The sequence below is a fragment of the Nocardia takedensis NBRC 100417 genome, from assembly GCF_000308695.1.
GTDB lineage: Bacteria > Actinomycetota > Actinomycetes > Mycobacteriales > Mycobacteriaceae > Nocardia > Nocardia takedensis.
This window is the reverse complement of the sequence record NZ_BAGG01000023.1, coordinates 1-51,457: the sequence shown is the minus strand read 5'-3', so window position 1 is coordinate 51,457 and position 51,457 is coordinate 1. Positions and strand designations below refer to the sequence as shown.

Genomic DNA, 51,457 nt, shown 5'->3' with positions numbered 1-51,457 from the left:
CCATCAGAACCAGTCATCCAACCGGCCATTCAGTGAGGCAACTTTTCCAGCTTAGCCCAGCCAACCACCCGAAACCAAATCCGAGTATCAACCGAACCAGTGTGATCGCCAGGCGCTCCCCGTACAACCTCGTTGGCCCCTATCCGATGTTACCATCGAACCCTCTCAGCGTGACCGCTGAGGCCGGGGTTGGTGTCCGTGTCGCTCTGACTCGAATAAAGTTACGTGGTGCCGTGCACGATGTCAAATCCCCTGGTCAGAAAGGGTTTTCATCGACGTCGCCGCGACGTCACCTTCCGGCAAGCTCATTCCGGCGCGCCGACACGCTCGACCTGACCGCCCAGGGATTGCAACTGCTCCACGAAATTCGGGTAGCCCCGGTCGATGTGGAAGACGTCGTGCACTTCGGTCATCCCGTCGGCGACCAGTCCGGCCAGCACCAGACCCGCACCCGCCCGGATGTCGGAGGACCAGACCGGCGCGCTGGACAACCGCGGGATCCCGCGCACCACCGCGTGGTGACCGTCGGTCCTGGCGTCGGCGCCGAGGCGGATCATCTCCTCCACGAACCGGAACCGCGCCTCGAAGATGTTCTCGGTGATCATCGAGGTGCCGTCGGCGATGGCGGCCAGGCCGATGGCCATCGGCTGCAGGTCGGTCGGGAAGCCGGGGAACGGCAGGGTCGAGAAGTTGACCGCGCGCGGCCGGTCGGGTTGGACGACGCGGAATCCGTCCACGTCGAAGGAGATCCGCGCGCCCGCGGACCGCAGTTTGTCCAGGACCAGCGACAGGTGCTTCGGGTTGACCCCGGTCACCTTCACATCGCCCATCGTCATCGACGCGGCGATACCCCACGTGGCGGCGACGATGCGGTCGCCGATGACCCGATGGTCGGTCGGCGACAGGCGTTCGACGCCTTGGATGGTCAGCACCGAGGTGCCCGCACCGCTGACCCGCGCCCCCATCTGGACCAGCATGTTGCACAGGTCGACGATGTCGGGTTCGCGCGCGGCGTTGTCGATGACCGTCTCGCCCTCGGCCAGGACCGCGGCCATCAGGATGTTCTCGGTGGCGCCGACGGACGGGAAGTCCAGGCGGATCCGCGCGCCCTGGAGTTCGTCGGCGCGGGCGACGACGCAGCCGTGCTCGATCTCGCTGGTCGCGCCGAGCAGGCGCAGACCGGCCTGGTGCATGTCCAGCGGACGTGAGCCGATCGCGTCACCGCCGGGCAGCGCCACCACGGCGCGCTTGCACCGCGCCATGAGCGGACCCAGGACGCACACTGACGCGCGGAACTGGGTGACCGCCGGGAAATCGGCGTGATACTTCGGTTCGGCGGGGGTGTTGATGGTCACCACCGACCGGTCGCCGGGGGCGTCGTCGGTGATCGTCACCTCGCAGCCGAGGCCCCGCAGGACCTCGGCCATCAACGGGACGTCGAGGATGTCGGGGCAGTTGGTGATCCTCGACGTGCCCTCGGCCAGCAGGGCGGCGGCCATCAGCTTGAGGACGCTGTTCTTCGCCCCTCCCACCGCGACCTCGCCGACGAGCCTGTTGCCCCCGGTGACCAGAAACCGTTCGCTCACACGGGTCAGCTTATCCATCGTCGTCGGCCGGTACCCGCGTGTACGCGATCTCGATATCGGACCGAACGGTCTATCGCGTGATTCGCTTCGAGATCCACGCTCTGCGAGCAAGCGGAACTTGATCTAGGCTACCGGCCAGTCAGGAGGCTCGTGCCCGAGCGACGGGGGTCATGACGGCGTTGTCGTGCTCCCGGTGCCGAGTCCCGAACGCTCACCGACACCGCAGGATTGGGGACGTTTTTGTCGAGTACCCGTGATCCGCGCCCGGCGATCCGACCCGGCGCACGCCGAGTGGACCGCTGATCGGCGATGGATATACCGGCACTTCAAGCTAGTTGGCGCGACGTCGAGAAAGTCGGCGACGAAGCGGTTCTCTACTTCTATTCGCATCTGTTCATGGCCCACCCCGAGGTGCGCGCCATGTTCCCGGTCTCGATGGCCGCCCAGCGGAGTCGGTTCTTCGCCGCGCTGGGACGCATCGTCAGCAGTGTCGACCGCATCGGCGGCGATCCGAGCTTCGTGCGGCAACTGGGGCGCGACCACCGCAAATTCGACGTCGTCGCCGATCACTATCCGGCGGCGGGCGCCTCGCTGCTGGCGACCTTGCAGTACTTCCTGGGCGCGGCGTGGACCGACCGACTGGCCGCGGACTGGGCCGAGGCCTACGGCGTGGTCGCCAAGATCATGGTGCTGGCCGCCGAGGAGAGCGAGCAGACCTCGCCCGCATGGTGGGAGGCCGAGGTCCTGGGCGCCGATCGGCGCAGCATCGACGTCGCGGTCCTGCGGATACGACCGACCCAGCCCTACGCCTACAGTCCCGGACAGTCCTTCGCCCTGGAGATCGCGCAGCGACCGAAGCTGTGGCGCTACTACAGTCCGGCGAACGCGCCGCGAGCCGACGGCACCATCGATCTGCACGTGCAGATCGTCGCGGGCGGACAGGTCAGCGCGCCGCTGGCCCGACAGGTCGCCGCGGGCGACACCGTGCGAATCGGCGCGCCGGTCGGCACGGCGCTGACGGTCGCCGAGCAATTCCGCGGCGACCTGCTCATGGTCGCGGGCGGCACCGGACTCGCGCCGATGACGGCGGTCGTCGAACAACTCGACGCCGAGTGGCGCGCGGGTGGGAACAGCGCGAATGTGCATCTGTTCCACGGGGTTCGAACCCAGTGGAACCTCTACGAGGACGCCTTCCTCACCGAGATGGCGAACACCAGGCCCTGGTTCCACTACACCCCGGTGGTGTCGGAGGACCCGGCCTTCCGCGGCGCCAAAGGGGCGGTGGGCGCCGTCGCGGCGCGGACCGCGGACTGGCAGGGATACACCGCCCTGGTCTGCGGTTCGGTCGCGATGGTCGAACACACCAGGGACGAACTGACCGGCGCGGGTCTGGCGCGCACGGCCATCCGATTCGAGAACTTCGACCCGGCGGGCGGCACCGAGGAGGTCCCCGCGGCGAGCGGACACGAGGTACCCACATGGCGCTGAAACCACGCGATATCGAGAAAGTCCAGTTCAAGAGATCGGCGCTGGGACGGCGCGGCTACGACGAGGGGCAGGTCGACGAATTCCTCGAGCGGATCGCCCGCGAGGTGACCCGCCTGGACACCACCAACAAGCGGCTGACCCAACAGGTCGAATACGGCGGGGAGAAATCGCTGCTGGCCGACAACGACTACCTGGCGACGCGGGTCGCCGATCTGGAACGTCAGCTCGCGCTGCACAAGGCCGCGCCGGTGAGCACCGTGACGGTGGACACCCTGCGCGGCGAGTTGGCGGCGCTGCGCCGGGAGAACACCCAGTTGCGCGAGGAGACCCAGCACGACCTGCTGGGCGTGAGCATTCGCGCGGTGAACATGTTGAGTCAGGCGCAGATCTCGGCGGAGACCACGGTGGCCGAGGCCGAGCACTACGCGCGCGAACTGGTGACGGCGGCGCGCGAGCAGTACGCCGACATCCTGCGTCAGGCCCAGGAGTCGGCCGCGCAGGCCGCCGACGGTATCGCCGCGCTGACCGACACCCCCGCCGACGCCCCCGATCCGGTGCCCGCCGAGATCGAGTACATCCGCACCTACGCCCAGATCGCGCAGAAGCAGATGCACACGATCGTGGAGGCGTTGTTCACCGAGATCGACAAGCTGGGTCAGGCGCAGGAGCAGTCGACGCGACCCGATCCGGATCGCGCGGCCGTGCCCGACTCGCCGCGCTCGGCGATATCGCACGGGCCGCGGTCGGCCGTGTCCGAGTCGTCGCGTTCGTCGGCCGCCGAACTGCCGCGTTCGACGGTGCCCGATTCGCCGCGTTCGACTCTCTCCGAGACGCCTCGGTCGGCGGTGTCCATGTGGACTCCGCCACAGATCGGACCGGCGGATCGTTGATCAGGGCGGACACCGTTCGGCGCGGACTTCCTCGGCCTGCGAAGCCAAAAGGGTTGCACTACAGTTGTTTTCGATCCGCAGCCCGTTCGGATCGGAAAACATACCGACAAGTCGCCATGTACGTGGCGACAGACGGAGGACCCTTTCCATGTCGAATTCCCTCTACGAACAGATCGGCGGAGCCGAAGCCGTCGCCACCGTGGTCGACGACTTCTACGTCCGCGTCCTGGCCGACCCGGAACTGGCAGGCTTCTTCACCGGCGTGAACATGTCGCGCCTCAAGGGCAAGCAGGCCGAATTCTTCAACGCGGCTCTGGGCGGACCGGAGCCCTACACCGGCGCGCCGATGCGGGATGTCCACCAGGGTCGCGGCATCGCCCAGCAGCACTTCGACCTCGTCGCGGGCCACCTCGGCGCGGCGCTCAGCGCGGCGGGCGTGCCCAGGGAACTCGTCGATCAGATCATCGGCACGGTCGCGCCGCTGTCCGAGGACATCGTGAGTCTGCGCGTCGGCTAGTCCGCGCGCTTCGCGCCGCCGCCCGGCTGCCACAGCACGTCACCCTCGGGGTTGGTGAAACGGCTCAGGATGAACAGCAGATCCGACAGGCGGTTCAGATATTTCGCGGGCAGGGCGCTGGTGTCGTCGGGGTAGGCCGACACCGCCGCCCACGCCGAGCGCTCGGCGCGCCGGGCGACCGTCCGCGCGGTGTGCAGCAACGCCGCCAACGGCGTGCCGCCGGGCAGGATGAACGAATTCAGCGGCGCCAGTTCGGCATTGAACTCGTCACACCACTTCTCCAGCCGGTCGACGTAGTCCTGGGCGATGCGCAGCGGCGGGTACTTCGGCTCGGCCACCACCGGCGTGGACAGATCGGCGCCCGCGTCGAACAGATCGTTCTGGACCTGGCGCAGCACCGCCAGCAGTTCCGGCTCCGGCGCGCCCAGCGCGATCGCCACCCCGATCGCGGCATTGGTCTCATCGCAGTCGGCGTAGGCCACCAAGCGCGGATCGGTCTTGTCCACCCGGGAGAAATCGCTCAGACCGGTCGTCCCGTCGTCCCCGGTCCTGGTGTAGATCCGAGTCAGGTGCACACTCATCCGGGATACCCGCCCTTCCGCGACAGTCGTTCGACGTCATCGAGGGTAGCCCGAGCGGGCCCGCTACAGGCCGGGCAGCCTGCGCGTGCGATCCGACGGACGCGACTCCACCCAGGACAGGAAGGCCGCACGGGCGCCGCGGTCGAGCGCGAGTTCGTAATCCCCGCCGTGATCGGCCACGGCGGTCACGATGATCTCGTCGGTCATGATGTCGTACTCGTCGCCCACCGGGCCGCGCCGGTCACCGATTTCGATGCCGCGCCGCCGGATCGTGGAATCCGGGCCCAGTCGCAGACTCGTGAGCTTGTAGAAGACGAGCCTGTCCTCGTCGTAGCGGATCAGGCCGTGCCGCCACCCCTGGCCGCCCTGGGCGGGCAACACCCGCAGGATCGCGGCGGTGCCGCCGCGGCGCAGCATGACGAGCCGGTAGATCGATATCAGGGCGAGTCCGACCAGCACCGACACCAGAATGATCAGAACAACCATCCCGGTCTGCAATGCTGTTCTTCCTTCCACTCGGCGACGGTACGAGAATCCTGCCGGATACCCCTCCGTTGCGACATTCAAACACGAGGCCGCGAACGGCCCATCAGGCGGGCCGGAAAACCATCGGGCCTACCGGAATACCGGGGCCCGAAACCATTGTCGGCGGCGAAGTCCCCTTCGCCGCCGACAATGGCATTGTTCACAACAGAACTGGCCTCAGAGCTGTGCGGCCTGCTCGAACGCGCGCACCTGGGCCTGCGCGACCTTCTGCTCCTCCTCCGAGGCCGCCGCGTCGGCGAGCACCCGGCGGGCCGACTCGACGTCGACCTCGCCCGCGAACTCCGCGGACTCGGCCAGCACCCGGACGCTGTCGGCGGTCACCGAGAAGAAGCCACCGTGCACGGCCGCGACGATGCGCTCACCCTCGACCGGGACGATGTTCACGATGCCGCCCTCGACCAACTGGCCGAGCAGCGGCTCGTGACCGGCCATGATGCCGATCTGTCCCTCGGTGGTCTGCGCGCTGACGAAACTCGCCCGCCCCGACCAGAGCCGCCGTTCCACGGCGACCAGATCCACTGACATCTCAGCCATCGGTGACTACTTTCCGGCGATCTTCTTCGCGGCCGCCTCGACGTCGTCGAGACCACCGCAGGAGTTGAACGCCTGCTCCGGGAAGTGGTCGAACTCGCCCTTGCAGACCCGGTCGAAATCGTCGATGGTCTGCTCGAGCGGCACGACCGAACCCACCTGGCCGGTGAACTTCTCGGCCACGATGAAGTTCTGGCCGAGGAACTTCTCCAGACGACGGGCGCGACCGACGAGGACCTTGTCCTCCTCGGAGAGCTCGTCCATGCCGAGGATGGCGATGATGTCCTGGAGTTCCTTGTACTTCTGCAGGATCCGCTTGACCTCGTTGGCCACCGCGAAGTGCCGATCGCCGACGATCGAGGCCTCGAGGATGCGCGAGGTCGAGGTCAGCGGGTCGACGGCCGGGTAGATGCCCTTCTGCGAGATCGGGCGGGAGAGCTCGGTCGTCGCGTCCAGGTGGGCGAAGGTGGTCGCCGGGGCCGGGTCGGTGTAGTCGTCGGCGGGCACGTAGATGGCCTGCAGCGAGGTGATCGAGCGACCGCGGGTCGAGGTGATGCGCTCCTGGAGCTCACCCATCTCGTCGGCAAGGGTCGGCTGGTAACCGACGGCGGAGGGCATACGACCCAGCAGGGTCGAGACCTCGGAACCGGCCTGGGTGAAGCGGAAGATGTTGTCGATGAACAGCAGCACGTCCTGGTGCTGCACGTCACGGAAGTACTCCGCCATGGTCAGCGCCGACAGCGCGACCCGCATACGGGTGCCCGGCGGCTCGTCCATCTGGCCGAAGACGAGGGCGGTGTCCTGCAGGACGCCCATCTCCTCCATCTCCAGGTGCAGGTCGGTGCCCTCACGGGTGCGCTCACCGACGCCCGCGAACACCGAGGTGCCGGAGAACTCCCGCGCGATACGGGTGATCATCTCCTGGATCAGCACGGTCTTGCCGACACCGGCGCCACCGAACAGGCCGATCTTGCCGCCCTTCACGTAGGGGGTCAGCAGGTCGATGACCTTGATGCCGGTCTCGAGCAGCTCGGTCTTGCCTTCGAGCTGGTCGAAGCTCGGGGGCTTGCGGTGGATGCCCCACTGCTCGCCGTCGCGGCCCAGGCCGGGGGTGTCCAGGCAGTCGCCGAGGGCGTTGAACACGTGCCCCTTGACGACGTCGCCGACGGGCACCGAGATCGGCTTGCCCGAGTCGGTGACGGTCGCGCCGCGGACCAGGCCGTCGGTCGGCTGCATCGAGATGGTGCGCACGATGTTGTCGCCGAGGTGCTGGGCGACCTCGAGGGTCAGGGTCTTGGCCACCGAGGTCAGGGTGATCTCGGCGTGCAGAGCGTTGAACAGCTCGGGGATGGCTCCGCGCGGGAACTCGACGTCCACGACGGGGCCGATGACGCGGACGACGCGACCTGCGGCCTCGCCGGTCCGGCTCGTGTTGTCCTGTGTGACAGCTGCGGTCATTGGTGTTGGTTCTCTCCGTGTCTTGTTGCGGCCTGGCGGGCCGGGTAGGTACGGCCCTGGCTCAGGCCGCCGCGCTTCAGTCGCGGTCCGAGCTCGACGCCAGCGCGTTCACGCCGCCGACGATTTCGCTGATTTCCTGCGTGATCTGGGCCTGACGGACCGAGTTCGCCTCGCGCTGGAGCACGCTCGCGAGTTCGTTGGCGTTGTCGGTGGCCGCCTTCATTGCGGTGCGCCGAGCCGCCGACTCGGATGCCGCTGCCTCGAGCAACGACGCGTAGATACGCGTGTTGACGTACTTGGGCAGCAGGGCCGCCAGCAGCACGTCGGCGTCGGGCTCGAATTCGTACTGTGCCGTGACCTTCGCCGTCGGCGAGTCGGACACGAAATCCTCACCGATGTCGAAGTTCTCGTCGACGTAGCTCACCTGGATCGGCGCGAGCCGCCTGACCTCGGGGGTCTGGGTCAGCATCGAGACGAACCGGGTGTAGACGATGTGCAGTTCGTCCACACCGGCCACGGTGCCGCCGTCGGGCGTCGGCACCTCGCCGTCCGCTCCGGCCATGAAGCTGTCCACCAGGTGACGGCAGGCCTCGGAGGCGTCGGAGTACTTCGGCTGCTGGGAGAACCCCGTCCACGAGCCGACCAGTTGCCGGTTGCGGAAGGTGTAGTACGTCAGGCCCTTCTTGCCCATGACGTAGAGCACCGGTTCCTTGCCCTCGCCGCGCAGGGTGGTCATCAATTCCTCGGCGCGCTTGAGCACGTTGGAGTTGTAGCCACCGGCCATGCCGCTGTCACTGGTGATGACCAGGACGGCGGCGCGGCGCGGGTTCGGACGTTCGGTGAGCAGCGGGTGCGCCAGGTTCTGCGACGCACTGGCCAGTTCGCCGAGGACTTTGGTGATCTCCTCCGCGTACGGCTTGGCGGCCGCGACCCTGGCCTGCGCCTTGGAGATGCGCGAGGTCGCGATCAGCTCCTGCGCCTTGGTGATCTTCTTGATCGAATTCACACCGCGAATGCGGGAGCGCAATTCACGCAAGCTGGCCACGGTTCAACCTCCCTGCTTCGCCGCGTATCGAATGACGCATCACGGGCCGCCGACCTACTTCTCGACGTGCTTGCGGGTGACCGACAGCGATTCGACCTCTTCGTGGTCGAGTTCGCCGGCGTCGGCCTCGTTCACCACGCGGCTGCCGTCGGAGGCGAGGAAGCCCTGCTTGAACTTGTCGGTCGCGGCCTTGATCGCGTCCGCCGCGTCACCGGTGAGGACCTTGCCGCCCTCGATGGAGGCGAAGGCGTCGGGGGCCTCGCGGTGCAGGTCCTCGAGCAGTTCGCCGTTGAAGCGACGGATGTCGCCGACGGGGACCGAGTCGTAGTAACCGGCGTCGACCAGGTAGATCGAGACGATCTGATCCTCGACGGCGACCGGGGAGTACTGGTCCTGCTTGAGCAGTTCGACCCAGCGCGCGCCGCGCTCGAGCTGCGCCAGCGAGGCGGCGTCGAGGTCGGAGGCGAAGGCGGAGAACGCCTCGAGCTCACGGAACTGCGCCATTTCCAGACGCAGCGAACCGGCGACCTTCTTCATGCCCTTGGTCTGGGCGGCGCCACCGACGCGGGAGACCGAGGTGCCGACGTTGATCGCCGGGCGGACGCCCTTGTTGAACAGGTCGGACTCGAGGAAGACCTGGCCGTCGGTGATGGAGATCACGTTGGTCGGAATGAAGGCCGAGATGTCGTTGGCCTTGGTCTCGATGATCGGCAGACCGGTCATCGACCCCGCGCCCATCGCGTCGGAGAGCTTCGCGCAACGCTCCAGCAGGCGCGAGTGCAGGTAGAAGACGTCACCCGGGTACGCCTCGCGGCCCGGCGGGCGACGCAGCAGCAGCGAGATGGCGCGGTACGCCTCGGCCTGCTTGGTCAGGTCGTCGAACACGATCAGGACGTGCTTGCCCTGGTACATCCAGTGCTGACCGAGGGCCGAACCGGTGTAGGGGGCCAGCCACTTGAAGCCGGCGGAGTCGGAGGCCGGGGCCGCGACGATGGTGGTGTACTCCATCGCGCCGTGCGCCTCGAGGGCCGACTTCACGCCCGCGATGGTCGAGCCCTTCTGGCCGATCGCGACGTAGATGCAGCGCACCTGCTTGGTCGGATCGCCGGACTCCCAGTTCGCCTTCTGCGCCAGGATCGCGTCGATGGTGACCGCGGTCTTGCCGGTCTTGCGGTCGCCGATGATCAGCTGACGCTGGCCGCGGCCGATGGCGGTCAGGGCGTCGATGGCGGTGATGCCGGTGGCCAGCGGCTCCTCGACCGGCTGACGCTCCAGCACGGTCGCGGCCTGCAGCTCGAGCACGCGCTGCTCGTCGGCCTCGATCTCGCCCAGGCCGTCGATCGGCTGGCCGAGCGGGTTGACCACGCGACCGAGGAACTTGTCACCGACCGGAACCGAGAGCACGTCGCCGGTGCGGCGGACCTGCTGGCCCTCCTCGATCTCGGCGTACTCGCCGAGGATGACCGCACCGATCTCGCGATCCTCGAGGTTCAGCGCCACGCCGAGCACACCGCCCGGGAATTCGAGCAGCTCGTTGGCCATCGCCGAGGGCAGACCGGAGACGTGCGCGATGCCGTCGCTGGTGTCGGTGACCACACCGACTTCTTCGATGGAGGTCTCGGGTTTGTAGCTCTGGGTGTAGCTCTCGATCGCGCTACGGATCTCGTCGGAGGAGATCGTCAGCTCCGCCATGTTCTTCCTGCTCTCGCTGTGTCGTTCTCGAATGTCGGGGGGTGGTGCGGTGCGCGGCGGCGCAGGCTCAGGCCAGCTCGCGTCGCAACCGCTCCAGTCGGCCGATGGCGCTGCCGTCGATCACGTCGTCGCCGACGCGCACGACCAGGCCGCTCAGCAGACTCGGGTCGACCTGCACGTGCACCGTGACCGGCTTGCCGTAGATGCGCCCGAGGGAGGCCGCGAGGCGATCGCGCTGCTGTTCGGACAGGGTGATCGCGGCCTGCACGTGCGCCACGATCTGATCGCGCCGGTTGGCGGCCAGATCGGACAGCTCGTCGAAGGCCGCGCCGATCCCGGCGCTGTGCCTGGTCACCACCTGCTCGGCCAGGGTCAGCGTGATGGGTTCGACCTTGCCGGTCAGCAGCCGCGCCACCAGGTCGCGCTTGGCCGAGGCGGGCTTCGCGCGATCCGAGAGCGCCTGCTCCAGATCGGGGTTGTCGGCGACGATCCGGCCCAGCCGGAACAGCTCGTCCTCGACCGCGTCGGCCCGGCCGCTGTCGCCCGCGGACTCCAGCAGCGCTTCCTGACCGAGCAACACCAAGGTGTCGACGAGGTCGGCGGTGCGGGACCAGTCCTGGGCGACGGCGGTGGTCAGCACCGCCTGCGTCGCGGCGCTGACCTTGCTTCCGAAGACCCGCTCACTCAGTTCGGCGCGCACCGAACCCGGCACCGACACGTCCGCGAGCGCAACACGCAGCGAACGCTGGTCGTCCAGCACCCCGACGACGGCGAACAGTTCCGAGCCCGTCGTCGCGGCAACACTGTCGCTTCCGGTCAGGGCGGCGCGCAACGCCTCCCTGGACCGGGCGCTCGCCTCGCGGCTCGCTGCGTACATGCTTCTCACTTTCGCGTCGTTACCTTCCGACCCCGATGCCCGCATCGGTGTCGTCGAGTTCGGCGAGGAACCGCTCGATCGACGCCGCCTGCTTGGCGTCGTCCGAAACCGACTGCCCGATGATCTTCTCGGCCAGGTCGACGGCGGTGCGGCCGACCTCGGAACGCAGTTCGGTCAGGATCTGCTGGCGCTGGGCTTCCAGCTGGCTGTGACCGGCGGCCACGATGCGGTCGCTCTCGGCCTGGGCCTCCGAACGCATCTGCGCCAGGATCTGCTGGCCCTGGGTACGCGCGTCCTCACGGATGCGCGCGGCCTCGAGCCTGGCGTCGGCCAACTGCTGCTGGTACTGCTGCAGCGTCGCCTTGGCCTCTTCCTGGGCGGACTCCGCGCGAGCGATGCCGCCTTCGATCTTGTCGGTACGCTCGTCCAACGTCTTCAGCAGACGCGGGACGACGTACTTGTAGAACAGCACCGCGATGATCGCGACGCAGACCACGGACCAGACGATGTCGTACGTCTCGGGGATGAGGGGATTCACATCCTCTCCCTCGGACGCCGCGAGCACTGTGATCTCGTACATCGGAATCAGAAAATGAAGCCGGCGACGAGACCGATCAGCGCCAGCGCCTCGGTGAACGCGATACCGAGGAACATGTTGGTGCGGATCGTGCCCTGGAGCTCGGGCTGACGGGCGATACCCTCGATGGCCTTGCCGACCACGATGCCGACGCCGATGCCGGGGCCGATGGCGGCCAGACCGTAGCCGATGGCGCCGAAGCCCTTGAACGTCGATTCGGAGGTGGCGGCTTCCTGGGCCAGGTACGCGAGGCTCATTAGTCTTCCATTCCCTTTCTGTTGCTCACCTGCCGGTCGGCACGGTGTAGCAGGTTGTGGCGTTTGGTCGTGCGAGTCGGGTCAGTGGTCGTCGGCGTGCTGCGCCAGGCTGATGTACACCGCGGTCAGCAGCGCGAACACGTAGGCCTGCAGGAAGATGACCAGCATCTCGAACAGCGTGAAGCCGAGACCGGCGAGCAGCGAGAACGGCGAGAACACCTTCATCCAGGCGGCGGCGTCGAACAAGAAGAACCAGGTGGCGCTGAAGAACAGCACCAGCATGATGTGGCCCGCCAGCATGTTGGCCATGAGTCGGACGGTCAGCGTGAACGGGCGCAGGATGAAGGTCGAGACGAACTCGATGGGGATCAGCAGCACGTGCAGCGCGGGCGGCACGTTCGGCACCACGATGCTGCTGCGCACGTACTTGAAGAAGCCGTACTTCTTGATACCCACGTAGTTGAACACCACGTACACGACCGCGGCCAACACCAGCGGCATACCGATTCGGGCGTTCGAGGAGATGTTCAAGCCCGGAACGATGCCGGAGAAGTTCAGAAAGAGAACCGTGAAGAAGATCGTCGCGATCAGCGGGAAGAACTTGCGTCCGCTTTCCTTACCGAGGACCTCGTCGCAAATCTGCTCCTTCACGAAGACCAGACCCGTCTCGGCGACATTCTGAAGTCCGCGCGGGATGATCTTCGGCGAGCGGAAAGCCAGGAGCATGACACCCACCAGCACCGCGGTCATCAGCAGCCGAACCAGCATCAATCGATCGAGTTCGAACGGCGTTCCCTCGAACAGCACAGCTGGAGGGAAGAAGTCGGTAAGCGACGGCGCGTGGAACTCGGCCGCCAAAGTGGTGACGCTCAGCGTTCTCTCCCGTGTTCGGGCCGCGGGTACGTTCATTTCCGCGGTTCGATCGGACATTGACGATCAATTGGGTCGACTCAGGTCGGCTCGAAATTCGTCAGCAGCTGCGCGGCAAAACCCGCCCGGGGCGTCTGTACGGGTGTCGGCGACATTCGTCGACATGCAGAACCGGAACCTCGGGGCCCGGCACGGCAGTAAGCATAGCGGCACGGCGAGGGATCCGGTGATCCCCCCTACCTTGGTCGCTTGCTTACCAACACTTTACCAAGCTATCTACGACGCTGTGTAGGGGGGTGAAGCTATTCGCCGCTCGGCTCGGGGTCGGGATCGCCCGCGGTGGTGGTCACGTACGGAACCTTCTGGCGCAGAACACCGTAGGTCTCGGCTCCGAGGACGATCAGCAGCGCGCCGATCACGGTCAGGAACAGCACGGTGCGGTCGTAGAAGGCGAAGTTGTTGAGCACACCCACCACGATCAGCACGACCAGCACCTTGCCGACCCAGCTGACCAGCATGACCAGGCCCGCGGTGCTGGGCGGGAGCTTCGCGCCGAACAGGATGACCGCCGCGGTGGTGAGGATGAAGCCGCCGCCGATGGCCGCGCCGATCAGCGCGCCCCACAGGCCGGGCGTCCCCGCGAGCGCCGTGCCCAGCGCCACCGACAGCACGACCAAGACGGCGAGACCGATCAGCCCGTATCGCAGGGCCGCGCGCAACGGGGCGTCGGGGCCGGGGACCGGTTTCGGAGTCGAGCTCACGACCGCCCCTCGCGCTCGCCCGGCACGCCTTTACCCGGCGTCGTCTTCTCGATCCACTCGCTCACGACGACCGACTTTACCCGGGGGCCTGACGGTCGTCGGCGGGCTCCCCGCCGCGCAGACCCGGAATAGCGGTCACCACCAGCGCGAAAACCAAGCCGCCCGCCACCAGCAGGACCACCAGTCGCACATCCATCAGCGAGGTGCCGACCGCGCCGAATGCGAGCACGCCGACCCACAAATAGATCAGCAGCACGACGCGTCGATGGGAATGTCCGATCTGGAGCAATCGGTGGTGCAGATGCATTTTGTCCGGAGTGGAGAAACTCACGCCCGCGCGCACGCGCCGGATGATCGCCAGCACCAGATCCAGCACCGGAATGAACATGACCGCGCCGACCAACAGCAGCGGCGAGAGCAGACCCACGATGTCGCGCGGGCCGAAACCCTGCAACGGAATGCGGCCCGAAGCGCTGGTCGAGACCGCGGCCAACACCAGGCCGATCAGCATGGAACCGGAATCGCCCATGAAAATCCGGGCGGGCTGGAAATTGTGCGGCAGGAATCCGAGGCAGGCTCCCGCCATCGCGGCGGCCAACAATGCGGGCGGATAGGTGTCGACCGACCCACCCTGTTCGGTCATCAATCCGACGGCGAAGACGAATATCGCCGCCGCGCAGATCAACCCGAGTCCGGCGGCCAACCCGTCCAAGCCGTCGACGAAGTTCATCGCGTTCACCAACGTCACGGTGACCGCGACGGTGACCAGACCGCCCTGCAACGCGTCCAGGAACACGGTGGTGTTGCTGAAGGGGTTGTAGATGCTGTACCAGCTCAGCCCCATCGCGGCCATCACACCCGCCGCGGTGACCTGACCGGCGAATTTGGTGAGGGCGTCCAGGCCCCAGCGGTCGTCGACGATGCCGACGAGCACGATCAGGGTGGCCGCGACCAGCACGGTGATCGGGATGTTGGGGGGTCCGTAGTCGAACCCGCGACGCAGCGCGGGCAGTTGGTGGGCGAACAGCACCGCGGCGGCGAAGCCGAGGTAGATGCCGACGCCACCCATCCGCGGGATCGGTTTGACGTGCACGTCGCGTTCCCGGGGCACGGCCACCGCGCCGAAACCGATCGCGAGCACCCGGATGCCGCCGGTGGCCAAGAACGTGACCACCGCGGAGACGAACAGCACCAGCAGGAGTTCCCGGAGCGGGACGACCGCCCCCGACGAGACCATCAACGCAGCGGCTCGATCACTCGCCGCACCGCCGCGCGCCGTCGAGGACGGGGCCGGTCGGAAGATCCGGGGCGAGGCCGCGCACGCGATCGCCGGACGCGACCACGGTGACGACTCCGGCCCGGGACACCCCGAAGGGGCGGGGACGGCGAACGTTGCGGAACATGCCGCCCATCTTCGCACTGCCCCGGCGGCACGGCCGAACCCGGTCCGCGGCGGTGGATCGCCCGGTCGCGGCCGGGCGGATCACCCCTGCTGCGGAGCGGTGTCGAGGAGTTTGGCGGGCGAGGTGCCCAGTACTTCGGCGATCTCGCGCACCGAGACCGCGCCCTCGCGCAGGATCCGGGGCTGATCGGCGGTCAGGTCGACGATGGTCGAGGCGACGGCGTGATCGGCGGGACCGCCGTCGAGGTAGACCCCGACCAGGTCGCCGAGCTGATCGCGGGCCTGGTCGGCCGTCGTGGCGGGCGGCTGACCGGAGACGTTGGCGCTGGACACCGCCAGCGGACCGACCTCGGCGAGCAGTTCCAGCGCGACCGGGTGCAGCGGCATGCGCAGCATCACCGTGCCGCGGGTGTCGCCGAGATCCCAGGCCAGCGACGGCGCCTGCTGCACGACCAGGCTCAACCCGCCCGGCCAGAACGCCCGGATCAGTTCGCGGGCTTGCGGTCGCACCGAGAAGACCAGGCCGTCGATGGTGTTCCAGGAACCGACCAGCACCGGGACCGGCATGTCGCGACCGCGGCGCTTGGCCGCCAGCAGCGCGTTGACCGCACTGGAGTCGAAGGCATCGGCCGCCAAGCCGTAGAGGGTGTCGGTCGGCATCACGACCAGCCGCCCGGACTTGAGGGCGCTGGTGGCCGCGGACAGTCCGGCGGCGCGCGAACCGGGATCGCCGCAGTCGTAGACGGTGCTCACGGGCTCCATCCTGTCACGGCGTCGGTTCACCGGCGCTATCGCGTCCACCGGCCTCGACGTCGGTGACGGGCTCAGGGTGTGTCGGTACGGCGCGCGGTGACGAAACGGGGCTTGCCGGCGAAGTCGGGGTGTTCGACGATCTCGGTGAAAGCGAGGTCCGCGCCGAGCAGCGCGGCCAATTCGGTCCCGTTGGCGTCGTCGTGTTCGATCGCCAGGCCGGCACCGGGGCGCGCGAGCCTGGTCAGTACGGGGAGCATCCCGCGGACGACGTCGAGTCCGTCGGGGCCGCCGAACAGCGCGCGGTGCGGGTCGTGCTCGGTGACCTCGGGGTCGAGGACCGCGCCGTCGGGGATGTAGGGCGGGTTGGAGACGATCAGGTCCACCCGGCGGTCGAGGTCGGTGAGCAGGGAGGGGTCGGTCGCGTCGGCGGCGTGCAGCGCGATCGCGGTGTCACCCGCGGCGCTGCGGGCTTCGGCGTTGCGGCGGGCCCAGATCAAGGCGTCGGGATCGAGTTCGACGGCGTGCACCCGCGCGTCCGGCCTGGCGTGCGCGACGGCCAGCGCGAGTGCGCCCGAACCGGTGCACAGGTCGACCACGATCGGCGCGGGGTCGCGAGGGACGCCGGACAGGAAGCGCAGCGCCCAGTCGAGGAGCAGTTCGGTCTCCGGACGCGGGATGAACACGCCGGGGCCGACCGCGAGGTCGAGCGCGCCCATCACGGCCAGTCCGGTGAGGTGTTGCAGCGGGACGCGCTCGGCCCGGCGAGCCACCAATTCGCGGTAACGCGTGAGGAATTCCGCGTCGACCGGCGGCGCCAGCAGCAACCGGGTGCGCGACACGCCGAGCAGGTGCGCGGCCAGTTCCTCGGCGTCGACGCGCGGGCTGGGCACCCCGGCCGCGCGCAGCGTCTCCGTCGCGGCCGAGATGGCCGGACGTAGCGCGGTCGTCGTCGTCGGCCCGTCCGGTACCGCGTCCCGGCCGCGCCGGAGGGTGCTCATTCGGCCGACATGCGCGCTTCGCGGTCGGCCTTGGCCAGCGCGTCCAGCAGCGCGTCCAACTCGCCTTGCAGCACGGTGTCGAGGTTGTGCGCCTTGAAGCCGATGCGGTGGTCGGCGATGCGGTTCTCCGGGAAGTTGTAGGTGCGGATGCGTTCGGAGCGATCGACGGTGCGGATCTGACTGGCCCGGCCGGCGGCGGCCTCCTGATCGGCCTGTTCCTCGGCCAGCGCCTGCAACCGCGCCGCCAACACCTGCATCGCGCGGGCCTTGTTCTGGAGTTGGGAGCGCTCGTTCTGGCAGGTCACCACGATGCCGGAGGGCAGATGGGTGAGGCGGACCGCGGAGTCGGTGGTGTTGACGCCCTGACCGCCCTTGCCCGAGGACCGGTAGACGTCGACGCGCAGATCGGATTCGTCGATCTGCACCTGCTCGACCTCGTCGGGTTCGGGATAGATGAGCACGCCCGCGGCCGAGGTGTGGATGCGGCCCTGCGATTCGGTCACCGGCACCCGCTGCACCCGGTGCACGCCGCCCTCCCACTTCAGGCGCGACCAGACGCCGTCGCGGGCGGCGTCACGGCTCTTGATCGACAGCGTCGCGTCCTTGTAGCCGCCCAGATCGGATTCGGTGACGCCGAGGATCTCGACCTTCCACCCGTGCCGTTCGGCGTAGCGGGTGTACATGCGCGCCAGTTCGGCGGCGAACAGCGCCGATTCCTCGCCGCCCTCACCGGATTTCACCTCGAGCACCACGTCGTCGCCGTCGTGCGGGTCGCGCGGGGCCAGCAGATCGGCCAGCGACTGCTCGAGTTCGGTGATGCGGGTGCGCAGGTCGGGGATCTCCGCGGCGAACGCGGCGTCGTCGGCCGCCAACTCCTCGGCGGCCTCGAGGTCGTCGCGCGCGGCGGTCAGCTTGGTGTAGGTGGACATGATCGGGGCCAGTTCGGCGAACCGCTTGCCCACCCGTCGGGCCGCGCCGGGATCGTTGTGCAGCGCCGGATCGGCCAACTGCGTCTCCAGACCCGCGTGCTCGGCCAGAATGTCGTCGATCGCGGACGGCTGCGTCATGGTGGTGCTTCCTCTCGGTGAATCTGGGCGGTGTCGGGAACGACCGCTGAAACGCACCGACGCCCGGCCTGCTGTGCAGGACCGGGCGTCGGCGGGGAAGCTACTTGGCGTCGGCCTTCTTGCCGGCACGCTTGCCGTAGCGGGCCTCGAAGCGGGCCACGCGACCACCGGTGTCGAGGATCTTCTGCTTGCCGGTGTAGAACGGATGGCACTGCGAGCAGACCTCGACGGTGATGTGTCCGGACTCCTTGGTGCTGCGAGTCTGGAAGGTGTTGCCGCAACCGCAGACGACGGTGGTGTCGACGTAGGTCGGGTGAATTCCTGCCTTCATGGGTGTCCTCTCGAGAATGGTCGCCGGGTCGCCCGCTCCGCGTCAGCAGAGCCGTGAGCGTGAACCGGAACCGACTAGGCGGGATTGTCTGCGGGGCGCAGACGCACGGCGAACCAGTATGCCAGATCCGCCGACACCTTCCGAAACGCCCCTGTCCACGGATTTGTTCCGCCCCCGAAAAGCGGAACGGGGCCCCGTCGCAACGGAGCCCCGCGTTCTCACTCGTCCAGCGCGCCCGGCGCGGTCTTGCTGACCTGCATCAGGAACTCGAGGTTGTTCTTGGATTTCTTCAGGCGGTCGATCAGCAGATCGATCGCCTGGTGCGAATCCAGGCCCGACAGCACACGGCGCAACTTGTGCAGCACCGCCGCCTCGTCGGGATTCAGCAGTAGCTCGTCCTTGCGGGTACCGGACGGGTTGACGTCCACCGCGGGGAACACGCGCCGCTCGGCGATCTTGCGATCGAGCTTGAGTTCGGCGTTGCCCGTGCCCTTGAACTCCTCGAAGATGACGGTGTCGCCGGTGGAACCGGTCTCCACCATCGCCGTCGCGATGATCGTCAGCGAACCGCCGTTCTCGATGTTGCGCGCCGCGCCGAGGAACCGCTTGGGCGGGTACAGCGCGGTCGAGTCGACACCACCGGAGAGGATGCGACCCGAGGCGGGCGAGGAGTTGTTGTACGCGCGGCCCAATCGGGTGATCGAGTCCAGCAGCACCACAACGTCTTTGCCCATCTCCACCAGGCGCTTGGCGCGCTCGATGGCGAGTTCGGCGACCGAGGTGTGATCCGACGGCGGACGGTCGAAGGTCGAGGCGATGACCTCGCCCTTCACCGAACGCTGCATGTCGGTGACTTCCTCGGGACGTTCGTCGACCAGCACCACCATCAGGTAGCACTCGGGGTTGTTGGTCGCGATCGCGTTCGCGATGTCCTGCATGATCGTGGTCTTACCGGCCTTCGGCGGCGACACGATCAGAGCGCGCTGGCCCTTGCCGATCGGCATGATCAGGTCGATGACCCGGGTGGTCAGCTTGTTCGGCTGGGTTTCCAGCCGCAGGCGCTGATTCGGGTACAGCGGGGTCAGCTTGCTGAACTCGGGGCGACGCTTGGCCGCCTCGACGTCACCGCCGTTGACGGTGTCCAGGCGCACCAGCGGATCGAACTTCTGCCGCTGGTTGCTCTGCTCGCCGTCGCGCGGGGCGCGCACCGCGCCGGTGATCGCGTCACCGCGGCGCAGACCGTTCTTGCGGACCAGATTCATCGAGACGTAGACGTCGTTCGGTCCGGCCAGGTAGCCCGAGGTGCGGACGAAGGCGTAGTTGTCCAGCACGTCGAGGATGCCCGCGACCGGCTGGAGCACGTCGTCCTCGCGGATCTCGAGTTCACGGGCCTCACCGCCCGTGCCGCCGTCGCGGTCGCGACCGCGCCGACGCTCGCGGAACCGGCGTCCGCGCCGTCCGCGCCCGCCTTCCTCGTCGTCACCGCCGCGATCGTTGCGATTGTCGCCACCACGGTTGTCACCGCCACGGTTGCCGTCGCGATTGCCTTCGCGATTGCCTTCGCCGCGGTTGTCACCGCCGCGGTTGCCCTCGCCACGATTGTCACCGCGGTTGTCACCGCCGCGATTGCCGCTGCCGTTCTGGTTGCGATCCTGGTTGCGCTCGCCCTGATTGCGCTCGCGGCGACGCTCGCCCTGGTCGGACTCCTGCTTCGGCTCGTCACCACGCGCCTCGGCGGGCGCGGTCTCGCCGCCGCCGGATCGCGCCTGGTCACGGCCGCGCCGCTGGCGACCACGGCCACGCTGGGCCGGTTCGCGGCCCGAATCGTCGGCGGAATCGGCCGGGGCGCCGGAATCGGCGGTGGCCGACTTCGACGGCGCGGCCTCGGCGGCCTTGGGCGCTTCTTCCTTGGCCGGGGCCTGTTTGACGGCGGTGGCCTTCGCGGGCGCGGTCTTCTCCGGCTGCGGCGTCACCTCGAGGGTCGCCTGCTCGCCTTTCGACTCGCCACGGGCGGGCTTCTCCGCTTTCGCGGGCTTTCCGGCTTGATTCTCCTTGATGGCGGCGATGAGATCGCCCTTGCGCATTCCGGAGGTGCCTCGGATACCGAGCTCCCCCGCCAGCGCGCGCAACTGCGGCAACAACATTCCAGTCAGCCCCGATCGTGCGACGTCGGTATGTTCGCTCATCTTCGAAATCTGTCCGGAGTCACTATCGCGGCCACCCGAGGAATTCGAGTTTGATTCCACCCCGGGGGTCGCGAGCAGGTCCGTATCTGTCACGGAAATCCTTTCCTTCCCTCGACTGCCGTGTGCTGATTCGAGGGTTCGTCCCGCAGTCCGGGCACCGTGCCGGACTCGGATGCCGTAAATCACCTGCCCCGCCGGACCGGCGGCTTCGCCACCGGATATGAATGGTGGGAGAGATCATTCCAGTTGCGCAGCTACGCAGCACCCCCATGGCCTGGAGGCTCGAGCCTGGAGCCTGCTGGAGCGATTGCCCTGATGAAGCACCGGCGTCTGATGCGCACGATGTACGGACATGCCCAGGATAGCTGGGAAACGTGAGACTCGGCAAGACAGACTCGCCGTCAACCCACCAGGACGCCCTCGGCGAGTCCCGGTTCGACCACGCGCAGACCGTCCCTGGCCGCGATTTCGCGCAGTTCCGCCGGGAAACCGCTGGTCCCCAGAGCCAGAATGGTCGGGCCCGCCCCGGACACCGTCGCGGCGATCCCCACCGCCCGCAACCGCGCGATCCAGGCCGTGGTCAGCGGCAGCGCGGGCGCGCGCTGGGTCTGGTGCAGCCGGTCGCAGGTGGCGGGCAACAGCAGGTCGGGACGCTGGGTCATGGCGACCACGGCCAGCGCGGCCCGACTGACGTTGAACGCGGCGTCACCGTGGGAGACCGTGTCGGGAAGCAGTCCGCGGGTGTGCGCCGTGGAGGAACGCACCTCGGGGATCAACACGATCGGATGCAGCGACGGATGCGGGTCCAGCCGCACCGCGCGGTAGACCCGACCCGGGTCCGGTTCCGCGGCGAACTCACCGACGACCAGGTCGGCGGCGGTTTCGGTCCAGGACACCACGATTCCGCCGAGCACACTGGCCGCGGCGTTGTCGGGATGACCCTCGAATTCCGAGGCCAGTTGGACCAACCGGTCGGCGTCCACGGCCAGATCCGGATCGAACTTCGCCGCCAGCGCGCACCCCGCCGCGAGTCCGCCGACCACGGCCGAGGCCGAGGAGCCCAGACCGCGCGAATGCGGAATCACGTTGCGGCACACCACATCGAGTCCGTCCGCCCAGACCCCCACCGACTCCAGGCCGCGCTCGATCGCGCGCACCACCAGATGCGAAGGCCCCCACGGCACGTCGTCGGCGCCCTCGCCCTCGACGCGGATGCTCAGGCCGGAATCGGTCGTGCGCACCTCGATCTCGTCGTAGATGCCCAGGGCCATGCCCAGGGAATCGAAACCGGGGCCGAGGTTGGCCGTGGACGCGGGCACCCGCGCCGTCACGGCCAATCCGGCGGGCAGCGTCCGTGAGATCAGCTGACTCTCGCGCGAATTCAACTCAGGCCAGCTCGAGTTCGGCGGCCACCGCGACCGGATCGACGGCGATCGCCTGGACCTGCGGCATACCGAGCAGGGCGGTGTCGGGATCCTTGAGCCCGTTGCCGGTGACGGTGCAGACCACCGTCAGCCCGGAATCGAGCCACCCTTCGCGATGCGCGGCGAGCACGCCGGCGACACTGGCCGCCGAGGCGGGCTCGACGAACACGCCCTCGGCCGCCGCGACCAAGCGGTACGCCTCGAGAATGGCTTCGTCGGTGGCCGCGCGGAACATGCCGCCGGACTGCTCCTTGGCCTCGACCGCGCTGTTCCAGGACGCGGGCGCGCCGATCCGGATCGCGGTCGCGATGGTCTCCGGATTCGCGACCGGGGCGCCGTTGACCAGCGGAGCGGCGCCCGCGGCCTGCACGCCGAGCATCCGCGGCAGGCCGCCGACGATGCCGTCGGCGTGGTATTCGCGGTAGCCGCGCCAGTACGCGGTGATGTTGCCCGCGTTGCCCACGGGCAGCGCGTGCACGTCGGGGGCGCGGCCGAGCACGTCGCAGATCTCGAAGGAGGCCGTCTTCTGCCCTTCGATGCGGGCCGGGTTCACCGAGTTCACCAGACCGACCTCGGGGAAGTCCGAGGTGACCTTCCTGGCCAGCTCGAGGCAGTCGTCGAAGTTGCCGTCGACCTGGATGACCTTCGCGCCGAGCATGACGGCCTGGGCCAGTTTGCCCATCGCGATCTTGCCCTGCGGGATCAGCACCGCGCAGCTCATCCCGGCCCGGGTGGCGTAGGCGGCCGCCGACGCCGAGGTGTTGCCGGTGGACGCGCACAGCACGGCCTTCTGGCCGCGGTACTTGGCGTCGGTCATCGCCATCGTCATGCCGCGGTCCTTGAAGGAACCGGTCGGATTCGCGCCCTCGACCTTGAGGTAGACCTCGCAGCCGGTCAGTTCCGACAGATGCGGCGCGGGAACCAGCGGAGTGCCGCCCTCGAACAGCGTGACCGGCTCCCAGTCCGCCGCACCGTGCAACCGGTCGCGGTAGGCCGCGATCAGGCCGGGCCAGCGCGCGTGCACGCCCGCCTGGGGCGCGACCGCGTTTCCGCCGATGCCAGTCGTACTCATTCCTCGGTGCCTTCCAATCTCAAGACGCTGGTCACGGATGTGACGGATGCCATCTCCGCGAGGGCGGCGACGGTGTCCGCGAGCGCCGACTCCACCGCCTGATGGGTGACCACGACCAGGCGCGCACCTTCGCCGTGCCCTTCCTGGCGGACGGTGGAGATGCTGACCCCGTGGTTGGCGAATTCGCCCGCCACCTTGGCCAGGACGCCGGGGACGTCCTCGACCTGCAAGTTCACGTGGTAGCGGGTCGGCGTATCGCCGATCGGCGCGATCGGTAGCTCAGCATAAACCGATTCACCCGGCGCGCGGCCACCGAAGAACTTGTTCCGCGCCGCCATCACCAGATCGCCGAGCACCGCCGAGGCGGTGGGGGCGCCGCCCGCGCCCTGCCCGTAGAACATCAGCCTGCCCGCGTTCTCGGCCTCGACCACCACGGCGTTGAACGCGCCCGAGACGGCCGCCAGCGGATGACGACGCGGGATCAGCGCCGGATAGACGCGCACCGAGATGCGCTCCTTGCCGCCCTGGCTCGGGGCGGGCTCGCCCGCGGCCGCCGGAACCCGCTCGCAGATGGCGAGCAGTTTGACGGTGCAGTCCAGCGCGGAGGCCGTCTCCAGATCCTCGGCGGTGATCTTCGAGATGCCCTCGCGGTACACATCGGCCGCGGTCACGCGGGTGTGGAAGGCCAGCGAGGCCAGGATCGCGGCCTTGGCGGCGGCGTCGAAGCCCTCCACGTCGGCGGTCGGATCGGCTTCGGCGTAGCCCAGGCCGGTGGCCTCGGCCAGCGTGGCGTGATAGTCGGCGCCGGTCTCGTCCATCGCGGACAGGATGAAGTTGGTGGTGCCGTTGACGATGCCGACCACGCGGTCGACCCGGTCGCCGGACAGCGACTGGATCAGCGGGCGCACGACGGGGATGGCGCCCGCCACCGCGGCCTCGAAGTAGAGGTCGGCGCGATTGCGTTCGGCCGCCGCCGCGAGTTCGCCGGTGTAGTCGGCCAACAGCGCCTTGTTGGCGGTCACCACGGATTTGCCCGCGTTCAGCGCGGCCAGGATCAGCGTGCGCGCCGGATCGATGCCGCCGATCACCTCGACGACCAGATCGACGTCGGGCCGCGCCACCAGCGCCTGCGCGTCGGTGGTGAGCAGTTCGGCCGGTACGCCGCGGTCGGTGTCCAGGGTGCGGACCGCGACACCGCGCAACACCACCGGCGCGCCGACCCGCGAACGCAGTTCGTCGGCGTGCTCGCGCAGGATGCGGACCACCTCGGTGCCGACGTTGCCCATTCCCAGGACGGCGACGCCCAGCGGACGCTCGGCGCCCCAGGGACCGTTCTTGACCGGTTCGGTCATGACTGTTCCACCTCCAGGCTCAGCAGATCGGCGACGGTCTCCCGGCGCAGGATCAGTCGGGCGTGACCGTCGCGCACCGCGACCACCGCGGGCCGGGTCAACTGGTTGTACCGGCTCGACATCGAGTAGCAGTAGGCGCCCGTGGCGGCGACCGCGATCAGGTCGCCGGGACCGACATCGGCGGGCATCCAGGTGTCACGGATGACGATGTCGCCGCTCTCGCAATGCTTTCCGACCACGCGCGCGACCACGGCCTGCGCCTCGGAGGAACGCGAGACCAGTCGGCAGTCGTAGTCGGCCTGATACAGCGCGGGACGGATGTTGTCGCTCATACCGCCGTCGACGCTGACATAGCGCCTGCGCAGACCGCCGTCGAGCGAGACGTCCTTGGTGGTGCCGACCTCGTAGAGGGTGACGGTGCCCGGGCCCGCGATCGCGCGGCCCGGTTCGACCGCGATGCGCGGGGTGGGCAGTCCGGCGTGCGCGGCCTCGGCCTCGACCAGACCGCGCAACTTGGCCGCGAATTCGTCCAGCGGCGGCGGGTCGTCATTGGGCAGATAGGAGATGCCCAGTCCGCCACCGAGATCCAGGGTGGCGATCTGCGCGGTGCGCTCGGCCCCGAACTTGTCGATGGCCTCGCGCAGCAGACCCAGCATCCGACGCGCGGCGATCTCGAAACCGTCGATCTCGAAGATCTGCGAACCGATGTGGCTGTGCAGGCCGACCAGGCGCAGGTTCTCGGCCTCGAAGACCCGCGCCAGCGCCTCCATCGCGTCGCCGCCCGCGATCGAGAAGCCGAACTTCTGATCCTCGTGCGCGGTCGAGATGTATTCGTGGGTATGGGCTTCCACGCCGACGGTGACCCGGACCAGCACGTCCTGCACCACGCCCGCGCGCGCCGCGACCGCCTCGAGCCGCTCGATCTCGATCAGCGAGTCGACCACGACGTGCCCGACCCCGGAGGTCACGGCCGTCTCCAGTTCGGCGACCGATTTGTTGTTGCCGTGCAACGCGATCCGCTCGGGCGGGAACTCCGCGTGCAGCGCGATGGCGAGTTCGCCGCCGGAACACACGTCCAGCGACAGGCCCTCGTCGCGGATCCAGCGCGCGATCTCGGCGCTCAGGAACGCCTTGGACGCGTAGTGCACCCGCGCGTCCGCGCCGAAGGCCGCGACCATATCGCGGCAGCGGGAACGGAAATCCTCCTCGTCGACGACGAACAGCGGGGTGCCGAACCGCTCGGCCAACGCCGCCACCGGGACGCCCGCCAACCGAACCGAACCGTCGGCGTCGCGAGAAGCGTTGCGCGGCCACACGTTCGCGGGCAGATCGATCATCTGCCGCGGATCCGACGGGCGCTCCGGCAGATTCGGGGCGTGCGGGATCTCGGCGTGCCGGGGACCGGCGGGATGCGCGCTCATGACTCCACCTCGCTGCGCTGGCTCACGGGGCCTTCCTTCCTGGATTCGGCGGCGACCGCCACCGGGTTCACATCCGCTCCGGCGCGCTGACGCCCAGCAGACCGAGCCCGTTGGCCAGGACCTGTCTGGTCGCCTTGACCAGTTCGAGACGGGCGGCGTTGCGGGCGTCGACCGGTTCGTCACCGCGCGGCAGCACCCGCATCTCGTCGTCGGACTGGAACGGGTGGTACGCGCCCGCCAATTCTTCGAGATAGCGCACGACGCGATGCGGTTCGCGCATCTGCGCCGCGGTGGCCACCACCCGCGGGTACTCGCCGATCGTGCGGATCAGCTCCCCCTCGCGGTCGGCGGTCAGCAGACCGAGATCCGGTGCGACCGAAGCGAAGTCGAACGCCGCGGCGTTGTCGATGATGCGGCAGGTGCGCGCGTGGGCGTACTGCACGTAGTAGATCGGATTGACGGTGTCCTGTTTGGTCCACAGGTCCAGATCGATGTCGATGCTCGAATTCACCGACGAGCGCACCAGCGAATACCGCGCGGCGTCCACGCCGATCGCCTCGACGAGATCGTCGAGGGTGACCACGGTGCCCGCGCGCTTGCTCATCTTCACCGCGACGCCGTCGCGGACCAGATTCACCATCTGGCCGATCAGCACCTCCACGGTGTCCGGGTCGTCGCCGAACGCGGCCGCGGCGGCCTTGAGCCTGCCGATGTAGCCGTGATGGTCCGCGCCGAGCATGTAGATGCACAGGTCGAAGCCGCGCGAACGCTTGTCCTGGAAGTAGGCGATGTCACCGGCGATATAGGCCGAGGCGCCGTCGCTCTTGATGACGACGCGATCCTTGTCGTCCCCGTACTCGGTGCTGGCGATCCACCACGCGCCGTCCTTCTCGTAGAGGTTGCCCGACGCCTTCAACTCCGTCACCGCGCGCTCCACCGCACCCGAGGCGAACAGCGAACTCTCGTTGAAATACACGTCGAAATCGGTGCCGAAATCGTGCAGCGTCCGCTTGATGTGGGCGAACATCAACTCCACGCCCTCGCGTCGGAACAGTTCGTGACGCTCGTCGGGGGGCAACTCCGCCGCACCGGGATGCCGTTCGACGACGGTGCCCGCGATCTCGGAGATGTACGCGCCCGCGTACCCGTTCTCCGGGGTCGGCACGCCCGTGGCGGCGGCCACCAGCGAATCGGCGAAGCGGTCGATCTGCGCGCCGTTGTCGTTGAAGTAGTACTCCCGGGTCACCTCGGCGCCCTGCGCGGCCAGGATGCGGCCCAGCGCGTCGCCGACCGAGGCCCAGCGGGTGCCGCCGAGATGGATGGGACCCGTGGGATTCGCCGAGACGAACTCCAGATTGATGCTGGTGCCCTTCATCACCTCGGCGGTGCCGAAGGCCGGACCGGCCGCCAGCACCTGGGTCAGGATCGCGCCCTGCGCGGCGGCGGCCAAGCGGATGTTGAGGAAGCCGGGGCCCGCGACATCGGCGGAGGCGACACCCGCGTCCGCGCCGAGCGCCTCGGCCAACCAGCCCGCCAGCTCGCGGGGGTTCACGCCCGCCTTCTTGCCCACCTGCAACGCCACATTCGTGGCATAGTCGCCGTGTTCCGGATTACGCGGGCGCTCCACGGTGACCTCGGCGGGGAGGACCTGAGGGTCCAGTCCACGTTCGACGAGCACCCGCGCGGCGGTGGCCCGGAGGAGATCTGCAAGGTCAGCTGGAGTCACGAGTCTCTATCCTATGGTCTGGGCAGGTGAACACCTTCGGGCGGGCACCACGCAGACAGAGCGATCACCACGTCGAGAGAGCACAACGAGCGATGCCGAGTAGCAACAGCGCCTCGAAGTCGGCCAAGGCCGTCCGAGCCGCGGGAAAGACCTCGCCTTCCGCCAAGAAGGGCGGTGGCGGCAAGGGCAAACTGCCGGGGAATCGTCAGATCCCGTGGCTGGCCATCGGCGCGGCCGCCGTCATCGTCGCGTTGATCGGCGCGCTGGCCTACAGCCTGGTCCCGAAATACCGCGAGCAGGCCGAGCTGGACAAATACACGCCCAGCGCGCAGAAACAGGACCCCTCCGACCAGATCGAGGGCGTGCTGAAGGTCGACTACGCCCAAGGCGCGGGCAAACACGTCAGCGCCGACCAGCGCGTCGCCTACGACCGCACCCCGGCCTTCGGCGGACCGCACGACTCGGCCTGGGCCGCCTGCACCGGCGTCGTCTACAGCAAGCCGATCCGCACCGAGAACGCGGTGCACTCCCTCGAACACGGTGCGGTGTGGATCGCCTACAACCCCGACAAGGTCGACGCCTCCGGTGTCGAGACCCTCAGCAAGAAGGTCGACGGCAAGGCGTACACGCTGATGTCGCCGTACCCGGGTCTGGACAAAGCGATCTCCTTGCAGTCGTGGGGTCACCAGTTGAAGCTGGACAGCCCCGACGACAAGCGCATCAACCAGTTCATCACCGCGCTGCGGCAGAACCCCTACGCCTACCCCGAGGTCGGCGCGGACTGCTCCAACCCGTACTTCGACCGGGACAACCCCGCCCCCTTCGACGCCTCCCCGCCCGGACCGAACGCGGTGCCGATGGACGGCTCCGGCCTGGCCACCGACGCCAGTGAACTCGGTGGCGGCACCGGCGGCATCCCCGGCATGCCGGGCGGTATCCCCGGCGTGCCCACACTGCCGACCGGGCTGGTTCCCGAACCGGCGCAGCCGGGGCAGTAGTGAGCGGGCCCGAGTCCACCGGTCCGGCCGGCGAGGACGCTGTCACCGAGGCTCCGGTCTCGGCGGCAGGCGGCACCGCGGATTCCGGCGGCGCGGATTCGGGGAGCGCGGATTCGGGGAGCGCGGATTCCCGCCGTGCGGACTCCAGCGGTGCGGACTCCAGCGATGCTGATTCCGGCGGCGCGGCCGAGCAGGCGGTGACGGGGCACGCGGGTGACGGCGCGTCCGCGCGGCGGCAGGGTCCGGCGCTGCTGGTACTCGGGGCGATCGGCCTGATCGTGCTCGGCTTCGCGATCGGGGTGTTCGCCCGCATCCCGCTCGACGGCGGCGGCGAACCCGACCCCGGTCCGGTCGACATCGGCTTCACCCAGGACATGTCCGCTCACCACGCCCAAGCCGTGGAGATGGCGGGCATCGCGCTGCTGCGCTCCACCGACACCGACGTGCGCAGGCTCGCCTACGACATCATGACCACCCAGCAGGCCCAGGTCGGCCGGATGCAGGGCTGGTTGCAGTGGTGGGGCAAACCCGCGCAGAGCGTCGACGGATACATGGGCTGGATGACCGAACCGCAGGGCGGCCACGAACACGGCACGAGCGCCGAACACCACATGTCCGGACCGGCGGCGAGCATGCCCGGAATGGCGAGCGCCGAGGAACTGGCCGCGCTGCGCCGCGCCGACCCGGCCGACCTGGACCGCATGTTCCTGCAACTCATGCTGCGCCACCACCGAGGCGGCCTGCCCATGATCGAATACGCGGCCCAGCACGCCGAGACCACCGCCGTGAGCACCCTCGCCGCCACCATGGCCGCCACCCAGACCAACGAATCCCAGCTCATCACCACCCTGCTCACCGCACGCGGCGGCACCCCACTCCCCCTGAACTGACCCCCAATCCCGCACCGCATCCACCCTTTTTGGCGCACGCCCCCCGATGCGATACGCTTTCCCCGCCCGATCGGACGGCTACATCTCCGACCGGATCTATCCCGCCCTCGTAGCTCAGGGGATAGAGCGTCTGCCTCCGGAGCAGAAGGCCGCAGGTTCGAATCCTGCCGAGGGCACCGAGATATGGGACCGCTGTCGGCGGTCCCATATCTGTTTCGAAGCCAGGTGAGTGCGGCAGTTCGAGCGGAATCGAAACCATCGGTCCGCGATCAGCTTTCGGGTCATTCGGGTATCGGCGTCGCGAGAATGACGGGTGGTACCATATATGGCATGAACAAGACGACCGTGTATCTCCCCGACGAGCTCGAGGTCCGGCTCGACGCGGAGGCCGCGGCGACCGGGGTGAGCAAGGCCGAGCTGATCCGTCGAGGCATAGCGATGTTGCTGGACGCTTCCGAACGGCCGCGCGACAACGCGCCGCTACCCGTCTTCCACAGCGGACGTTCGCGCGACGCCGACGAAATGCGCGAGGACATCTACCAGGAGATCAAGCAGCGGGCGGCCCGTCGATGATCGTCGTCGCCGACACCTCGGCGCTCTTCGCCGCGTTCGACGCCGACCAGGAAGAGCATCGGCGAGCGCTGCGCGTGATGGAACGCGAAACCTTGGTCATCTCGCCGTTGGTGCTGACGGAGCTCGATCACCTGACCCGGCGCGACCTCGGCTTCTCCGCGGCGATGGCGATCACCGACGCACTGCTGAGCCGAGCCATCGAAGGACGATATCGACTCGCCGAGCTGAAGCACGTCGACCTGTCGGCGGCACAGTCGGTCCGAGCGAAGTACGAGGGACTGCAACTCGACCTCGCCGACGCGGTCGGCGTCGCGCTCGCCGACAAGTACAAGACCGACCGCATCTTCACCCTCGACCAACGCGACTTCCGCGCCATCGAACCTCTCACCCCCGGTTTCGCGTCATTTCGACTCCTGCCGACCGACGCGTAGGGAGCCCTGCGACACCGGGTTCCGGGTACAGAAAGACAGTCGGGTCAGAGGGCGTTGGTGATCATGGTGCGGGCGGCTTCGCCGTAGAGGGCGCGTTCGGTGAGGGCGGTGAAGGTGCGTTCGTATTGGACCAGTTCGCGGGGTTGGGTGATGGTGAGTTGGGCGGTGACGGTTTCGACGTGCACGCGGCGGCGGTCGTAGATGACGAAATTGGTGGTGGTGTAGAGGAATTCGGCGCTCATGGGGACGACGCCGATGACCACGCGGGTCAGGGACATGAGGTCGAGCAGGTGGGTGAGTTGGCCGCGGCGGACGGTTTCATCGCCGACGCCGGTGTGCAGCGCGGGTTCGCCGATCAGGAAATGGAAGCGGTGCACGCCGTCGCGCAGGACGGCTTGGCGGGCCATGCGGGCGTCGAGCGCTTCGGCGAGATCGTTGGCGCCGCCCGCGAATTCGATGCAGCGCGACAGGATCGCCTCGGCGTAGGCGCGGGTCTGCAACAGGCCGGTGGAGATCAGCGGGTCGTAGCCGCGGATCAGGCGGGTGACCGATTCGAGTTCGATGCTCTGGCGTTGGCGGCGGGCGTGGCCGTCGGCGATCACCCGTCGCCATTCGAGGTAGGCGGCGTTGACGTTGCGGACGGTGGCGATCAGATCGGGCAGCGCGAGGTCGGCGTCGGTGAGCTGGCACCAGTCGACGAGGTCCTGTTCGGTGGGCAGTTGGCGGCCGTGTTCGAGTTTGGAGACCTTGGAGGCGGGCCAGCCGGCGAAATCGGCCAAGCGCGCGCCGGACAGCCCGGCGGCCGTGCGCAACTCGCGCAATCGCGCGCCCAGTGCTTGCCGGGCCTGGTCCACGTCGGTCACTGCGGGTAGCCGGCGTGCGGGGTCGAGGCGGACCACACGCGGTCACGGATCTCGCGGGCGTAGGCGACGACGCGGGGGTCGGCGGTGGCGGCGACGCCGGACCACCAGTCCTCGGCGTCGAAGACGGAGTAGGCCACCAACCGGTCGTCGATGAGCCAGAAATCGTCGGCGGCGGCGTCGGCGGGGTCGGCGTCGTGGCGCGGCAGCCAGCGCACGTCCTCCCCGGCGGCGATGTTGTGGGGAGTGAGGGCCAACAGGTAGCGGGTGTAGGGGCCGTGCGGGGTGGTCACGATGCGCGCGCGGTCGACCGCGACACCGCGTGCCCTGGTCTGGGCGACCAGCAGCGCCCACGGCCGGAACCACGCGCCGACCGGGTCGGCGGTTCGGCCCGCGAGGAAGGCGGTCATCGCGGAATGTTCGGAATCCGAGCGATATTCGTCGCGGGTCTCGAGATGGAAAGCGCGCTCCCGCGCCTGCGCCAATAACTCGTGTAGCGCTTCACGCCGGTAGAGCCGCATCCGGCATCAACTCCTGTCCGATCGCCACCTCGACGGCCGCCTCGTGGCCCGGCATCTGCATGATCTCCAGTGCCTCCACGTCGGTGACCAGTGTGCCGGTCACGATAAAAGTGCCACGGTTGGTGTCCTGCAAACCTGTGAGACAGGTCCCTGGTTCGGCGTAGGCGACCAACCGGTGCGGAATCTCGATGCGGTCGCGGTGGCCGGTCTTCCACCCCTGCACCACGAGCGTCTCGCGGTCGGAAGCCCACAGTCGCGGCGAACCACCGTCGCCCGACCCGCCACCCAGCAGCCGCACATACATACGCACTCCCTCGTTGCCTCGGTTTCGACGTAGACCTTCTCACCAGTGCCGGGCGCGTCCCACACATTCCCGTTCCCGCAAGAAATTTCGAGAAAGATGATGGAGGACACGCCGGCACGCGCCATACAGTGCCCCTGGGGCGCCGACCATTCGATTCCGGCTGCCCGCACATCGACCGAGGAAGGCAGCAGGTGTCGCTCCCCCAGCAGGATCCGCCCGTCGCGCGCACCCGATCGGCGGCGGCCGGTCACCCCGCTCCCCCGGTGGCGGCCGGCACAGCGAATGCGTAAGGCTCCCACGGCGATCGGATACCTGCGCAAGGACGTCTCCGGTGTGCACCAACAGTGGGACGAGACCAGGATCCGCAGCCACGCCCGACGCCTGGGCTACGAGTTGGCCAAGACGGTCACCTTCAGCACCGCCACCGACGATCCGGAGGCGCGCCTGATCAATGTGGTCCGCTCGTTGGAGATCGACGCGGTCATCGCGCCCAGCCTCGACCATTTCGGCGGCGCGGTTCCCGAAATCCTGGTGCGCAGTGTCGAATTGAACGTCCTCGCGCCGCGTCCGGCCACCTACGCGCGCCGCCACGACACGCTCGCGTTCGCGCCGATCCGCCCGAAGCGGCCGTTCCCGCCCACCGTGCCGGTGCGCGACGAGGCGCACGAGATCCGCGACAACGACTGGGTCGCGTTCCGCGCGGTGCGGGAACTGGCCGACCACTGGTCGGTGAAGGCGTGGACGCCGGGACAGTCGGTCTACTACTGGTATCTGACCTTCGACGATCCCGCGGTGGTGGCGTTGGCCGAACGGTGTCAGCGGGCCGTGGCCGCCCCGACCGTGGACGCGGTGCCGCCGGACGGCCTGCACCTGTCGGTGTTGCGGGTCGGCGCGACCACGACGGTCCCCCCGCGCGCGGCGGCGCAGGTGCTCGCGGCGGGGCAGGCCCGTTCGGCCGAACTCGCGGCCTTCGATCTGGAGGTCGGTCCGCTCACGGGATCGCGCAGCGCGCTGCGGTTCTCGGTCGCGCCGTGGGCTCCGGTGCGGGCGCTGCACCGCACGTTGCGCGAGGTCAGCGGGCCGGTGGGCGGCGAACTCGCCGACACGGACGACCTGCGCCCACATCTGGGTGTCGGTTACCTCAACACCGCCGGTCCGGCCGCCCGTCTGATCGAATCGGTCGCGGCGGTGCGCGACGACCCGCCGGTGACGACGCGGGTGCGCGCCGTCGACCTGGTGGAGGTGCGCAGGGAGGGCCGCGCCTATCGGTGGGACGTGCTCGGGCGGGTTCCGCTGGACGGCTGATCCGTCACCGGGCTCCCGTACCCTCGCGGGCATGACCTGCTGCGGACCGAGTCGGCGCACCGTGCTCGGCGTGCTCGCGATGGCGGCGTTGGCGCACGGTGCCGGACGCGCGGGCGCGCGGCCAGCCGCGCTCGTCGCCACCGATCTGGAAGTCGTCACGGTGACCGACACCTCGGCGGTGTTCACCTGGACGACCCTGTCCCCCGACGCGGGCGGACGCCTGCTCCCGGTTCCCGCGCACGGCGAGGTGCGGGTGGGTCCGGTCGACGGGCCCGCGACGGTCCGCTACGCCGCCTCCGAGCCGACTCCCTACCACTACGCGCAGGTCGACGGACTGGAACCCGGGCGGCGCTACCGTTTCGAGGCGTGGTCGGAAGGGGTGCGCGCGGTGCCCGCGCTCACCGCGACCACCCTGCTGCCGGGTTCGCCGGAGACCACCGGCGAGTTCACCACGCCGGTCCCGCCGCCCGGGCGGCTCCTGCGCACGCTCGCACTGGCCAACGACGTGCACTACGGCGAGACGGTCAGCGGACTGGTGGTGGGCGACTTCCCGCCCGGATTCACGCAATCACCGGGCCTGCCACCGTATCCGGAGGTGATGCTGGACGCGCTGCTCGCGGATCTGCGACTGCCGGACCGCGGCGCGCAACGCCTGCTGCTGGCCGGAGATCTGACGGCGGAGGCCACACCCGACCAGACCCGATCGGTGCGCGCCCGCCTGGACGCCTGGGGTGCTTCCGGCGTCGACTACCTCGCGGTGCGCGGCAACCACGACCGCCCGCACGTGGGCGCGGACTACGCCGCGTGCGCGCCCGCGCCCGCCGACCACCGCGACTGCTGGGCCGACGTGTTCGGCCCCCGTCAGGAACTCGTCGAACACGATTTCGGCGGATTGCGCGTCCTCGGCGTGGACACCAGCGAACCGGACGGCTCCGGCGGCCGGATCGACCGGGACCAATTCGACGCCCTGGCTCGCGTCCTGCGCGCCGACCCCGACCGCCCCACACTGGTTTTCGGACACCACCCCGTGACCACCGAATCCGGCCTGACCAACACCGCCGGACCGGGTTTCGTCCTGAACGCCGCCGACAGCGCCGCGCTGCAGGCCGAATACGCCCGCGCTCCCGGCGTCTTCCTGCACCACGCGGGCCACACCCACCGCACCCGGCGCACCCGCCCCGACGCCGCCTGCGCGGTCGAATTCCTGGAGGTCGCCTCGGTGAAGGAGTACCCGGGCGGCTACTGCCTGCTGCGCGTGTACGAAGGCGGCTACACGGTCAACTTCTACAAGACCCGCACCCCCGAGGCCCGCCGCTGGAGCACCGTCACCCGCGCCGAATACTTCGGCCTGCTCCCCGACTACACCCTCGGCACCTTCGCCGACCGCAATCACGTTGTGCTCCGCGACTTCTCGGGCCTGAGCTGAACCCTCCGAACAGAGCGATGCCCGGTCCGACGTGGCATGTCGTCGGACCGGGCACCTGGACAGCGCACCCTGCTGCCTTCGAGCGAGCGGCGGGAATCGAACCCGCGTGAACGGCTTTGCAGACCGTTGCCTCAACCACTCAGCCACGCCCGCCTCGCCATCGAGGATGCCGTGTCGGGGTGTGGGCTGCCAGGCTTGGATTCAGGGTGATCGCAATGGGCACCCTCGGGTGCGCGATGCTGCGACGCTCGGCGGTTCCGGCATGGAATGATCGGGTTCATGTCTCGGCCACGTCCGCTTCCGCTCGATCCGATCGAGGAGGCCCACCGTCAGTGGGTCGGCCACGGGTGGGGCGAGGTCGCGGACGGGATGGCCGCGGTGACTTCGCTGGTGCGGGCGCAGCAGATCGTGATGGCGCGCGTGGACGAGGCGCTCAAACCGACGGGGTTGACCTTCTCGCGCTACGAACTGTTGATGCTGCTGGGATTCAGCAAGACGGGCGCGCTGCCGATGGCCAAGGCCAGCGCCCGCTTGCAGGTGCATCCGACCAGTGTCACCAACACGGTGGACAGGTTGGAGGCGGCGGGGTTGGTGACGCGGGTGCCGCATCCCAGCGACCGCAGGGCCACGCTCATCGAGATCACCGACGCGGGGCGGGAATTGGTGGCCAGGGCGACCGAGGAGTTGAACGCGAAGGTGTTCGCGCTGCCGGGTCTGCCGCCGGATCGCCTGCACACCTTGCTGCAATTGCTCTCGGAGTTCCGCCAAGCCGCGGGCGACTTCGACACCGGCGAGGGGTCCGCGGTGTGGTCGGCGACCGGCCCGAGCACCCGGCAACCCGACCGGTCCGTCCATCGAGCTGCCGAATCGGACAACTCCTGACCATCCGGCATCCGGCGAGCGAATTGCCGGAGTCGATGTCTTGGCAGCGCGCCGGAAAGGGTCCACCATAGAGCCATGGTGCTGGTCCTCGGGGTGTCGGCGGGCGCGGGCGGCGCACGCGCGGTCCTCACCCATTCCGATCAACCGCACCTGCCCCCGATCGAGCGATGCCATGTGCCGCGCCGGGCGGGCGGCGGCGTCGAGGAGGCCGTGCTCACCGCGATCCGGCGGATGCGCCGTTCGGCGGACCGGCGCGACGAGGTGATCAGCGGCGCCGCCGTCACCTGCCGCAGCGCCACGCACGCCGAACGGGTGCGCGAGATCGCCGAGGAGGAACCGGTGATCATCGTCGACGAACCGTTGGCGCAGTTGCGCTATCTGCGTTTCACCGGGCAACTGCCGGACTCCGGGTCGGTCCTCCTCTACGACCTGGGCGCGTCGGGGCTGACCCTCACCCACGTCGACTGCCGCACCGACGCGGTGCTGGCGGCCAAGCACACCACCGTCGTCGGCGGTGACGGCTACGACGCCCTGTTGCGCTGGCGACTGTCCCGCGGCGGCATCCGCACCGACACCGCGACGAGCAGACGGCATCGGGAAGCTTTGTCGAGCGCGCGCGTGGTCACCGCGACGGACGCGACCTCCGGCCACCGGGCGGTGATCACCCACAGCGACCTGGCGGAACTGTGCACCGACGGCATCCACCACACGGCGGCGTTCGTGCGGCGCCTGCTGGCCGACAGCGCGGTCCGTCCGGAGGCGCTGGTGCTGCTCGGCGGGTGCGCGCGCAGCCCGATCGTGCGCGAGGAACTGGCCGACCTGATCGATCTGCCGGTGGTCTACGACCCGGAACCGGAATACGTCTCCGCGCGCGGCGCGGTGCTGGTGGCCGCCGACCGCCACGGCGAGATCAGGGTGAGCGGACTGCCGCGCGGCGGTGCGGTCGCGGCGCCGCGCTCGACGCCGCCGGTGGGCAGGCGCAAAGTGATCGCGGCGGTCGCGGTGACCCTCACCCTCGGCGCGACGATCGCCGGATTGCTTGCGATGGAACGGAATTCGGCGCGGGCCCCGGAAGGGGGCACCGCGCCGACCCATGTCGAGACGGGATTACCGCCGCACCTGTCGCACAACTAGTTCAGCGGTTGCCGAACTTCGCCTCGCGCTTCTCCACGAACGCCGCCATGCCTTCCTTCTGATCCTCGATCGCGAACAGCGAGTGGAAGACCCGCCGCTCGAAACGCAGACCCTCGGCCAGCGTGGTCTCGAAGGACCGGTTGACCGACTCCTTGGCGATCATCGCGACCGGCAGGGACATCCCGGCGATGGTGGTGGCCACCTCGAGGGCGGTGTCGAGCAACTCGGCGGCGGGCACCACGCGCGAGACCAGGCCGGCCCGCTCGGCTTCCTCGACGTCCATGTTGCGTCCGGTCAGCACCAGATCCATGGCCTTGGCCTTGCCGATGGCGCGGGTCAGCCGCTGCGAGCCGCCGATGCCGGGGATGACGCCGAGTTTGATCTCCGGCTGCCCGAATTTCGCGGTGTCGGCGGCGATCAGGATGTCGCAGATCATCGCGAGTTCGCAGCCGCCGCCGAGCGCGTAACCGGCGACCGCGGCGATGGTGGGCTTGCGGAAGTTCGCCAGCCGGTCCCAGCGGGCGAAGTAGTCGTCCAGGAACATGTCCATGTAGGACTTGGGCTGCATCTCCTTGATGTCCGCGCCCGCCGCGAAGGCCCGCTCGGAACCGGTGATGACGACCGCGCCGATCTCCGTGTCGGCCTCGAGTTCGTCGAGCGCCGCGATGATGTCGTCGAGAACCTGGGCGTTGAGCGCGTTGAGCGCCTTGGGACGGTTCAGCGTGATCCAGCCGACCCGGCCTTTGCGCTCGAGCAGAATCGTCTCGAAGTCGGTCACTGGGCACCCTCTCGCGTGGAACGGTTGCGTACGTCGGTGACGATAGCCGAGAAGTCCCGACCGGCATTGTCCTGGTTGAACCGGGTGTAGATCTCGGCGGCGAGCGCGCCGAGCGCCCCGTCCACGCCGTTGTCGCGCAGGGCGTTGGCGGCCAGTCCGAGGTCCTTGGTCATCAGGGCGGTGGCGAAACCGGGCTGGTAGTCGTTGTTGGCCGGGCTGGTCGGCACCGGTCCGGGGACCGGACAGTAGCTGGTCAGCGCCCAACTCTGACCCGAGGCGGTGGAGACCACGTCGAAGAAGGACTGGTGGCTCAGCCCCAGCTTCTCGCCGAGCACCAGCGCCTCCGACAGCGCGACCATGGACACGCCGAGCAGCATGTTGTTGCAGATCTTGGCGGCTTGGCCGACGCCCGCGCCGCCGCAGTGCACGACCTTGCCGCCCATCACCTCGAGCACGGCCAGTCCCGCGGCGAAATCGGCGGCCTCGCCGCCGACCATGAAGGTCAGCGTGCCGGCCGCCGCGCCGGCGACACCGCCGGAGACCGGCGCGTCCAGGGCGCGGTGCCCGGCGGCGGTCGCCAGGTCGGCGGCGGCCTTGGCGTCGGCGACGTCGATGGTCGAGCAGTCGATGAACAGCGTGCCCGGGTTCGCGGCGGGCAGCAGGTCGGCGTAGACGTCGAGCACCAGTTTGCCGTTGGGCAGCATGGTGATGACCACGTCGCGTCCGGTCGCGGCCGCGGCGGCGGTGTCGACCACCGTCGCGCCGTCTTCGCGGGCCTTGTCCCGGGCGGCGGGCGCCGGGTCGAAGGCGGCCACGTCGTAGCCCGCCTTCACGAGGTTGGCCGCCATCGGGCCGCCCATGTGGCCGAGGCCGAGGAATCCGATCTTCTCCGTCACCGCTGTCCTTCCAAACCCAGTTCCTTGTCGCCCAATTCGGCGAAGTACGCCTCGACCCGCGCGTCGGTGACCTCGGCCAATGTGGCCGGATCCCACTTCGGCTGCCGGTCCTTGTCGATGACCTGCGCGCGGATGCCCTCGACCAGGTCGTGGGAGGCCAAGGAGGCCACCGAGACCCGGTATTCCTCGTTCAACACGGCCTCAAGCGTCGGCAGGGCGCGGGCGGCGCGCAGCGAACGCAACGTGACCTTCAGCGCCACCGGCGATTTCGCGAGGATTTCACCCGCCGCGCTCGCGGCTTCGGGCGAACCCTCGGCCTGCAACCGCGCCACGATCTCCTCGACGGTGTCCGCGCCGTAGGCGGCGTCGATCCAGCCCCGCTGCGCGGCCAGCGTCGACTCCGGCGTCTCGGCGGCGAATTTCGCGATCGCGATGTCGGCCGTCTCGGTGCGCAGCGTCTCCAGCAGGGCCGCCAGATCCTCCGAACGCACGTAGTAGTCGGCGAAACCGGCCGCGATCGCGTCACCCGCGTTCATCCGCGCGGTGGTCAGCGCGACGTGCGTACCGATCTCGCCCGGCGCGCGCGAGAGCAGGTAGGTGCCGCCCACGTCGGGGATGAAGCCGATGCCGACCTCGGGCATGCCGATCTTGGACCGCTCGGTGACGATGCGGTGGCTGCCGTGCCCGGACAGCCCGACGCCGCCGCCCATCACGATGCCGTCCATGACGACCACGTACGGCTTGGGATAAGCGCCGATCAGCGCGTTGAGAATGTATTCGTCACGCCAGAACCGCCCGGTCGGCGACTCGGCGGCCGCCTGCTCCGCACGCCCCTGCGACTCTTTCGCGTCGGCGTGGATGGCGACGATGTCGCCGCCCGCGCACAGACCGCGCTCACCCGCGCCGGTGAGCACCACCGTGCGGATGGACTCGTCCTCGGCCCATTCGCGCAGCGCGCGCGTGATCTCCAGGGCCATCGCGTGATTGAGCGCGTTGATGGCCTTGGGTCGATTCAGCGTGATCAGGCCGAGCCCGTCGCGCGTCTCGATCAGGACTTCCGGTTCACTCACTATGCCGCTCCTACCACCGAGCGGGCGACAACCACCCGCATGATCTCGTTGGTGCCTTCGAGGATCTGGTGCACACGCAGATCCCGGACGATCTTCTCCAGGCCGTATTCGGCCAGATAGCCGTAGCCGCCATGCAATTGCAGCGCCTTGTTCGCCACCTCGAAACCGGCGTCGGTCGCGAAGCGTTTGGCCATCGCGCACAATTCGACCTTGTCGGGTGCGTCCGCGTCCAACGCGGCGGCCGCGCGCCACAGCAGGGTGCGCGCCGCCTCCAATTCGGTGCGCATGTCGGCCAACTCGAATTGCAGCGCCTGATTGCGCACCAGCGGCGCGCCGAAAGCCTGCCGCTCGCTCAGATACGGCACGGTCTTGTCCAGCGCCGCCTGCGCGCCGCCGATCGAACAGGCCGCGATGTTGAGCCTGCCGCCGTTGAGGCCGTTCATGGCGATACGGAAGCCGTCGCCTTCCGCGCCGAGACGGTTGGCGGCGGGCACCCGCGCGTCCTCCAGGATGACCTGGCGGGTCGGCTGGGCGTTCCACCCCATCTTCTTCTCGTTCGGCCCCACCGACAGCCCCGGGGTGTCGGCGGGGACGATGAACGCCGAGATGCCGCGCGCGCCGTTGTCGGCGGTGCGCACCATCATCACGTAGACGTCGTTGGCCCCGGCTCCGGAGATGAACTGTTTGGCTCCGTTGAGGACGTAGTCGTCACCGTCGCGCACGGCCTTGGTGCTCAGCGCCGCCGCGTCCGAGCCGACGCCGGGTTCGGTCAGCGCGTAGCTGGCCAACTGCTCCATCGAGGTGAGGCCGGGCAGCCAGTGGGCGCGCTGCTCGTCGTCGCCGTAGCTGTCGATCATCCACGTCGCCATGTTGTGGATGGAGATGTAGGCGGCGATGGCCGGGCACCCGGTGGCCAACTGCTCGAAGATGCGGACCGCGTCGAGCCTGCGCAGGCCCGAACCGCCGAGATCCTCGCGCACGTAGATGCCGCCGAGCCCCAGCGGGCCCGCCTTGCGCAGCACGTCGACCGGAAAGTGTTTGTGCTCGTCCCATTCCAGCGCGTTCGGCGCGAGGAATTCGTCGGCGAAGCCGCGCGCGGTGTCGCGGATCGCTCTCTCGTCTTCGTCCAACTCGAACATTTTCTCAGTCCATGGTGGGGATGACGAAAGCGTTGGACTCTTTGGCACCCGCGGGCCAACGCTGAGTGACGGTCTTGGTCTTGGTGTAGAAGCGGATCGAATCCGGGCCGTGCTGATTGAGGTCGCCGAAGCCGGAGCGCTTCCAGCCGCCGAAGGTGTAGTAGGCGATCGGCACCGGGATCGGAACGTTGATGCCGACCATGCCGACCTGCACGCGCGCCGCGAAATCGCGGGCGGTGTCGCCGTCGCGGGTGAAGATGGCCACGCCGTTGCCGTATTCGTGTTCGTTGGCCAGGCGCAGACCTTCTTCGTAGGTCGCGGCGCGCACGATGGTGAGCACCGGTCCGAAGATCTCCTCCTTGTAGATGCGCATCTCGGGGCTGACCTTGTCGAACAGGCTCGCGCCGACGAAGTAGCCGTCCTCGGCGCCCTCGACGGTCAGGCCGCGGCCGTCGATGACCAGTTCCGCGCCCTCGTCGATGCCGATCTGGACGTAGTTGTTCACCCGGTCCACGCCGTCCTTGCCGACCAGCGGGCCGAAGTCCGCGCCCGGATCGTCGGAGCGGCCGACGTTGAGCTTGTGCACCCGCTCGGTCAGCTTGGCCAGCAGGCGGTCGGCGGTCTCCTCGCCGACGGGCACCGCGACCGAGATGGCCATGCAGCGCTCGCCCGCCGAACCGTAGCCCGCGCCGATCAACTGGTCGGCGACGTCGTCGAGGTCGGCGTCGGGCATGACGATGGCGTGGTTCTTCGCCCCGCCGAAGCACTGGGCGCGCTTGCCGTTGGCGGTGGCGGTCTCGTAGATGTACTGCGCGATCGGGGTGGAGCCGACGAAGCCGACGGCCTTGATCCGGGGGTCGTGCAGCAGGGTGTCCACGGCTTCCTTGTCGCCGTTGACGACGTTGAACACGCCCGGGGGCAGGCCGGCCTCGAGGAACAACTCGGCCAGGCGCAGCGGCACCGAGGGGTCGCGCTCGGAGGGCTTGAGGACGAAGGCGTTGCCGGTGGCCAGGGCCGGACCGGCCTTCCACAGCGGGATCATCGCCGGGAAGTTGAACGGGGTGATGCCCGCGACGACGCCGAGCGGTTGCCGCATCGAGTACACGTCGATGCCGGTGCCCGCGCTCTCGGTGTACTCGCCCTTGAGCAGGTGCGGGATGCCGGTGGCGAATTCGATGACCTCGAGGCCGCGCTGGATGTCGCCCTTGGCGTCGGCGATGGTCTTGCCGTGTTCGGCCGAGAGCAGCGCCGCCAGCGAATCGATCTCGTCCTGCACCAGGGTCAGGAACTTCATCAGCACGCGGGCCCGCTTCTGCGGGTTGAACGCGGCCCAGATCGGCTGGGCGGCCTCGGCGTTCGCGATGACGGCTTCGACCTCGGCCTTGCTCGCCAGCGGCACGCGGGCCTGGACCTGTCCGATATTGGGGTCGTAGACGTCGCCGAAGTTCCCCGAGGTGCCGGGGACGTGCTGTCCACCGATGAAGTGCGTGAGTTCGCGAACCATGGCAGTCCTGTCTTGGTAGTCGACGCCGCGCGGGGCGCGATCGGCGGTCCTCTCCGGGCAGCACCCGAGCCGATCACCGGTCATCCTATAGTTGGATGTCCAAGTAAATACCGCCCGGTCCCGCTTTGTGATCTATCACACCGGAAGACCCGCGCCCGGGACATCCGCACCGGTCGACCACTCGCCGCTTCGGACATCCGCCAATCGGCCCGTCCGGGCAGCGCTGTGACGCCCATCACCGTAGACTTCGTTTGACGTCCTAGTATCGGACGACTGACGGAATTGCCGGAGGTATCCCATGGCCGACGACCTCGCGTTGCACACCCCCACCCACCCGGTCCGCTTCGTGACCTCCGCCGCGCTGTTCGACGGCCACGACGCCGCGATCAACATCATGCGCCGCATCCTGCAAGCCCAAGGCGCCGAAGTGATCCACCTCGGCCACAACCGCTCGGTCGACGAAGTCGTCGACGCGGTGCTCACCGAGGACGTACAGGGCGTCGCGGTCAGCTCCTACCAGGGCGGCCACGTCGAATACTTCGAATATCTCGCGCAGGCGCTACAGGCCGCGGGCGCGCGGCAGGTCCGGATCTTCGGCGGGGGCGGCGGCGTGATCGTCCCCGAGGAGATCACCCGCCTGGCCGCCGCCGGGGTGACGATCTTCTCCCCCGAGGACGGTCAGCGCCTGGGCCTGCCCGGCATGATCAACCGCCTGATCCGCGACTGCGACGTCGACCTGGCGGCCGAACCGCCCGCGATCGACGCCGTCCTGGCCGGTGAACGCGCCGCCCTGGCCCGCGCCATCACCTGTCTGCAAGCGGGCGCCCTGCCCGAGGCCGACCGGCAGGCGATCACCGCCGCGGCGGCCGCGCGCACCGTGCCGGTCCTGGGCATCACCGGCACCGGCGGGTCCGGGAAGTCCTCGCTCACCGACGAACTCGTGCGCCGACTGCGCTCGGACCAGCAGGACAAACTGCGTGTTGCGGTACTGGCCGTCGACCCCACGCGCAGGCGCGGCGGCGGCGCACTGCTCGGCGACCGCATCCGGATGAACGCCCTCGACGGCGATCACATCTTCTTCCGCTCGCTGGCCACCCGCGGCGGACACGAACTGCCCCACGACATCGACACCGTCGTGCTGGCCTGCAAGGCCGCGGGCTACGACCTGGTCGTCCTGGAGACACCCGGCATCGGCCAAGGCGACGCGGCCGTCGTCGACCACGTCGACCTGTCGATGTATGTCATGACACCGGAATTCGGCGCGGCCTCCCAACTCGAGAAGATCGACATGCTCGACTTCGCCGACGTGGTCGCGATCAACAAGTTCGAGCGGCGCGGCGGGGCGGACGCGCTGCGCGACGTCTCGCGGCAGTTGATCCGCAACCGCGAAGCGTTCGGGGCCGCCCCCGAGGACATGCCCGTCTACGGCACCAGCGCCGCGACCTTCAACGACGACGGCGTCACCGCCCTCTACCAGCATCTGATCGGACGGCTCGGCGAACTCGGATTGCCGCTGGAAACCGGTGCGCTGCCACGGGTCTCGACCAGGGCCTCCACCCGCTTCGCGCAGATCATCCCGCCCACCCGGGTCCGCTACCTGGCCGAGATCGCCGAAACGGTGCGCGGCTACCACGCGCACACCGCGCGGCAGGTCGCGGCGGCCCAGCGCGTGCAGCGACTGGAACTGGTCGCGGCGGAACTGCCCGAGGTCGAGGCCGTGGCCGCCGCGCTCACCGAGGCGCGGGCCGATCTCGACCCCGAGTCCGCCGCGCTGCTTCGGCAGTGGCCGGACCTGGCGGCGGCCTACCGCGGCGAGGAGCACGTGGTCCGGGTGCGCGACAAGCAGATCCGCACGGCGCTGCGCCGCGAGACCCTCTCGGGTCTGTCGATCCCGCGGGTCGCGCTGCCGCGCGTCACCGATCACGGTGAACTGCTGCGATTCCTGCGGGCCGAACATCTGCCGGGCCATTTCCCGTTCACCGGGGGCGTGTTCCCGTTCAAACGCGACAACGAGGACCCGGCGCGCATGTTCGCGGGCGAGGGCGACCCGTTCCGCACCAACCGGCGATTCAAGGTGCTCAGCGAGCATGCCGAAGCGAAAAGGCTGTCCACCGCGTTCGATTCGGTGACCCTCTACGGCCACGACCCCGACGAACGGCCCGACATCTACGGCAAGGTCGGCACCTCCGGCGTCTCGGTGGCCTCGCTCGCCGATATGGACGCGCTCTACGACGGATTCGACCTCACCGCGCCGAGCACCTCGGTCTCGATGACGATCAACGGACCCGCGCCGACCATCCTCGCCTATTTCCTCAACACCGCGATCGACCAGTCGCTGCGCCGGTTCCGCGACGCCGAGGGACGCGAACCCACCGAGGAAGAGGCCGCCGACCTGCGGGCGAGCACCTTGGCGACGGTGCGCGGCACGGTGCAGGCCGACATCCTCAAAGAGGACCAGGGGCAGAACACCTGCATCTTCTCCACCGAGTTCAGCCTGCGCATGATGGCCGACATCCAGGAATGGTTCGTGCGCAACGGCGTCCGCAATTTCTACTCGGTGTCGATCTCGGGGTATCACATCGCCGAGGCCGGGGCGAATCCGATCAGTCAGTTGGCGTTCACCCTCGCCAACGGATTCACCTACGTCGAGGCGTATCTCGCGCGCGGCATGGACATCGACGATTTCGCGCCGAACCTGTCGTTCTTCTTCTCCAACGGCATGGACCCCGAATACTCGGTGATCGGCCGGGTCGCGCGCCGAATCTGGGCGATCGCGATGCGCGACCGCTACGGGGCCAACGAACGCTCGCAGAAACTCAAGTACCACGTGCAGACCTCGGGACGGTCGCTGCACGCGCAGGAAATGAATTTCAACGACATCCGCACCACGTTGCAGGCGTTGATCGCGATCTACGACAACTGCAACAGCCTGCACACCAACGCCTTCGACGAAGCGGTCACCACACCCACCGAGGATTCGGTGCGGCGGGCACTGGCGATCCAGCTCATCATCAATCGCGAATGGGGCGTCGCGATGAACGAGAATCCCTTGCAGGGCAGTTATCTCGTCGACGAACTCACCGATCTGGTCGAGGAGGCCGTCCTGCTCGAATTCGAGCGGATCAGCGATCGCGGCGGCGTGCTCGGCGCGATGGAGACCGGCTATCAGCGCGGCCGCATCCAGGACGAGTCCATGCGCTACGAACAGCGCAAACACGACGGGACGTTACCGATCATCGGGGTCAACACCTTCCGCAACCCGCACGGCGAACCGCCGCACGAACTCGAACTCGCGCGCGGCACCGAAGCCGAGAAGCAGTCGCAGTTGACCCGGGTGCGCGCCTTCCGCGAGACCCATCGCGACGCCGCGCACGCCGCGCTGAGCGACCTCGAGGCCGTCGCCCGCACCGACGGCAACATCTTCGAGGTGCTCATGTCCGCGGCGCGGGTGTGCACGTTGCAGCAGGTCACCGACACCTTCTTCCGGGTGGGCGGGCAGTATCGCCGCAATGTCTGACCGCCGGGATGTTGACTGCGCTCGATGTCAGGAGTCTGATTGAGGGCAGGTGCGGTCAGTGGATGACCACCCGCGCCGAGGCGGCGGAGCAGCCGCCGACCGGACCGCGGGTGGTCCGGCGCGCGCAGCACGGGAGGCCGCGATGACCGACGGCGGAGTCGGACACGAGACGATCGCACACGAGATCGTGATCGTCGGAGCCGGATTCTCCGGAATCGGCGCGGCCATTAAACTGCGCGAAGCCGGCTTCGACGACTTCCTGATCGTCGACGAAGCCGACGGCGTCGGCGGCACCTGGCACTGGAACACCTATCCGGGCGTCGCCGTCGACATTCCCTCGTTCAGCTACCAGTTCTCCTTCGAACAGCGCGCCGACTGGTCGCGGGTGTACGCGCCGGGCCGCGAACTCAAGAGCTACGCCGAATACTGCGTGGACAAATACCGACTGCGCCCGCACATCCGATTCCGCACCACCGTCACCTCGGCCGAATTCGACGCCGACACCGACCGGTGGGTGCTGCACGGCGGTGACGGCGAACGGATCACCGCGCGCTACGTCATCAGCGCGACCGGCGTGCTGACCCGCCCCAAGGCGCCCGACATCCCGGGCGTCGAGGATTTCGCCGGCCTCACCATGCACACCTCGCGCTGGGACCACCGCCGCGACCTGGCGGGCAAGCGGGTCGCGATCATCGGCACCGGCGCGTCGGCGGTGCAGGTGATCCCCGAGATCGCGCCGAAAGTCGCCGACCTCACCGTCTTCCAGCGCACCCCGATCTGGTGCCTGCCCCGGCCCGACCTGCCGCTGCCGCCCCCGCTGCGCTGGGCGCTGCGCCTGCCCGGCGGACGCGAACTGACCCGACTGGTCAGCCAGACCTACGTCGAGGCGACCTTCCCCATCGCCGCGCACTACTACACCACCCTGCCGACCGCCGCCGTGGCCGAACGCCTCGGCTTCGCGCACCTGCGCCGCCAGGTCCGCGACCCGGAGATCCGCGCGAAACTCACCCCGCGCTACAGCCTCGGCTGCAAACGGCCCAGCTTCTCCAACGACTACCTCGCGACCTTCAACCGCGACAACGTCACCCTCGAGACCGACCCGATCGAGGCGATCACCCCGACCGGCGTACGCACCCGCTCGGGTCACGACTACCCCGTCGACGTCCTCGTCCTGGCCACCGGCTTCAAGGTGATGGAATCGGGCAACATGCCCACCTACGACCTGCGCGGCCTGAACGGGCGCGATCTCGAGACGTGGTGGGACGAGAACCGGATGCAGGCCTACGAAGGCGTCAGCGTGCCCGGATTCCCCAACTACTTCTCCGTCATCGGCCCCTACGGCTACAACGGGTCCTCGTATTTCGCGCTCATCGAGAACCAGGTCCGCCACATCCTGCGCTGCCTGCGGCACGCTCGCGACAACGGCGCGACCCGCGTCGAGATCACCGAGGCAGCCAACGACCGCTACTTCGCGGAGATGCTGTCCCGACGGGGCGGCCAGGTGTTCTGGCAGGAGGGCTGCGCCACCGCCAACAGCTACTACTTCGACAAACACGGCGACGTGCCGCTGCGGCCCACCACGACCGTCGAAGCCGCTTGGCGCAGTGGTCATTTCGACCTGGCGGACTACCGGTTCGCCGGGCGCTGAGCCGCGTCGAGACGGTCGAGCAGACGGGCCCGCGCGGTCACCAGGGACGGGCCGTACCAGGTCAGATCCCGGCCCGACACCAGCGCGACCGGAACGCCCGGAAACTTCTCGGGACCGTCGGAGCCGGTGAAGACATAGGGCTCGTCGGGCAGCACCGCCACCTCCACGCCCGCGGTCAACTCCGTCTCGGCCAGCGTCGGGTAGCGCTCGCCGCGATCGGCGTGCACCAGGCGCAGACCCAGGCGCGCGGCCAGATCACCGGTGAAGGTGTCCGCGCCGACCACCATCCACGGATCACGCCAGATCGGAATCACCGCCGACCTCGGCGGCGTCGGCGCGGGCTGCGCCCAGACCCGTTCCGCCTCGCCCAGCCAGTCCGGCCGCTCGACCCCCATGACCGCGGTGAACAGGCGCGTCAACGAGGTCAGCGCCTGCTCGACCGTGCGGATCTCGGTGACCCACACCGCGATACCGGCCGCGCGCAACCGATCCACGTCCAGTTTCCGGTTCTCCTCGCGATTGCACAGCACCACCTCGGGCGCGAGTTCCACGATCCGCCGGACATCCGGATTCTTCGTCCCGCGCACCCGCTCGACGGCCAACTCCGGCGGATGCGTGCACCACTCGGTGGCGCCGATCAATACTTCCGGGCAGGTCAGCGCCACCGATTCGGTCAACGACGGCACCAGCGACACCACCCGACGCACCCGCGCGGGCAACGGCACCCGCGCACCCAGGTCATCGCTCTCGACGCGCTCTGCGGAGCTCATACCGTCATCGTCCCCACCGCGACCCGCCGCCGCAAATACCCCGCTCGCCCCGTAATCCCCGAACGGAGAGATACGGAACGAGATCCCAAGGCCGGCGGAGTGGCAGCGCCCGGGCAGTACCGACACGCGGCCCCGACCCCCACACTGGGAACCAGCACCCGGCGCCGGGAGTCCCGGCCTCACGGACAGGTCCCGTCCCGAGCTCGTCCGACGGCCCGACCGGCCTCGATGCCGGGTGCTCACCAACTTCCCGGCGGTCGAGAGTTCTCCCGCCGGAGGGTGCGGAACGAGGCGAATCGCCTCCGCGCCGAACCGAACACTTCGAGGTAGCGCCCATCGCGAAGCTCCGGCCGCCCGGAACGGCAAGTGCCTCCGCCCGACATGGGGCACTGATCCGGTCCGACAAGGAGAGCTCGCAGGCGTCGAAGTGAAGACAGCCCTACGCGGTGCGGGCATCGGCTGATCCCGGAGCGGCGACTGTCGCCGTGCGGCGTAATCCTCCCAGCGATGGCGGATGGTGGTTCAGGCTTCGCGACGGCGAGCGGCATGCCGCCGAGCGGTCCGCCACAGCGGTCGTCCCGATCGGCCCGACAGCGATCCGCACCACCGCAGGGCGACAGTCCTGACCGGAAACCATTGGGCAGCGACAACAGCGCGCACCGCGGAACTGTCGATCGTCCTCGTGGGCGGGGTGGCAGTGGTCGGGCCGTGGCGAGGTGGCGGTTTCGGCAGTGACGGGACAGCGGTCGGGCGTTTCCGGTGCGCACCCGCTCACGGAGACTTGGAAGTGGCACCCGGCCGCGAGGAAGCTACCGATCCGCAGCGCCCGGGCGGACCTCCGCCCGCGACGTCCGGGAGGCGAGTCGGTTGCGCTGCCGGGTGCCCGCCCCGAAGTAATTCAGCGGCCCAGACGTTCGTAGAGGGCCCGCAATTCACGCAGGCCCGCCGCGGCGGTGGCCTCGTCCTCGGCGACCATGCGCAGCGCGGAGCGCACCTGGACCGGATCGAGATCCTCCAAGGCGGAACGGAACTGGCGCTTCGGCAGTTCGGGGAGGACGAGGCGGTCGCCGTAAGGGTCGTCGAACGCGGAGGGCGGTTGCTCGTTCTCCATGCCGCCTATGAGGGTGTCCAGGTCCAGGCCGCGCAGGCCGAGGATGTCGCGGGGGTGTTCGTCCAGGCGTTCGGCCAGCAGGTAACAGACGGCGACGGCGTGTTTGCACGGCCAGGCCGGATCGGGACAGGTGCAGCCGAAATCGAAGTCGGCGACCGTGGTGGGAAGCAGGCGCGGGCCGAGCGCGGGCGGGAGTTCGCCCGCGGCGATGTCGGCGAGCATGCCGGGTTCGGTGCGGATCGTGTCGATCAGCAGCGCCAGTTCCTCTTCGCGCAGCGGCCGGATCCGCAGCACCACCGCGAACGGCCGGGGCTGGCTGCCCTGCACCTCCGCGGTGACCTCGCCCGCCTCGATCCGGTAGCTGACCACCTGACCGGCCCGCGCGTAGCTGCGCCCCCGCGCCAAGCGCCCCGGCTCCGACACCCCTTCCACGGCGTCGACGAACGCGCGCCCCCACCAGGTCCGCGCGAAGCCGCCGCGCCTGCTGCGCGCGGACACCCCGCCCTCGACCGATCTGCGCCGCCCGGTCATTCGCCGACCGCCTCGGCGCCCAGGGTGAACAGTTGTCGCAGTTCCTCGGTGCCCAGTTCGGTGATCCAGTTCTCCCCGACGCCCACCGCGAGATCGGCCAGATGCCTCTTGCCATTGATCATCTCGTCGATCTTCTCCTCGATGGTGTCGACGCACACCAGTTTGCGGACCTGCACGTCACGCCGCTGACCGATACGGAACGCGCGGTCGGTGGCCTGGTTCTCCACCGCCGGATTCCACCAGCGATCCAGATGCAGTACGTGATTGGCGGCGGTGAGATTCAGCCCGGTCCCGCCCGCCTTGAGGGACAACAGCATCAGCGGCGAACCGCCGCCCGCCTGGAACCGGCCGACCATCGCGTCGCGCTGCTTCTGCGGCACGCCGCCGTGCAGGAACGGCACCGCCGCGCCGAACCGCTCGCTCAGGTACGGCACGAGCAGGTCGCCGAACTCGCGGAACTGGGTGAACAGCAGTGCGCGGTCCCCTTCGGCGAGCAGGGTGTCCAGGATGTCCTCGACCAGCGCGAGTTTCCCGGAGCGGTGTCTGCCCCGGCTGAGCAGCGCGGACCCGTCGCCGAGGAAATGCGCGGGATGGTTGCAGACCTGTTTGAGCCTGGTCAGCGCACCCAGGACCGCGCCGCGGCGCGCCATCCCCTTCGCGTCGCGCAGTTTGGCGACCATGTCGTCCACGACCGCCTGGTACAGCGCGGCCTGTTCGGCGGTGAGGTTCGCGCGCACGGTCATCTCGAGTTTGTCGGGCAGATCGGAGATGACCGCCGGGTCGGTCTTGACCCGCCGCAGCACGAACGGGCCGGTCAGCAGCCGGAGCCGGGAGATGGCGTTGGCGTCCTGCTCGCGCTCGATGGGCACGGCGAAACGCGCGCGGAAGGTGGGCGCGCTGCCGAGCAGACCCGGGGTGACCAGGTCGAGGATCGACCGCAGTTCCTCGAGCCGGTTCTCCACCGGTGTGCCCGTCAGCGCGAGGCGATGCCGGGCGGGGACGGTGCGGGCGGCCCGCGCCTGCCGGGTGCCCGCGTTCTTGAGGTGCTGAGCCTCGTCGAACACGACCCGTTCCCAGGACTGCCGACCGAGCCTGTCCACATCCCTGGCGAGCAGCGCGTAGGTGGTGACGAACAGATCCGCCTCGGCGACCGCCGCGTCGAATTCCGGGCCGTCGCGCCGACCGGGGCCGTGGTGCACCAGCACCCGCAGATCGGGGACGAACCGCTGCGCTTCGCGGAACCAGTTGCCGACCACCGACATCGGGCACACCAGCAGGGTCGGACCCGGCGTGCCGGATTCGCGTTCGTGCGCGAGCAGCGCCAGCACCTGCACCGTCTTGCCCAGGCCCATGTCGTCGGCGAGGATCGCGCCGCAGCCCAGGCGACTCATGGTGGTCAACCAGGACAACCCGCGCTCCTGATAGGGCCGAAGCTCCGCCTTCAGACCGGCGGGCGGGGCGACGGGGGCGGCCTCGTACTCGCCGTCGAGCAATTCTGCGGCCCAGCCCGTCGCGGTGACCTCGGTGACCGGCACGCCGTCGACCCGTTCCGCGGCGATACCGCCGAGCAGTTCGGCCAGCGTGATCGGCGTCGGATCGAGGTGGGCGGCCACATAGCGCGAGGCGGCGGCCAACACTTTGTGATCGGCCTGCACCCATTCCCCGCGCAACTGCACCAGGTCGGACTTCGACCGCATCAGCCGGGCCATCTCGGCTTCGGTGAGCACCAGGTCGCCCACGGCCAGTTCCCAGCGGAAAGCC

General features: G+C 68.9%; 48 protein-coding genes and 2 tRNA genes. 14 read left to right on the top strand and 36 right to left on the bottom strand.

Annotated elements, in window-relative coordinates:
• Positions 1-305: 305 nt before the first annotated feature.
• The gene (murA, locus tag ON30_RS06060) at positions 306-1,586 is read right to left on the bottom strand and encodes a UDP-N-acetylglucosamine 1-carboxyvinyltransferase (protein ID WP_174387394.1); all 1,281 of its coding nucleotides are present in this window, start codon (positions 1,584-1,586) and stop codon (positions 306-308) included.
• Positions 1,587-1,895: 309 nt separating this feature from the next.
• Between murA and ON30_RS06055 the strand changes: the two genes are divergently transcribed.
• The 3 genes from ON30_RS06055 to ON30_RS06045 all read left to right on the top strand — a co-directional run bounded on the left by ON30_RS06055 (position 1,896) and on the right by ON30_RS06045 (position 4,481).
• Positions 1,896-3,074 (top strand): globin domain-containing protein, encoded by a 1,179-nt coding sequence (locus tag ON30_RS06055; protein WP_040704802.1) that lies wholly within the window; start codon positions 1,896-1,898, stop codon positions 3,072-3,074.
• Entirely contained in the window at positions 3,065-3,964 is a 900-nt protein-coding gene (locus ON30_RS38850) for a DivIVA domain-containing protein (RefSeq protein ID WP_051028976.1), read from the top strand. The genes ON30_RS06055 and ON30_RS38850 overlap by 10 nt, the downstream gene beginning before the upstream one ends.
• Positions 3,965-4,112: 148 nt before the next feature.
• A complete protein-coding gene (locus ON30_RS06045; protein WP_040704801.1) occupies positions 4,113-4,481 on the top strand; it encodes a group I truncated hemoglobin in 369 nt (122 codons plus the stop codon).
• On the opposite strand, the gene ON30_RS06040 is transcribed toward ON30_RS06045, so the two are convergent.
• The 23 genes from ON30_RS06040 to argS form a co-directional block, all read right to left on the bottom strand.
• Positions 4,478-5,062: a cob(I)yrinic acid a,c-diamide adenosyltransferase gene (locus ON30_RS06040; RefSeq protein ID WP_040704800.1), complete on the bottom strand. Its 585-nt coding sequence runs from the start codon at positions 5,060-5,062 to the stop codon at positions 4,478-4,480. The genes ON30_RS06045 and ON30_RS06040 overlap by 4 nt on opposite strands.
• 63 nt (positions 5,063-5,125) lie before the next feature.
• Positions 5,126-5,548: a DUF2550 domain-containing protein gene (locus ON30_RS06035; RefSeq protein WP_040704799.1), complete on the bottom strand. Its 423-nt coding sequence runs from the start codon at positions 5,546-5,548 to the stop codon at positions 5,126-5,128.
• Between the two features lie 216 nt (positions 5,549-5,764).
• On the bottom strand, positions 5,765-6,142 hold the full coding sequence (locus tag ON30_RS06030) for a F0F1 ATP synthase subunit epsilon (protein ID WP_040704798.1): 378 nt from the start codon (positions 6,140-6,142) through the stop codon (positions 5,765-5,767).
• Between the two features lie 6 nt (positions 6,143-6,148).
• Positions 6,149-7,597, bottom strand: coding sequence for a F0F1 ATP synthase subunit beta (atpD, locus tag ON30_RS06025; protein WP_040704797.1), 1,449 nt, complete (start codon positions 7,595-7,597; stop codon positions 6,149-6,151).
• A 76-nt stretch (positions 7,598-7,673) separates the two neighbouring features.
• Positions 7,674-8,642: a F0F1 ATP synthase subunit gamma gene (locus ON30_RS06020; protein ID WP_040704796.1), complete on the bottom strand. Its 969-nt coding sequence runs from the start codon at positions 8,640-8,642 to the stop codon at positions 7,674-7,676.
• Positions 8,643-8,696: 54 nt separating this feature from the next.
• Positions 8,697-10,334 carry a F0F1 ATP synthase subunit alpha gene (atpA, locus tag ON30_RS06015; protein WP_040704795.1) on the bottom strand — a complete coding sequence of 546 codons (1,638 nt, stop codon included), beginning with the start codon at positions 10,332-10,334 and terminating at the stop codon, positions 8,697-8,699.
• Positions 10,335-10,401: 67 nt separating this feature from the next.
• Positions 10,402-11,211 (bottom strand): F0F1 ATP synthase subunit delta, encoded by an 810-nt coding sequence (locus tag ON30_RS06010; protein ID WP_040704794.1) that lies wholly within the window; start codon positions 11,209-11,211, stop codon positions 10,402-10,404.
• A gap of 19 nt (positions 11,212-11,230) precedes the next feature.
• Entirely contained in the window at positions 11,231-11,791 is a 561-nt protein-coding gene (locus ON30_RS06005; RefSeq protein ID WP_040704793.1) for a F0F1 ATP synthase subunit B, read from the bottom strand.
• Positions 11,792-11,796: 5 nt separating this feature from the next.
• Entirely contained in the window at positions 11,797-12,045 is a 249-nt protein-coding gene (locus ON30_RS06000) for an ATP synthase F0 subunit C (protein WP_040704792.1), read from the bottom strand.
• A gap of 81 nt (positions 12,046-12,126) precedes the next feature.
• The gene (gene atpB, locus ON30_RS05995) at positions 12,127-12,954 is read right to left on the bottom strand and encodes a F0F1 ATP synthase subunit A (RefSeq protein ID WP_452376807.1); all 828 of its coding nucleotides are present in this window, start codon (positions 12,952-12,954) and stop codon (positions 12,127-12,129) included.
• Between the two features lie 263 nt (positions 12,955-13,217).
• Positions 13,218-13,676, bottom strand: coding sequence for a Cg1360 family ATP-synthase-associated protein (locus tag ON30_RS05990; protein WP_040704790.1), 459 nt, complete (start codon positions 13,674-13,676; stop codon positions 13,218-13,220).
• Positions 13,677-13,752: 76 nt separating this feature from the next.
• Positions 13,753-14,913 (bottom strand): glycosyltransferase family 4 protein, encoded by a 1,161-nt coding sequence (locus ON30_RS05985; RefSeq protein ID WP_040704789.1) that lies wholly within the window; start codon positions 14,911-14,913, stop codon positions 13,753-13,755.
• Positions 14,914-14,929: 16 nt separating this feature from the next.
• Positions 14,930-15,079, bottom strand: coding sequence for a hypothetical protein (locus ON30_RS38845; protein ID WP_157183621.1), 150 nt, complete (start codon positions 15,077-15,079; stop codon positions 14,930-14,932).
• 80 nt (positions 15,080-15,159) lie between these two features.
• Positions 15,160-15,831 carry an L-threonylcarbamoyladenylate synthase gene (locus ON30_RS05975; RefSeq protein WP_040704810.1) on the bottom strand — a complete coding sequence of 224 codons (672 nt, stop codon included), beginning with the start codon at positions 15,829-15,831 and terminating at the stop codon, positions 15,160-15,162.
• A 71-nt stretch (positions 15,832-15,902) separates the two neighbouring features.
• Positions 15,903-16,829 (bottom strand): peptide chain release factor N(5)-glutamine methyltransferase, encoded by a 927-nt coding sequence (gene prmC / locus ON30_RS05970; protein ID WP_051028975.1) that lies wholly within the window; start codon positions 16,827-16,829, stop codon positions 15,903-15,905.
• Positions 16,826-17,896 (bottom strand): peptide chain release factor 1, encoded by a 1,071-nt coding sequence (prfA, locus tag ON30_RS05965; protein ID WP_040704787.1) that lies wholly within the window; start codon positions 17,894-17,896, stop codon positions 16,826-16,828. The genes prmC and prfA overlap by 4 nt, the downstream gene beginning before the upstream one ends.
• Before the next feature lie 100 nt (positions 17,897-17,996).
• Positions 17,997-18,227, bottom strand: coding sequence for a 50S ribosomal protein L31 (rpmE, locus tag ON30_RS05960; RefSeq protein ID WP_039796334.1), 231 nt, complete (start codon positions 18,225-18,227; stop codon positions 17,997-17,999).
• Between the two features lie 218 nt (positions 18,228-18,445).
• Positions 18,446-20,506, bottom strand: coding sequence for a transcription termination factor Rho (gene rho, locus ON30_RS05955; RefSeq protein WP_040704786.1), 2,061 nt, complete (start codon positions 20,504-20,506; stop codon positions 18,446-18,448).
• Between the two features lie 308 nt (positions 20,507-20,814).
• Entirely contained in the window at positions 20,815-21,774 is a 960-nt protein-coding gene (thrB, locus tag ON30_RS05950) for a homoserine kinase (protein ID WP_051028978.1), read from the bottom strand.
• Positions 21,775-21,799: 25 nt separating this feature from the next.
• Complete coding sequence (gene thrC / locus ON30_RS05945) at positions 21,800-22,909, bottom strand: threonine synthase (RefSeq protein ID WP_051028974.1); 1,110 nt, start codon at positions 22,907-22,909, stop codon at positions 21,800-21,802.
• A complete protein-coding gene (locus ON30_RS05940; RefSeq protein ID WP_040704783.1) occupies positions 22,906-24,261 on the bottom strand; it encodes a homoserine dehydrogenase in 1,356 nt (451 codons plus the stop codon). The genes thrC and ON30_RS05940 overlap by 4 nt, the downstream gene beginning before the upstream one ends.
• Complete coding sequence (gene lysA, locus ON30_RS05935; protein WP_040704782.1) at positions 24,258-25,682, bottom strand: diaminopimelate decarboxylase; 1,425 nt, start codon at positions 25,680-25,682, stop codon at positions 24,258-24,260. Before lysA ends, ON30_RS05940 begins: the two co-directional genes overlap by 4 nt.
• 67 nt (positions 25,683-25,749) lie before the next feature.
• Positions 25,750-27,408, bottom strand: a complete 1,659-nt coding sequence (gene argS / locus ON30_RS05930; protein WP_040704781.1) for an arginine--tRNA ligase — start codon at positions 27,406-27,408, stop codon at positions 25,750-25,752.
• 92 nt (positions 27,409-27,500) lie between these two features.
• On the opposite strand from argS, the gene ON30_RS05925 reads away from it, so the two are divergent.
• The 5 genes from ON30_RS05925 (at position 27,501) to ON30_RS05905 (ending at position 30,300) form a co-directional block, all read left to right on the top strand.
• Positions 27,501-28,406: a thioredoxin-like domain-containing protein gene (locus ON30_RS05925; protein ID WP_040704780.1), complete on the top strand. Its 906-nt coding sequence runs from the start codon at positions 27,501-27,503 to the stop codon at positions 28,404-28,406.
• A 197-nt stretch (positions 28,407-28,603) separates the two neighbouring features.
• Complete coding sequence (locus tag ON30_RS05920) at positions 28,604-29,296, top strand: DUF305 domain-containing protein (protein WP_040704808.1); 693 nt, start codon at positions 28,604-28,606, stop codon at positions 29,294-29,296.
• A 103-nt stretch (positions 29,297-29,399) separates the two neighbouring features.
• Positions 29,400-29,472, top strand: a tRNA-Arg gene (locus tag ON30_RS05915).
• A gap of 154 nt (positions 29,473-29,626) precedes the next feature.
• Positions 29,627-29,869, top strand: a complete 243-nt coding sequence (locus ON30_RS38840; protein ID WP_051028973.1) for a ribbon-helix-helix domain-containing protein — start codon at positions 29,627-29,629, stop codon at positions 29,867-29,869.
• On the top strand, positions 29,866-30,300 hold the full coding sequence (locus ON30_RS05905) for a type II toxin-antitoxin system VapC family toxin (RefSeq protein WP_040704779.1): 435 nt from the start codon (positions 29,866-29,868) through the stop codon (positions 30,298-30,300). Before ON30_RS38840 ends, ON30_RS05905 begins: the two co-directional genes overlap by 4 nt.
• Before the next feature lie 44 nt (positions 30,301-30,344).
• On the opposite strand, the gene ON30_RS05900 is transcribed toward ON30_RS05905, so the two are convergent.
• From ON30_RS05900 to ON30_RS05890, 3 genes are read right to left on the bottom strand one after another with little or no spacing between them, the layout of a single operon-like run.
• A complete protein-coding gene (locus ON30_RS05900; RefSeq protein WP_040704778.1) occupies positions 30,345-31,163 on the bottom strand; it encodes a helix-turn-helix domain-containing protein in 819 nt (272 codons plus the stop codon).
• On the bottom strand, positions 31,160-31,681 hold the full coding sequence (locus ON30_RS05895) for a DUF6879 family protein (protein WP_040704777.1): 522 nt from the start codon (positions 31,679-31,681) through the stop codon (positions 31,160-31,162). The genes ON30_RS05900 and ON30_RS05895 overlap by 4 nt, the downstream gene beginning before the upstream one ends.
• Positions 31,662-31,985: a hypothetical protein gene (locus tag ON30_RS05890; protein ID WP_040704776.1), complete on the bottom strand. Its 324-nt coding sequence runs from the start codon at positions 31,983-31,985 to the stop codon at positions 31,662-31,664. The genes ON30_RS05895 and ON30_RS05890 overlap by 20 nt, the downstream gene beginning before the upstream one ends.
• Positions 31,986-32,267: 282 nt before the next feature.
• Here ON30_RS05890 and ON30_RS05885 point away from each other — a divergent pair, with 282 nt between their 5' ends.
• Positions 32,268-33,290 (top strand): 2'-5' RNA ligase family protein, encoded by a 1,023-nt coding sequence (locus ON30_RS05885; protein ID WP_083911167.1) that lies wholly within the window; start codon positions 32,268-32,270, stop codon positions 33,288-33,290.
• A 31-nt stretch (positions 33,291-33,321) separates the two neighbouring features.
• Complete coding sequence (locus tag ON30_RS05880; RefSeq protein ID WP_040704775.1) at positions 33,322-34,716, top strand: metallophosphoesterase; 1,395 nt, start codon at positions 33,322-33,324, stop codon at positions 34,714-34,716.
• 81 nt (positions 34,717-34,797) lie between these two features.
• Here the strand turns inward: ON30_RS05880 and ON30_RS05875 are convergent.
• A tRNA-Cys gene (locus ON30_RS05875) sits at positions 34,798-34,869 on the bottom strand.
• A 126-nt stretch (positions 34,870-34,995) separates the two neighbouring features.
• Between ON30_RS05875 and ON30_RS05870 the strand changes: the two genes are divergently transcribed.
• A complete protein-coding gene (locus ON30_RS05870; protein ID WP_051028977.1) occupies positions 34,996-35,598 on the top strand; it encodes a MarR family winged helix-turn-helix transcriptional regulator in 603 nt (200 codons plus the stop codon).
• Between the two features lie 75 nt (positions 35,599-35,673).
• Entirely contained in the window at positions 35,674-36,732 is a 1,059-nt protein-coding gene (locus ON30_RS05865; protein WP_040704774.1) for an Hsp70 family protein, read from the top strand.
• Between the two features lies 1 nt (position 36,733).
• Here the strand turns inward: ON30_RS05865 and ON30_RS05860 are convergent, their stop codons facing one another.
• Genes ON30_RS05860 through ON30_RS05840 form a run of 5 tightly spaced genes read right to left on the bottom strand, consistent with a single transcriptional unit; the run spans position 36,734 to position 42,119 of the window.
• The gene (locus ON30_RS05860) at positions 36,734-37,510 is read right to left on the bottom strand and encodes an enoyl-CoA hydratase (RefSeq protein WP_040704773.1); all 777 of its coding nucleotides are present in this window, start codon (positions 37,508-37,510) and stop codon (positions 36,734-36,736) included.
• The gene (gene mmsB / locus ON30_RS05855) at positions 37,507-38,406 is read right to left on the bottom strand and encodes a 3-hydroxyisobutyrate dehydrogenase (RefSeq protein ID WP_040704772.1); all 900 of its coding nucleotides are present in this window, start codon (positions 38,404-38,406) and stop codon (positions 37,507-37,509) included. The genes ON30_RS05860 and mmsB overlap by 4 nt, the downstream gene beginning before the upstream one ends.
• Complete coding sequence (locus ON30_RS05850) at positions 38,403-39,479, bottom strand: enoyl-CoA hydratase/isomerase family protein (RefSeq protein ID WP_040704804.1); 1,077 nt, start codon at positions 39,477-39,479, stop codon at positions 38,403-38,405. Before ON30_RS05850 ends, mmsB begins: the two co-directional genes overlap by 4 nt.
• A complete protein-coding gene (locus tag ON30_RS05845; RefSeq protein WP_040704771.1) occupies positions 39,476-40,615 on the bottom strand; it encodes an acyl-CoA dehydrogenase family protein in 1,140 nt (379 codons plus the stop codon). The genes ON30_RS05850 and ON30_RS05845 overlap by 4 nt, the downstream gene beginning before the upstream one ends.
• 4 nt (positions 40,616-40,619) lie before the next feature.
• The gene (locus tag ON30_RS05840; protein ID WP_040704770.1) at positions 40,620-42,119 is read right to left on the bottom strand and encodes a CoA-acylating methylmalonate-semialdehyde dehydrogenase; all 1,500 of its coding nucleotides are present in this window, start codon (positions 42,117-42,119) and stop codon (positions 40,620-40,622) included.
• Positions 42,120-42,417: 298 nt separating this feature from the next.
• On the opposite strand from ON30_RS05840, the gene icmF reads away from it, so the two are divergent.
• Both icmF and ON30_RS05830 read left to right on the top strand, forming a co-directional pair.
• Complete coding sequence (gene icmF / locus ON30_RS05835) at positions 42,418-45,636, top strand: fused isobutyryl-CoA mutase/GTPase IcmF (protein ID WP_040704769.1); 3,219 nt, start codon at positions 42,418-42,420, stop codon at positions 45,634-45,636.
• Positions 45,637-45,778: 142 nt separating this feature from the next.
• Positions 45,779-47,284: a flavin-containing monooxygenase gene (locus tag ON30_RS05830; RefSeq protein ID WP_040704768.1), complete on the top strand. Its 1,506-nt coding sequence runs from the start codon at positions 45,779-45,781 to the stop codon at positions 47,282-47,284.
• Here the strand turns inward: ON30_RS05830 and ON30_RS05825 are convergent.
• From ON30_RS05825 to ON30_RS05815, 3 genes are all read right to left on the bottom strand, one after another.
• Positions 47,263-48,054: a helical backbone metal receptor gene (locus ON30_RS05825; RefSeq protein ID WP_040704767.1), complete on the bottom strand. Its 792-nt coding sequence runs from the start codon at positions 48,052-48,054 to the stop codon at positions 47,263-47,265. The two genes, ON30_RS05830 and ON30_RS05825, sit on opposite strands and share 22 nt — an antisense overlap.
• An 898-nt stretch (positions 48,055-48,952) precedes the next feature.
• Complete coding sequence (locus ON30_RS05820; protein WP_040704766.1) at positions 48,953-49,696, bottom strand: SWIM zinc finger family protein; 744 nt, start codon at positions 49,694-49,696, stop codon at positions 48,953-48,955.
• Positions 49,693-51,457 (bottom strand): DEAD/DEAH box helicase (locus tag ON30_RS05815; RefSeq protein ID WP_040704765.1); only part of this gene is annotated, 1,765 nt, incomplete at its 5' end. The genes ON30_RS05820 and ON30_RS05815, both read right to left, overlap by 4 nt.

What these genes read in the sequence shown, in the direction of transcription:
- ON30_RS06055 (WP_040704802.1), top strand. Translation starts at nt 1,896, where the DNA reads ATGGATATACCGGCACTTCAAGCTAGTTGGCGCGACGTCGAGAAAGTC.
- ON30_RS38850 (WP_051028976.1), top strand. Translation starts at nt 3,065, where the DNA reads ATGGCGCTGAAACCACGCGATATCGAGAAAGTCCAGTTCAAGAGATCG.
- ON30_RS06045 (WP_040704801.1), top strand. Translation starts at nt 4,113, where the DNA reads ATGTCGAATTCCCTCTACGAACAGATCGGCGGAGCCGAAGCCGTCGCC.
- ON30_RS06040 (WP_040704800.1), bottom strand. Translation starts at nt 5,062, where the DNA reads ATGAGTGTGCACCTGACTCGGATCTACACCAGGACCGGGGACGACGGG.
- ON30_RS06035 (WP_040704799.1), bottom strand. Translation starts at nt 5,548, where the DNA reads ATGGTTGTTCTGATCATTCTGGTGTCGGTGCTGGTCGGACTCGCCCTG.
- ON30_RS06030 (WP_040704798.1), bottom strand. Translation starts at nt 6,142, where the DNA reads ATGGCTGAGATGTCAGTGGATCTGGTCGCCGTGGAACGGCGGCTCTGG.
- atpD (WP_040704797.1), bottom strand. Translation starts at nt 7,597, where the DNA reads ATGACCGCAGCTGTCACACAGGACAACACGAGCCGGACCGGCGAGGCC.
- atpA (WP_040704795.1), bottom strand. Translation starts at nt 10,334, where the DNA reads ATGGCGGAGCTGACGATCTCCTCCGACGAGATCCGTAGCGCGATCGAG.
- ON30_RS06010 (WP_040704794.1), bottom strand. Translation starts at nt 11,211, where the DNA reads ATGTACGCAGCGAGCCGCGAGGCGAGCGCCCGGTCCAGGGAGGCGTTG.
- ON30_RS06005 (WP_040704793.1), bottom strand. Translation starts at nt 11,791, where the DNA reads ATGTACGAGATCACAGTGCTCGCGGCGTCCGAGGGAGAGGATGTGAAT.
- ON30_RS06000 (WP_040704792.1), bottom strand. Translation starts at nt 12,045, where the DNA reads ATGAGCCTCGCGTACCTGGCCCAGGAAGCCGCCACCTCCGAATCGACG.
- atpB (WP_452376807.1), bottom strand. Translation starts at nt 12,954, where the DNA reads ATGAACGTACCCGCGGCCCGAACACGGGAGAGAACGCTGAGCGTCACC.
- ON30_RS05985 (WP_040704789.1), bottom strand. Translation starts at nt 14,913, where the DNA reads ATGGTCTCGTCGGGGGCGGTCGTCCCGCTCCGGGAACTCCTGCTGGTG.
- ON30_RS38845 (WP_157183621.1), bottom strand. Translation starts at nt 15,079, where the DNA reads ATGTTCCGCAACGTTCGCCGTCCCCGCCCCTTCGGGGTGTCCCGGGCC.
- prmC (WP_051028975.1), bottom strand. Translation starts at nt 16,829, where the DNA reads ATGAGCACCCTCCGGCGCGGCCGGGACGCGGTACCGGACGGGCCGACG.
- prfA (WP_040704787.1), bottom strand. Translation starts at nt 17,896, where the DNA reads ATGACGCAGCCGTCCGCGATCGACGACATTCTGGCCGAGCACGCGGGT.
- rpmE (WP_039796334.1), bottom strand. Translation starts at nt 18,227, where the DNA reads ATGAAGGCAGGAATTCACCCGACCTACGTCGACACCACCGTCGTCTGC.
- thrC (WP_051028974.1), bottom strand. Translation starts at nt 22,909, where the DNA reads ATGAGTACGACTGGCATCGGCGGAAACGCGGTCGCGCCCCAGGCGGGC.
- ON30_RS05940 (WP_040704783.1), bottom strand. Translation starts at nt 24,261, where the DNA reads ATGACCGAACCGGTCAAGAACGGTCCCTGGGGCGCCGAGCGTCCGCTG.
- lysA (WP_040704782.1), bottom strand. Translation starts at nt 25,682, where the DNA reads ATGAGCGCGCATCCCGCCGGTCCCCGGCACGCCGAGATCCCGCACGCC.
- ON30_RS05925 (WP_040704780.1), top strand. Translation starts at nt 27,501, where the DNA reads ATGCCGAGTAGCAACAGCGCCTCGAAGTCGGCCAAGGCCGTCCGAGCC.
- ON30_RS38840 (WP_051028973.1), top strand. Translation starts at nt 29,627, where the DNA reads ATGAACAAGACGACCGTGTATCTCCCCGACGAGCTCGAGGTCCGGCTC.
- ON30_RS05905 (WP_040704779.1), top strand. Translation starts at nt 29,866, where the DNA reads ATGATCGTCGTCGCCGACACCTCGGCGCTCTTCGCCGCGTTCGACGCC.
- ON30_RS05895 (WP_040704777.1), bottom strand. Translation starts at nt 31,681, where the DNA reads ATGCGGCTCTACCGGCGTGAAGCGCTACACGAGTTATTGGCGCAGGCG.
- ON30_RS05890 (WP_040704776.1), bottom strand. Translation starts at nt 31,985, where the DNA reads ATGTATGTGCGGCTGCTGGGTGGCGGGTCGGGCGACGGTGGTTCGCCG.
- ON30_RS05885 (WP_083911167.1), top strand. Translation starts at nt 32,268, where the DNA reads ATGCGTAAGGCTCCCACGGCGATCGGATACCTGCGCAAGGACGTCTCC.
- ON30_RS05880 (WP_040704775.1), top strand. Translation starts at nt 33,322, where the DNA reads ATGACCTGCTGCGGACCGAGTCGGCGCACCGTGCTCGGCGTGCTCGCG.
- ON30_RS05870 (WP_051028977.1), top strand. Translation starts at nt 34,996, where the DNA reads ATGTCTCGGCCACGTCCGCTTCCGCTCGATCCGATCGAGGAGGCCCAC.
- ON30_RS05865 (WP_040704774.1), top strand. Translation starts at nt 35,674, where the DNA reads ATGGTGCTGGTCCTCGGGGTGTCGGCGGGCGCGGGCGGCGCACGCGCG.
- ON30_RS05845 (WP_040704771.1), bottom strand. Translation starts at nt 40,615, where the DNA reads ATGTTCGAGTTGGACGAAGACGAGAGAGCGATCCGCGACACCGCGCGC.
- ON30_RS05840 (WP_040704770.1), bottom strand. Translation starts at nt 42,119, where the DNA reads ATGGTTCGCGAACTCACGCACTTCATCGGTGGACAGCACGTCCCCGGC.
- icmF (WP_040704769.1), top strand. Translation starts at nt 42,418, where the DNA reads ATGGCCGACGACCTCGCGTTGCACACCCCCACCCACCCGGTCCGCTTC.
- ON30_RS05830 (WP_040704768.1), top strand. Translation starts at nt 45,779, where the DNA reads ATGACCGACGGCGGAGTCGGACACGAGACGATCGCACACGAGATCGTG.
- ON30_RS05825 (WP_040704767.1), bottom strand. Translation starts at nt 48,054, where the DNA reads ATGAGCTCCGCAGAGCGCGTCGAGAGCGATGACCTGGGTGCGCGGGTG.
- ON30_RS05820 (WP_040704766.1), bottom strand. Translation starts at nt 49,696, where the DNA reads ATGACCGGGCGGCGCAGATCGGTCGAGGGCGGGGTGTCCGCGCGCAGC.